Genomic DNA, 57,671 nt, shown 5'->3' with positions numbered 1-57,671 from the left:
TAGCTGGCCTCTGTCCATGCGCTGGCCGCTGGCCATCTGGCGCTCCATGTTTGCCCCCACACCCAAGGACTTTACGCCTGCTCCGGGCACGGATGCAGACATCGCCCGTGGTGAATACCTGGTAACGGGTGCCGGGCATTGCGGCATGTGCCATACGCCGCGTGGCTTTGCCATGCAGGAAAAGGCTCTGGATGCCTCTGGTGGTCCGGACTTCCTTGGCGGTGGCGCTCCGATCGACAACTGGATTGCGCCCACACTGCGCAACGACCCGGTTGTGGGTCTGGGTCGCTGGTCTGAAGAGGACATCTTCCAGTTCCTCAAATCCGGCCGTACCGACCACTCCGCAGTCTTCGGCGGCATGGCCGACGTGGTTGGCTGGAGCACCCAGTACTTCACGGACTCCGACCTGCACGCCATTGCAAAATACCTGAAGGCCCTGCCTCCGGTTCCGCCGTCACGGGGGGATTACACGTACGATCCGTCCACGGCTCAGGCTCTGGATTCTGGCAACACGGCCAACAACCCGGGTGCACGGGTTTATGTTGAGCAGTGCGCAGCCTGCCATCGTAACGATGGTGGTGGTGTAGCCCGGATGTTCCCGCCGCTGGCTGGCAACCCGGTTGTTGTTGGGGATGACCCGACCTCCATTGCCCATATTGTTATGGCTGGTGGTGTTCTGCCGCCCACCAACTGGGCACCTTCCGCCGTTGCCATGCCGGACTACAAGAGCGTTCTGTCCGACCAGCAGATGGCTGATGTGGTCAACTTTGTCCGCTCCGCCTGGGGCAACAAGGCTCCGGCTAATGTGACGGCTGCTGATGTTCAGAAACTCCGTCTGGACCACGCTCCGATCCCGACCACCGGCTGGGCTGACCCTACGTCCGCTACGGCAACCTGGGGCCTGTTCATGCCGCAGCCCTACGGCGCTGGCTGGACCTTTGCTCCGCAGACCCATAACGGGGTGGACGCAGAACAGTAAGGTCTAACCAACCTTACCTCTGCCCCTCACCAGATGGGCTGGATTACAAAAAACACCGCAGTGGCAACGCTGCGGTGTTTTTTTATGGCGTGAAGCCAACATTACCAAACTACCCGTAAGCCACCTGCCACAACATACGGCAGAACGGCTTGGCTCTTTCTCCTATGCCCTTGCAGGTCTGCCGTCAGATGTAAGGAGTAAAGCACCAAGCAGGGTTGCTACAGCCACACTGGCACTGGCACTGGCACTGGCACTGGCACTGGCACTGGCACTGGCACTGGCACTGGCACTGGCACTGGCACTGGCACTGGCACTGGCACTGGCACTGTTCAGACCTATCTCGTGGTTCTGTCCAGCATTTACACAAACAACCATGATGGAACAGGCTGCCGTTCTACCCTTTACGGCATCGCCTATATCCCGCAGGACTACACACACCCCTGTTTGCCAGACATCGAAACGGGCGGGTTAAAGCCAGCACAAACACGCTGGAGCAAAGGGGAAGAGAATGGGAGAAGGAGGTCCAAGACCATCCTGCGTCAGATATATGCTGCACTGTACTGCATGTATCTAGATAAGGTAGCGCGTCACCCACCATGCATGGGGCGCGGCAATACCATAAAGATTTAAAATATAAAAATTGCAGACATGATCATCTTATATGAGGATTATCCCCCTACACGAAGGATCCAGATCTCTTCCTTCGTACGATTATTTTTATGGCTTCCCCACATCAGGAAGGCCATAGACACTCCACTCATTGAGTGAATGAAAAATTATTTCTAAAAACCATTATTTTATCAAAGGATTTTTCCATCCACTCTAGGAGTGTCACACACCTAGAGTGGACCAGAAAAAACTCCAATTATTCTTTTAACCAGCTTTATCCTGCTTGAAATGCGGCGGGAAAACCAGAGGGTCCTGATGCAGGACATGCTTGCCAATTACGCGACGGGCCAATACTTCCGGGTCATGGGAAGACAAGGTTCTGACATCCCGCCAGTACTGGTCAAAATCTGCTTCCCGTGCGGTTGCACGCCCCCCCAGCAACTCAAAAACACGCGGTGTAATATGCAAAGCCGTGCGTGCGGCAAAAGTACGGAGCGAGAGCGTTTCCAGCGCAATAGCGCCATAATCTTCTTCCGTCAGGGTGGAGCGCCTGTCCCATTGTTCCTGCACAAAAGCAATGGTTCTCTCAAAATACGCCTGAGCCGCCTGAACCTGCACCCAGTATTCAGCAAATTCAGCCTGAATGAACGGGTCATCCGCCGAAATACTGACACCCCCAAAGCTGCCCTGCCTGCGCCCTTGCAGCACCCACTTGCGCGCATGCTCCAAAGCCCCCAGCGTGCGACCAATGAACACAGCCGTATAAAAAATGGCGCCAAAGCTGGCCCACAAGGGCAAGGGGCCGGTCTGGGCCGGGCTGTGGCCCCAATGCAGGACGTCTTCTGGCAAAATCCGCACATTATGGAAGGTAATGGTGCCTGAATCCGTGCCGCGCAAACCAATGGGGTCCCAGTCATTATGGAACTCCAGCCCTTCACGCGCAGTAGGAATTACAGCGTAAATGTAGTGATCTCGGTCGGGGTGAATGGCCAGCACTGTTGTAATTTCTGCCAGTGGCGCGCCCGTGTTCCACTTTTTGGTCCCGGTAATTGTAAATCCGCCATCCGGGTGGTGTTCGGCCACAAACTCCTTGTTCACATACTGTGTGACATTGCCCCAGAAAAACCGGTTATTCGCGGCATGGCGCACAACATCATCATTCGCACCGGTGTAGTCCGTTAGCAGCGGCACAAGGGAGTTATAGTAATTAAACCCAAGCAGTGCTGCGGTGGAACCATCCACCTTGGCAATTTCCAGCACACTTTGTGCCGCATCGCGGAGCGAACCTCCACCGCCCCCAAGACTTTTGGGGTATAGCAGGCTGACAAGCCCGCTTTCGCGCAGGCGGCGGATCTGCTCAACGGGCCTTGCGCCATCCAGATCACGCTGAACAGCACCTTCGGCAAATTCATGCGCAAGTTTTTGCGCAGCATCTACCCAGTCCTGTGGGTAAGGTGCCACTGCCTGCGGGCGCGTAGCATGCACAAGATCATTACGAGGAGCAGGAAAGCTTGTGTTTTTTTTGATGAAAGTCATGAGATCAGTCTTTCTTTGAGTCGTTTTTGGCGTAAACTGCCAGCCAGATCCAGAAGATGGATGATACTGCATAAAAAGCCGGTCCAATAAGAATGGCCTGTGCCAGACCCGCATGATCGGAAATCAGGCCCAGAAGCCACGGGGCAAAAAGCCCTGATGCTCCACCGGCAACCATCGCACCAAACGAACCGGAAATAGTGCGCAAAGCCGGAGGCACGGTTTCAACCAGCAGCGTGGTCAGGCTCCCTGCCGTGGCACCAAAGGATGCAATGGCCAGCAGGGAAAAAACCTCGCAAACACGTAGGGAAGATGCCGTAAAACCAATGGTGAACAAAACCGAAGCCAAGAGCGCGCTGACAGCAAGAGATGCGGCAATGGCCCCCGTGCGCCCGGCCAGATAACGCCCCGTCAACCACCCACCCACTGGCCCCGCCGGAAGGGTGAGCATAAGGGCTGAGAACGCAAAGCCCGTGGCATGCAGGTTATCCAGACCATGCACCCGGTGCAAAAACGCGGGAAGCCACATCTGCGCGGTAATTGTGCCGGAAAAAAACAGGCTTAGAGCGATCAGATGTGTGGTGTAGGGAACAATACGAAAAACAGAAAACTGTTGTTTCCAGCTAACCTTGTTCTCCACCGCGGGTACATGACCATCAGACTGGCCCGGAACCGGCTCAGGCACAAACAGTAACAGAAAACCCAGAACAAGACCCGGCAGACCGGTGAGAAAAAATGCCTGATGCCAGTTGGAGTGGGCTGCAATCCATCCCCCAACACCAAAAGCCAGCGCAGACCCGAGCTTGTTACGCAACATGAAAAGAGAAAAAACGAAGTTCCGCTCTTTCCTGTTATAAAGGTCGGCCAGCCAGCCCGGCACAATGCCCTGATAGGCAGCCATGCCAAAACTGGTAAGTGTGCGCCACAAAACCAGTGTTGCCAGACCAGTAGAAAGCGCACTACCCGCCGATGCCAGACTCCACAGCACAATAGACCCGACCAGCACGGAACGGCGACTAAACCGTGCTGCCAGCACCGCAAAAAGTGGTGCGCCCAGAATACCCGCCAGTGTGGAGGCGGAGGATACACTCCCAAAAGCAGCATCCGAAAGATGGAGATCCGCCTTGATTGGTGTTAGCAATCCGGAAAGAACCATATTATCCATGGCGCAAACCGTACCCGTTGCCAGCAGCAGCACCAGCGCTGGATGGCGTGACAATGCCGTGCCGGTCACAGCGGGCTGATTTGTCACGTGCGGGGTAACTGACGAGAGTGTGGTTGCAGTGGAAGACATGGCTGTATCCTCATACCGGTTGAGGGTGCGTCTGTTCGAAAACCGCAGAATTTTGGGGGGCTCGCTGCGCAAGGGCCGTGGCATCTGCCAGAATTGAGCGGTCAATCCAGCTTTCCAGATCAAAGTCTTTTTTGATCAGCCCCTGGCGCAGCAAAAAGGTTTTTTGTGCATCCAGCGTCGCGACATAATCATCATTCAGGTCCAGCCGGATACCCTGTGCGATGTTCTCATACACTGCGGCAAGGTTTTCTGGTGCCTGCCCCAGATCGGTTGCCAGAGCCCGCAGGGCATCCAGCGGCTGGGTTGCCGCTCGCTCTGCCGTGCGCACGAGCGTTGCCACAATGCGTACCAGCAGGTCTCGCTGCTCTTCAATCAACGCCGTGCTGACCACCAGACCACGCAGCACGGAAGGATGCACGCGTGAGATAAGGTCCGGGGCAAGCCGGGTGTCGTACACCACATTCAGGCGTGGGTAGAGGCCACCATCGGGGGGGATGGATGCGGCCACCGCATCCACAATACCCTCCTCCAATGCGGCCAAAGCTGACTGAAAACCCGCGAGCAGAAAACTCTGCCGCTCCCCGCGTGGTGGAAAAGTGCGTGGAATACGCACCAGTTCCACATCATCAAGACCCAGCCCGACAGTGGCCAGAGTGGTCTGATAAATCTTGAGCTGTTGTGCAATCATCAGGTCAAACGGGCTATCGGGGTTGTAAAACACCGCAAGCCGCTTGCCTTTAAGGGCCGCAGGCTGCGCAAGCCCGGAAGAATGGAGGCTCAACACCGGGTAGCGACCATCCAGAAAAGCAAGACCCACAACCTTGCAGTCCACGCCATGGCTTTTTTTCCATATGGCTGGTGCATGCCCGGCATTGCGAAGCCAGAACCGATCTTTGTGATCGTATTCCGTTTTGGGTGAAAACCCTACGGACTGAAAAACAATGTCAACATCGTGCTCTTCTGCAAATTCAGCCCGCAGCGTGCCCCAAGCTTCTGCCAGTGCGCTAATGGTCGGCACAGACGGGCAACGGGTATAATGAACAACCGGACGGGTCATGGCTTTTTACTCCTGTGGGGCAACCTGCACGCCATGGCGTGCCAAAAGCTGCTGTGCATTCCAAAAAAGAACTGATTTCTGTCCGTCGGGGTCGGTTGCCGTTGCCGCGCGCACACGCTCAAGCGTAGGCCCAATATCGGGCACCGGAGCATAGTCCGAGCCAAAAACAACGCGCTCAGACCCCAGAACCCGCACGGCTGCGGCAACAGCAGCCGTTCCACTGCCAGCTGCCCCCGTGTCCAGCCATATCTGCTTAAAGTGCTCACGCAGCGGGCCAGCCTGCACGCGGGGGGAGACTACGGCCTGTTCGGCCGCCAGCGCCCCCAGTGCCGTACCACCGAGCATGGCTATCTGGATTGTCACATCGGGGAATGGGGCCAGAAAATCCGTAAACGCCAGCGTTGCAACGGCAGATGCAAAGCAGAACCCGTTGTCTATGACCCAGCGCAGGGCTTCGTTGTCATCATGTAGAATATCGGGGGGCTGGCCATGAACCTTGGGACTGGCAAACCCCGTATGCAGGTAAATATGGCTGCGATGCGCTTGAGCCACTTCGAATATCCCCCGAAAGGCCTCTGCCGAGCGACGGGAGAAAAACCCGTTAACAGGCAACACACCCCCGATCAGGCCCAGTTGTTCATGCCCGCGTTCCAGCTCTTTGGCAGACCAGGCTAGATTATCCGTGCTGAGTGCCGCCACAGCGCTAAAGCGGTCCGGGTGCTGGGCCACAAGAGCGGCGGTATCGTTATTCCACTGCGTCCACAGGTCCTGCGTATCCGCAAAGGGGAGTGCGGCATCTACCCCCAGTGTTGTTGGCCAGGATAAAAGCTGGTGCGCAATCCCTACATGATCCAGATGAGTCAGTCGGGTTTGCAAATCGTACCATTGCGCACCAAGGGGGAATGCTCCCCCCTTGCCTGCCCCCGCCCCCGTGCGCCAGATGGCAAGTTCATCTCCCTGGCGACCAATACGCGGTGCCTCCGCACGGCGCCCAAGAATATCCAGTGTGGAAGGTGCAAACCAGTGGGAGTGCAGGTCGATTACAGTCTTATGGGTTGTCATGACGCGCTCTCCTCAGAAAAAGTCCACACGGGCCGAAAGCAGGAACATGCGGGGGTTGCTGTACTGGTAAGTAAATGTCTGGCTTGTTGCGGAATACGGCAGCACCTGCACCAGATAACGGTTACCGGTAATATTGTTGACGATCCCGCTGATTTCCCACCGGCTGTTCCCCGGACGGAAGGAGGCATGAACATCCCCCAGCCAGACAGATGATTGCTGAAGGGCAGATGCTTTTTCGTTGGAAACGAGGTAGTAATAATGCCCGGTATAGTTCCAGTGCGTGCCAACGCTGCCGTTGCCAATACCGGTACGGAAGTTCCAGTCCACCGAAATATTGGCTGTCTGGTGTGGCGCACGGGCGAACTCGTTACCCTTCAGGCTGGTTGCACCGGTGGGGGCGGTAAAGTCCGTAAACTTTGTTCTGAGAACACCCACATTCCCAGATATTGTCAGGTCATCAATCGGGCGGGCCTGAAAGGAGAACTCACCCCCCAAAGTGCGCCCGGATGCGGCATTGGTAAGCGAAATAATGGTTGATTTTGTTGCGGCATCCGTTGCGGTCCAGGAGGTCTGGATATTGTCGTATTTTGAGTAAAAACCATCAGCACTCAGGGTCAGGCGGTGGTTAAACCAGCTTCCTTTGTAACCGGCTTCGTAGGATGTCAGGGTTTCAGGGTTAACCGGCCGTGCTGTCTGCAACGGCGTGCCCCCCCTGTTAACCGGGTTGGGAGTAATCTGGGTATTGAAAACACCTGAACGATAACCATCGGCAATACGCACGTAGAGCATCTGATTTTTTCCAATCAGGAACTGTGGCTCCACATCAAAGCTGACATTCGACCAGCTTTTGCCTCCATGGTAACTATCAATCCCCGTTATGGGTGAAAGAACGTTCTGGGCATTCCACCAGTTTGTCGCATTCCCCGCGAACGAAACCGGAGACCTTGCCTGAACACTGTCCAGATCAAGGCGCAGGTGGTCGTGCGTCCACCTTACCCCACCAGCAACCTGAAACCACGGCACAACATGGATGGTTGTATTACCAAAAATAGCAAAACTATCTGTGGTTTGCCGGTATTGTGTAGATGTAAAGGCTGGTTGGCCAATAATGGCGGGCGTTGTAGGCGCACCGGGGGGGAGCGTTGCGGTCGCGTAGTGGTCGTTCAGGGTTTCATGAAAATAATAAGCGCCTGCAATCCATGCGATCCGCTGGTGTGGGTCTGATGCAAGACGAAACTCCTGACTGACCTGCACAGGGTGCAGTTTGTCATAAGACCTGCTGTATTCAAGGGGTGTGTAATCTCCATCCCCAGTCTGGCGGCGCTGTGCGTTTTCAAACGCGGTAATGGAGGTAAAGGTCAGCCCATGCCCCGGATGCCACGTTGTGTGCAGGGATACCCCCTCCGACACAAGGGCCTGACGCCCGTTGACGTTGGAATTGGTCCAGTCCCTGCTTGATGTTTTAAGCGGTGAATATACTGACGTGCCCGAAGCGCTATAGTAAGGCACGTTGGAACTCTGCATGTCACGCACATGCGTATTCAGCAGAAACTCCAGATCATCCGATGGCCGCCAGAGCGTTTGAAAGCGGGCGGCAAAGTCACCAAAATTACCGACATCCTTGCCTGTGCTGGCATTTTTTGCCCAGCCATCCGAATTTTCCTGCCGAACAGACAGGCGGGTGGTCAACGTATTGGCGGTAATGGGGGTGTTGATAACAAACTCACCCCGCTTTTGACCATAATCGCCAAAATCGACCTGTGCGTGACCCTCTTTTTTAAATTCGGGACGGCGGGAGGTAAACTGTATGGCCCCTGCCGTTGCATTCTTGCCCCACAAGGTGCCCTGCGGACCGTTAAGAATGGCAACCTGCGCCTGATCAAACAGCGGGAAGCCCTGAAAGCTCAGGCTGTTCAGATACACATCATCTGCATAAACCGCCACGGCACCAATGGCGTTATTGGCCACATTCCCGTTGCCAACACCACGGATGTAATACCGGGGGCGCAAGCGACCATCAAAATTATACCCCAGCACGTTAGGGGCAAAAGCGGCCACATCGGCTGCACTATCCAGATGCTGCCGGGCGATGGTGGTTGCACTGATTGCCGTAACGGTGGCCGCAACCTTTTGAATATCCTGCGTGCGCCGGTTAGCTGTGACCATAACGGTCTCCAGCCCGCCTGATGCAGCAGGAGAAGCCACCTTGCCCACTTTGCTGGCCTTGCCGCCCTTGGCAGGAGCAGGGGCGGTTTTGGCACCTGAAGGTTTGCCCTGTGTTTCGGCTTTGGCGGAAGATGTGGCGGACGCCACAAGACCCGATGCAAGGATCAGGGATGGCAAAGCGGCGCAAGCAAGCCGGTTCCGCCTGGACAGGCAGGCCATAGCCCGCCCCGAAAGGGAGAGGAAGGACCGGGGAGCCGAGAGTGAGGAAGGGTAAATCATGTTCCACGCCGCGTTGTTTTTAACCATTTACTATTTTGATTAGTATTAATTCGTTGCATTTTACGACAGTGACGGCTTTTATAATTTTTATGGGTACGGTTTAAACGATATTAAATAGTGCAATATGTGCATGAAAGTAGGCCCGCATGTTTGTGCCCCAGCTTGACCGCAATGCCCGCGAAGGGCTGCAAAAACAGATTATGCGGCAGATTATTGCCGCTATTGCCTCTGGCATGCTGCGCCCCAACACCCCTCTGCCGGGCATAAGGGAGGCATCCGTACGCTGGGGCGTATCGCGCAATACGGTCGTGCTTGTTTTTGAACATCTGGAAACGGAAGGGTATTTGCAGACGCGCCCTTCACGCGGGACATTCATCCACCCCACACCACCATGCAGCACCAGCTCCGTTGCGCAGCTGGGGAACGAACGCGGTGCCGCGGCCGCATCCCTTGGGGAGCCATCATGGCCCGGTCAGGCTTTTATTGGAGACCCGGCACAGGAACGCCAAACACCCGATGGAGTCTTTAACCTCGGTTTTGGCAGCAACATGCCGCTTTATCGTTTTCCCGCATGGCAAAAAACCATCGAGCGCCTGCTGCTGCGCGATAACTGGAAACGGGGGGGCGAGTTCCAGCCCAATGCCGGGCTCCCCTTCCTGCGTTCAACACTGGCCCGGTGGCTGCATTTACGCCACGGAGTCACCATTGACCCGCAGCAGATCATTATTGTTACGGGGCTACAGCAAGCGCATTCCATTATCGCATATGCCCTGCTTAAAACCGGCGACCATGTGATTCTTGAAGACCCATGCTACCCGGGAAAACGCCAGTTATACGAAAAACTGGGCATGCACGTGATTAGCGGCGCAATTGACCGCAAGGGGATCAAGCTGGCTGATCTGGCCCCCGAGCAGGCACGCCTTTTATGCGTTAATCCGGGGTGCCACATCCCGACCAATGTCACGCTTTCTCTGCCGCGTCGCAAACATATTGCAGCACTGGCCATGCAGGACCGCTGCCTTGTGTTTGAAGAAGCGATGTATGACCTGCTCTCGTTTGAAAAAAAACCGATCCCCTCCCTTCTCTCCCTTACAGGGGGGCGCAATCTGCTCCACGCGGGCCTGTTTGCTCCCTGCCTTGGTGGCGGGCTGATGCTTGGGTATCTGGTCGTCCCCTGGTCCTTCCTGCCAGCCGTGCTGGAAGCCAAGCTGCTTACGGGGAACGGCCTGCCCTGGCTGGAGCAGGAAGCTCTGGCCCGCATGCTGGACTCGGGCGAGCTGGACAATGCCCTGCGCCGTACACGGGTGGTTATGATGCGCCGCAGAGAGGTTTTTATGGCCGCATTGGAACGGTTTTTTGGCCGTATGGAATTCTGCGGCACAGAGCATGCCCCCCGCCTGAGCTGGTTCCTGCCCGCTGGGTTCGGCAAGGTGCAGCCTTTCCTGACCGAGGCGGAAAAAGCAGGAATCCGCTTCCCCGGTAATTATGCCGCGGCCAGCAGCCGCTCCCACCCGGGCCTGCCAGACCTGCCTAACCTTGTGTCCCATGGTTATGGAGAAATATCGGAAGAAGACATTCCAGCCCTTTTTTCCAGACTTTCCAACCACACATAAAAAGCACCCACCCATTCCGGGACAAAGGGATACCCCACCCCGGAACCAGCAGGAGCCCAGATTCTGGCGCACACAGAAACGGACCACCAGTTACACGCCCTGCTCCAGCAGGTCCGCGCCTGCTCGGCCTGTGCCCATGCCCTGCCACTTGGGCCACGCCCGGTGCTCCATATCTCCCCCCGCGCACGGTTGCTGATTGCGGGGCAGGCTCCCGGCACCAAGGTCCATGAAACGGGAATCCCCTTTAACGATGCCTCGGGCGATCGCCTGCGGGCGTGGCTGGGCATGGACCGCAGCCTTTTTTACGATACGGAAAAAGTCGCCATTGTACCCATGGGGCTATGCTACCCCGGCGTGCTGCCAAAAGGGGGAGACCGCCCCCCAAGGCCGGAATGTGCGCCTTTATGGCGCAAACGCATTCTGGAACATCTGCCCAATATCCGGCTTACCCTGCTGGTAGGCTCCTATGCGCAGAATTATGTGCTGGGCAAAGGCGGGGTGTTTGACCGGGTTATGCGGTTTGAAGAGTTTTTGCCTACCTACTTCCCCCTCCCCCATCCATCATGGCGCACAGGGGCGTGGGAGCGGCGCACACCCGCATTCGGGGCAACCGTTCTTCCCGCCCTGCGCCGCGAGGTCGCCCGCGCATTGCAGGACTAAGCCCGGATTTTTCAGGTAATCAGGAGCAGGCGGATGTCATTGACATTGGTCAGCGTTGGCCCGGTCATGAGCAGATCATCCACCGCCTTGAAAAAACTGTAACTGTCATGGTTCCGCAGGAATGGCTCAGGCACACAGCCTGCCTGCGCTGCACGGGCCAGTGTATCGGGGGCAAAAATGGCACCGGCGGCATCTTCCGTGCCGTCTATGCCATCACTATCGCCTGCCAGCCCCCAGATACCACTCTCACCACCCAGAAAATGCGCGCAGGAGAGCAGGAACTCCGTATTCCGCCCGCCTTTACCAGCCCCTTCCCCCGCACGGATGGTCACGGTTGTTTCCCCCCCGCTTAACAACACCGCAGGCGAGGGAACGGGCAGACCATGCGCATGCACGGAACGTGCCATGCCACCCAGCAGAATACCGGCAACCTGACTTTCCCCCTCCAGTGCATCACCCAGCATAAGCGGGGTCACGCCCTGCTGCCGCGCAACATCTGCTGCGGCCATAAGCGCCATAAGCGGGGTGGCAATCAGCACCACACGGTTGCGCGGGTCCGCTACGGGTTTATGGTCCTGCTGGTTTGCCACAGCCTGCTCCAGCACCCCCCGCACAGTGGGGGAAAGGTCCAGCCCATACCGTTCCACAATCCGCAGCGCATCCGCCGCCGTGCCTGATGGCGGCACGGTTGGCCCGCTGGCAATCACCGATGGATCATCCCCCGGCACGTCACTGATCACCAGTGTCAGCACCTGTGCAGGGCTGGCAGCCTGTGCCAGCCGCCCCCCTTTGATGGCGGACAGGTAGCGCCGCACGGTGTTCATTTCCGTAATGGTCGCGCCAGAATGCAGCAGTTGCCGCCCGACAAGACGCTTATCTTCCAGCGTCAGCCCAGGCGCGGGCAACGCCAGAAGGGACGACCCCCCGCCCGATACAAGAGCAATCACCAGATCATCCGGCCCAAGCCCCGTTACGGCATGCATAATGGCGCGGGCGGCTGCCTCGCTCCGGGCATCGGGGACAGGGTGGGAGGCTTCCAGAATACGCACATGCCGGGTCGGGGCGGCATGCCCGTCACGCGTGACCACCACACCCTCAAGCGGCACATCGGGCCAGGCGGCTTCCAGGGCTGCGGCCATTGCCGCCGAGGCCTTGCCAGCCCCCACCACAATACAGCGCCCTTTGGGTTTGGGGGGCAGGTGTTTGGCCAGCACCACAAACGGGTCTGCGCTGGCTACGGCGGCATCAAACATGGAGCGCAGCAGGGTTCTGGCCCGCGCGTTATCCCATGCAACTCCTGCATCTGGCATGATGTTTCTCCCTTATGACCGGCTCCGCCGTAACTGGCCTACCTTGCGTTCAGGTAAACGCCTTGTCCAGATAAGGGGAGGATGCGTCAAAGAACGCCTGATTTTCTTTAAGTTCCGTTGCAATCACATGCAGGCTGGCCAGCACACGCAGCATTTCCTCGCGCACGGACAGGTTGGTTTCGGCCTGCTCCATGCGCGAGAGGTATTCCACCGCCAGAGCCGCTGCCCGTGCTGTGCGGCCATACTGCCCACCATACCGGCCAGAAAACTGCTGCATGCGGTTCATCATGGCCTGTGTGGCATGCCGGGCATCAGCTGGCAGAATATTGCGCCCCAGAATAACGCGCAGGCGCAAAAGGTTAAGCTCTATGGTCATGCCCGAGAGCACACCGCTTACATACCGGTCACGCACGTAGGTGTTGCCATCATCTGTTGTCATGGATGCCAGCCGGACAAAGCCATCCACCCCGCGGCCGATCACTTCGGTCATGGGGGGGGCGGCACGGTGCTGGGCCAGCCTGCGCAGGCGGCGCAGAATACTCACGCGCAGGTCCCACCGCAGGCCATCCGGGTCAAACGGCAGGAAGAGCCGGTACATCCACATGGAAAAAACCATGGCCAGAAACAGCGGCAGCGCGGTGTTGAAAAACAGGATTTCGTCCATCCGGCCCTGATTCATCGGGCCGATAAGAATGGGCAGGAACAGGTTATACGCAACTGCCGCCAGTATGAGCGGGGGCCACGCAAAGGCCAGCCCCCCCACCAGCATGGGCACGGCCAGACACAGGGCCAGTGTTTCGTATATTGTTGGCTGGGCGATGACCCACAGATCAAGCAGCCCGCTCATGCCCACAACAAAAATCGTGCCGTGCAAAAACGCCTGCGTGGCTAGTGCAGGCTGCTCCAGCGTGGAGAACAGGGCACAGACAATGGAGACAAACATCATGAATGTCAGCCCGTCGGTCCAGCCCGTTGTAATCCAGATCAGCCCCGAAGCAAAAATGGTGACTGATGCCCGCAGGCTGTTGGTAAAGGCCATGCGCCAGTCCCGGTAACTGCGCATGGGGTACCTGAAGTGGTCATGCGGCGTCGGGTTGCGGCTCATCTCGAACTGTTCAATGGCCTGTTGCAACTCATCCAGAATGGCACCCAGCTTGTGGAGCAGCTGCCCCTCACGCGAGAGGCTACTCTCCTGTGCCACATCAATAGGCGGGTTGGTGGCCGCTATCATCTCCTGCTCAAGGCAGGTCGCCGCAAGCTGGGTGCAGGTGGCGCGCAGGGCGGTCAGGTCCCGCAGGACCGGGGCCACGGGCGACTCATCCGTCAGGCGCTGGGGAATGGTCTTTAAAAACCCGGCCACCTGCTGTGCAACCTGCAAATACTCCTTACCCTGACTTTCGGGCATGGAGAGCAGGGCACCAAGGTCCAGCCCACGGGACATAAGCACGGCTATGGCGGCAAGGGCGGCACGGGCATGGTCGCCCTCGTGCTGGTGTTCGCCCATTTCCACTTCCGCAAACTCGACCTGATCACTCAGGCCAACAATGGTGGTGAACACGTCGGGGGAATTGGCAACCGCGCGGCGGTCCCCCCCAAGCAGGCGCACAAGTGCTGGCACGGCACCATCAAGTGCCTGCACAAAATTGGTGGCAAGCCTGTTTCTGGCCCGCAGGCCAAGCCGGTACTGGAACAGGGAGGATATGGTGGTTTCCACCACAATACCCAGCGTAATATACGTGGCGCGCGCCATGGCGATATGGAAAATCTGGTCCGGGGCAGCTGCCCCATCAAGCGCGATAATGGCGTAGGTAAAACCCGAGGCCCGCATGCCATGAATACGGTAATTGGTCATGCTGGCAGGGCCGGGCAGCAGGGTGCCCACAAAGCAGAACCCGCCAATACCCACCGCAAGCCAGAAAATATAGAGCAGCGGGGACTGCGGCATGCTCCCGACAAGGATAAGCGCACACAATGTGCCCACCACCATGCCAAACATATGCCACCGCGCTTTGGCAATGGACTTGCCGCGCGTGCCCTGTGCCACCATCCACACGGTCAGGGCGGCCCATTGCGGGCTCCCCAACTCCCACCACAGGGCAATGCCAAGGGCTATAAGGGACGATATGGTGGTCCGGAGTGCATACCCGAAAGACAGCAGGTTAGGGGCAAACAGCCAGCGCAGCCTGCTCAGGTCACGCGGGGGGCCTCCCCCCTCGAGCGCCTGCCGGACAATGGTTTTGAAGGCCTGACAGAACTGGCCAAATGAAAACGCCGCAGCCTTCATGCCGCGTTCTGCCGGTCAGGACTGATCAGAGAGACTGCCATCTGCTTCTTCTTACCCCAAAGAAGCCCAAAAGCGTATTCACACCTCGTATGCCCTGTCCTGCACCCAGCGTTACGCACAGGACATGGCATACAAAAAAACGTCGTCCGCTTTTAGTCTTCGTAGGACAGCAGGCTTGTTACAGTCGTGTCCAGCTTGTCGCGGCCGCCAAGGCCTGTCAGTTCAACCAGCACGGATGCGCCAACAACCTCGGCCCCGGCTTTACGCAGCAGGTCGATGGAGGCAGCGAGCGTGCCACCGGTTGCCAGCAGGTCATCCATGACCACAACGCGCTGACCGGGCTTGACGGCATCAGCCTGAATTTCAAGCGTGTCGGAGCCATATTCCAGCTCATAGGTGTGCGAGATTGTCTTGCCCGGCAGTTTGCCGCTTTTACGCAGCATGAGCATGCCGCAGCCCATGCGGTCTGCAATCGGGGCGGCGGTCAGGAACCCGCGGGATTCCACTGCGGCCAGCAGGTCGGGCTGCAAGGGAGCAATCTGGCGCGTCAGGCGGCCCATGGCAATCTGCCATGCGTCGGGGTTCCGCATCAGGGTTGAAATATCGTAGAACAAAATACCCGGCTTGGGAAAATCGGGAATGTGACGGATGTAATCCTTAAGGTCGATATCCTGACGTCCCGTCATGGTATTTGACAATCCTTCATCCATGCGCCCAGCGTTGTGGAAGCGCGTTTTCCATCCTGCCTTATTCCCATAGGTCAAGCACCGCCGGCGAACAGTTCTGAGGCAACCGGCCCCGCTCTATCCCGCACGGGAGCGTTCCGCAAGGAAATATCCGGCTGGTCAGACCCCCGCGCGCGCACCCAGTGCCGCGGTTACGGCTTCCATCAGCCCATCGCGGCGGAAAGGTTTGGCCAGCAGGCGCACATTGGGCACGCTCCCCTCCGGCGGGGGGGAATCGGCTGTCAGGTCGCCCGACATATACACCACGGCCAGAGCAGGGTAGCGCTCCACCAGCACGCGCGAGAGGGTAACCCCGTCAAGCGGGCCGGGGAGCTGAATATCGGTCACCAGCAGGTCAAGCGTACCTTCCACCCCGGCGGCTGTATCAAACGCCTGTTCGCCGTCCCCCGCCTCCAGCACCTTGTGGCCTGCCATGCTCAGAATGGTCACGACAATATCGCGTATGGCGGCATCATCCTCCACCACAAGCACCTGCAGGCTGCGTGCCTGCGCCTGCGGGGCCGGGCTGGTGGGTCTGGCCAAAGCGGGCACGGCCTCGACTGCCGTGGCCTCCGCCCCGGCGCTGGCCGTTATGGCGCGTGGCAGCCACAACGAAACCTCGGTCCCGCTGCCACGCCCCGTTGCCACCACAACCCGGCCATTCACCTGCTGGGAAAAAGCCAGAACCATGGCCATGCCAAGGCCGGTACCCGCTCCCTCGCGCTTGGTGGTAAAGAACGGTTCGAACAGGCGGTCCATGACCTCCCGCGTCATGCCAAAACCGCTATCCACCACATCCAGCCGGACCCAGTCCCCTGCAGGCAGGGGGGAGGCATCAGAAACAACACGGATACTGCGCCCTTCCTCCACCGGCAGGCCCATCAGGTCAGCATTGACCGAGAACGTGACATTCCGCGCCGTAATGCGCAGCCGCCCGCCAGAAGGCATGGCATCCCGCGCATTGATGGCCAGATTAAGCACGGCACTTTCCAGCTGCGCGGGGTCTGCGCGGACAGGCCACACATCGGCCACAACACCGCACTCCACCACAATGCGCGGGCCGATGACACGCCCAAGCAACCCACCCAGAAAGGAGAACAGGTCCGATAGCCGCAACGAATCCGGCGCCCCACGCTGCCTGCGCATGAAGGAGAGGAGCTGCCCGGTCAGCGCTTCGGAACGATGCCCGGCATGTGTGGCCGCGGACAGGTATTCCTGCCGCTGCTCCACCTGATCCGGCTGATCATATTCCGCCGCGAGTTCCAGATTACCCAGAATAACCGTGAGCAGGTTTTTAAAGTCGTGGGCAATGCCTGCGGTCAACTGGCCAAGGGCACGCAGCTTCTGTGCCTCGCCCAGAGCGCGCTCACTGCGCAGGCGCATGGTAATATCTGCCGCAGTCAGCACAAACCCGCGCCGTTCGGCTGCACCATCGGGGGCAAAGAACAGCGTGCGGCACAGTTCTAGATCCGCGCCATTGCCGCCCTTGCACTCCACCACAACCGGCGGTGCCAGCTCCCCTTTGGACAGGCTGCTCTCAATATGTTCAAACGGTTCCAGCAGGGGCACGCCATCCACGACCAGCATGCCGCTCAGGGCATTGTAGGACAGGCCCGTGCGCAAAAAATCCTTGCCCAGACCAAGCACCGTGGCCAGTTGCTCGTTCCAGTGCCATAGCCGCCCATCCGCACCAAACACCGCAACGCCAAGGCTCAGACTGTCCAACGTGGCGCGCAGCCGCAACGCCAGATCACGCGAAGATGCCTCGGCCCGTGCTGCTGCAAGGGAGGAGCGGTCCAGCACCCAGCCTGCCGAGATCATGCTCAGCACACCAGTCAGAATACCCAGAACAGCCAGCCTGCGCTGCCAGCTTGTATTGCGCAGCATATTGGCAACCCGGTCCGCCTGATCAAGCGTACTGGCGCGGCTGAGCACAGACAGGTTCTGGTCCAGTGTGGCCAGCAGGGCAGCCCCGCCCTGCGGCATGGCCTCGGCCGATCGGGGCCATGCGCTAATGGTCTGGAGCTGTTTTTCCACCACCCCCAGCACTTCCTTGCGCCCGCTCCCTTCACGTAGCTGCACGGAGCGGAAGCCGTCAAACCCTGCGCGGGCATCGGAAAGCTGGGTAATGGCCTGTAGGTAACATTCGCCATCAGCCGGGTTATGTTCTGCCTCAAAGGCATAATGGCAGATACGGGCATTGCTGGTGGCGTGGTGCACGCCGCGCAAATAACTACCTGCGGCCGTGCTCTGGCGGTCCAGGTTGCCATGGCGGGCCATGTCGTTCCCGAGTTCTATGCCAATGCCACCAAAGGTCACAATCAGCACACCAGCCCCGATAAGAGCCAGAATATGAGCCCGTCTTGCTGGATGCCGTAGCATGTCAGGCATGCCCCCCATTATTTGTGTCCTGCCATCCCTGTGGGCATGACAGCTTGATCTTAACCGGGCAAGGCATGGCTGCCCATGCAGGATCAGGCAACATCATGCAAAGCGGGGCGGAATGTATGCATACACAGCATCATAAGCGCACCAAAGCCCATACAGCCAGCCATTGGTAACGAAGATGTGGCGGCAAACTGACCCACCAGCACCCCGGCCAGTGCGCCAAGCACGTACTGCAACGTGCCTGCAAGGGCGGATGCCGCCCCCGCCTGAGCCGGATGGTCGGCCAGAGCCATCATCATCGCATTGGGGAAAATAATACCCGTTGGTGCAAGGGCTATGACCATGGTCCCAATAACCAGCCACACCTCATACGGCCTGTACGCCACAGGCGCGTACCAACAACCCCACACGCTAACGCCCACCATCAGCACCGTGCCCAGAACCGACAGGGCCACAGCACCATGCAAAAGACGGGCCGGGTCCACCCGCCCGACCAGCAGGCCATTCACCTGTGATGCTCCGATCATGAACACGGACATGACCCCGAACAGCATGGAAAAATGCAATGGCGAAAAGTGGAAAAGCTGCACAAAAACAAACGGTGCTGCGGTCAGGTAACTGAAGGTCATAAATGTCGAAAACGCCGTGATCAGGGCGTAAATGCTGTAGCCCCTATCCCCCAGCAGGCCCACGTAGCGGGTCAGCAGGGTCATGGGGGAAAGGCTCTGGCGCTTCTGGTAAGGCAGTGTTTCAGGCAGGACCCACAGCACAAGCCCCACACAGACCAGCCCGTACACCGCCGAAGCCCAGAAAATAATCCGCCACGACACAAACTCCACCACCAGACCACCCAGCATGGGCGCCAGAATAGGCACCACCCCCATGACCATGATCAGGCGGGACATCATGCGTGCCCCCGCTGCCCGGTCGGACACCACATCACGCACACATGCTGTGGGCACAACCAGACTGGCCGATGCGCCAATAGACGCCACAAACCGGGCAGCGGAAAACAGCGTAATATCCGGTGCAAATGCACAAACGGCAGACGCCACCGCATACAGCACGTTCCCCACCAGCAGGGGCATGCGCCGGCCATACCGGTCTGCCAGCGGCCCTACGCTCAACTGCCCTATGGCAAGCCCCACAAACCAGATGGCCAGCGTAAACTGCACATTGCCCGCACTGGTATGAAAACTCTGCTCCATGGCCGGGAAGGCGGGCAGATAAATATCGGTAGAAATAGGCCCAACAGCAGTCAGGAACCCAAGCAGAAGGGACAGCCAGCCCGGCACACCCTGTGCAAAAGCCGGCCCCGGCGTACCCTGCGCCGTAGGGGATGAGGAAGAAGACGTCATACCCGGCCCTCCGGGTGTGCCGAATGAGATAAGTGCCGCAAAAAATTCATCCCATAATGGAAAAACTATTGAGGAACAGGGCCGTATTCATAACAGGCAGATACTGGTGGCCTGCCTGCACACAACGCTCCGGGCCTAGCCCTGCGTACTGGCCCGGGCAATACGGGCGTGCCGCCACAGCCACCAGCCCAGCACGGCAGAAAAGGCAAACAGACCGGCCCCCGCGCCATACTGCCAAGCCGCCCCCACCTGCACACCAGCCCCAAGCAGCACCGCAACGGCGTTCTGGGGCAGCGCACCCAGCAGGGTTGCCGCAAAGAATGGCCATACAGCCATACCGGACACACCTCCGAGCAGGTTGAGCAGCAGGGCCGACCCAACAGGCAGCAGGCGCAATGTCAGAATACTCAGGAAGGGCTTATGGGTTAAAAACGCGTCCAGCTTTTCAAACCGTGGTCCAAGGCGAGCCTGCGCCCATGAACGACCACCCCAGCGGGCCCACAAAAAACCGGCCACACACCCTAATGTAGAAGCTATGGTGATCATGGCAAGCCCTTCGGCCACACCATAGGCCAGCCCTGCGGCAAAGCCGGCAACCTGCCGGGGCAGCCCAAAAGCACACCAGACCGTTGCCCCTGCCACAAACACCAGCCGGCCGCCCACGCCCGCGCGCAGCATATCCGTACTGCCCAGCACCTGCTCCAGGGCAGGCACATGCCGCAACCCGATTGCCCCCACCACCAGAATAAGCAGCATTAGCAAAGGTTTGAACACGACCCTGGCGGGCTGCTCCGGTGCAGGAGTGGCTGGTTCCATCCCTTGGGCGCTAGCATCTTCTTGCCGCGGCCCGCAAGCTGGCTGTAAACCCTAGCCATAAAGTTTAACCCAAGCGCAAAAGAGTGCCATGCCCACCACGCCCCAGCGCCAGCAAGACATGACGCCTGCCCACCGCCGCCTGATTTCGGGCTGGCTGTTCCTTCTGTGTTTCATGTTGCTGGGCATGATCGCCATTGGCGGCGTGACCCGCCTGACCGGCTCTGGCCTGTCCATTATGGACTGGCAGCCCGTGAGCGGCATGATCCCGCCCCTGTCCCACGCAGAGTGGGAGCGCCTGTTTGCGCTGTATCAGACCATTCCCCAGTACCACCTCCAGCATGAAGGGTTCGGGCTGGAAGGATTCCAGAAAATATTCTGGGCCGAATGGATCCACCGCTTCTGGGGCCGCCTTATGGGGCTGGTGCTGCTGGCACCACTGGTCTGGTTTGTTATCCGGGGCATGATCACCCGCCGCCTTGCCGTGCGCCTGTTCGTGTTTTTCATTCTCGGAGCGCTTCAGGGCGCCATTGGCTGGTTTATGGTGGCCTCGGGCTTCCGGGCCAACAGCACGGCGGTTGAGCCGGTACGACTCGTGCTGCATCTGAGTGCCGCTCTACTGCTGTATGGGGCCATTCTGTGGACTGCGTTTTCCATCCGCTGGCCCCAGCCTGAACCCACGCCCTTTACGCCCGGTGTCAAACTCACCCGGCGTCTGGCGTGCCTGAGCATCGGGTTGCTGTGCATCACCATTATTGCGGGCGGCTTTACGGCGGGCACTCATGCGGGCTTTTTGTTCAACACCTTCCCGCTCATGGACGGGCACCTTGTTCCGGCTGACTACGCCCAGCTTTCCCCCCTGTGGATGAACTGGATCGTCAACAAGGCCGCCATCCAGTTTGACCACCGCCTGCTGGCCACCCTGACCGCGCTGAGCATTGGCGCGGTGCTGCTGGCCGGGCTGCGGCGGGGTGCGGGGCTTGGCCCACAGGCGCAGAACGGCATTATTCTGCTCGGCTGGGCCGTGCTGGTGCAGTATGCGCTGGGGGTTACCACCCTGCTGCTGGTTGTGCCGGTATGGGCCGGGGCCGTACACCAGACCTTTGCCGCCGTGCTGCTGGGGGTCATGCTGTATGTGCTGCACACCCTGCGCCGTGGCAGGCCGCAGGGCTGAAGCAGAGCCCAATGATTTCCCACGCCGGTCATTTTCCTGTTGCGCTGACAAAACAGGACGGTATTCTACCGGGCATGATCTCCGACCGGTTCATGTCCGATTCCCTCAAGACCCGCGTAACAGCGGCTCAGGGCGGCGTGGCTTTTCGTCTGGACCTTCTCCTTCGACTTATCAGCCCCTGAGCGATCCGGGTGGCCATGTGCTGCCGCGCCCAGGGGATTTTGCAAGTGAGAGCGCCTGTGTGCGGCACAGGCAAACATAAGGCGTGACAAGCCTTTGGCAGCGCCAGACCAAAGTCAATTCAGGAACATTTTTCATGTCTGCTGATCAGTCCAGCTTCAATCACCCATCCTTTGGCCGCATGACGGCTGAGCGTGTCATTATTTTTGACACCACCTTGCGTGACGGCGAACAGTCCCCCGGTTTTTCCATGAACCTGGCCGAAAAGCTGCGCATGGCCGAAGCTCTGGCAACATTGGGTGTGGATGTGATTGAGGCGGGTTTTCCCGTTGCCTCCAAGGGTGACTTTGAATCCGTGAACGAAATTGCCCGCCACACCAAGGGGGCCGTTATCTGCGCGCTCGCACGCAGTGGGGGAGCAAAGGATATTGCTGCGGCAGGCGAGGCACTGGCACCGGCAGAGCGCAAGCGTATCCACAACTTTATTTCCACCTCCCCGCTGCACATGAAGTACAAGCTGCGCATGGAGCCGGAAACCGTTCTGGACCTGATTACCACCGGCAACACCGCCGCACGTAACCTGACAGATGACGTGGAATGGTCCGCCGAGGATGGCTCCCGCACCGACCCGGATTTTCTGTGCCGCTGCGTGGAAGCCGCGATCAAGGCCGGGGCCACCACCATCAACGTGCCCGATACGGTCGGATACGCGACCCCCGAAGACATGGAAAAAATCTTTTCCATGCTGCGCGAACGTGTGCCGGGTGCGGATCAGGTCATTTTTTCTGCCCATAACCATAACGACCTGGGCTTGGGCGTTGCCAATACGCTGGCCTCCCTGCGCGGTGGCGCACGGCAGGTGGAATGCACCATTAACGGCATTGGGGAACGCGCAGGGAACGCCGCACTGGAAGAAATTGTGATGGCGCTGCGCACACGCCACGACCAGTACCCCTACACCACCAACATCCAGACCACCGACCTGCTCAAGGTCTCCCGCATGCTGGCCACCATTACCAGCTTTGACGTGCAGCCCAACAAGGCCATTGTGGGCCGCAACGCCTTTGCACATGAAAGTGGCATTCATCAGGACGGGGTGCTGAAAAACGCCGCAACCTATGAAATCATGACCCCCGAAAGCGTGGGCTGGAGCCGCTCTTCTCTGGTTATGGGCAAGCATTCGGGCCGTGCCGCCTTCCGCGACAAGCTCAAGGCGCTGGGCTATGCGGACATGGATGACACCCGCCTGAACGAAGCGTTCTCCCGCTTCAAGGATCTGGCTGACCGCAAGAAGGTCGTTTACGACGATGACATTGTCGCACTGGTTGATGATGAAGCCCGTGACCACGACCATATCCGCTTTGCAGCCCTGAGCCTGACATCCACCTCGGGCAAACCTTCCGAAGTGGACCTGACCATTCAGGTCGATGGCAAGGACGTGCAGACCAATGCCAGCGGCAACGGGCCGGTGGACGCCGCCTTTAACGCGCTGCGTCTGGCGTTCCCGCATGAGGCCCGTCTGGCGCTGTTCAGCGTTGGTGCGGTAACGGAAGGTACGGATGCACAGGCCCGCACCACAGTCCGGCTGGAAGAAGATGGCAAGCTGGTTGATGGCCAGGGCGCGGATGCAGATACCGTTGTGTCCGCCGTGCGCGCTTACGTGCATGCCCTGAACAAGCTGTTGGTCAAACGTGCGCGCACCGCGCCCGAAGCCCTGACCGCCTGAGCCGCGCCCATTGGGGGCCTGCGCCCCCATATAACGAGGCAGATACCCCGCCGCATAAGAAAATTATGCGGAAGTTTATGAACTGAGGGCTTGTCTGCCTCGCTATGCCCCGTTAATCCGTGCAAATATATTGACCAAAGCGACCGTTGGGGTCCCTTTTGTTTGCCTGCCCCTTCCGCACAGTCGCGTAGTGCCGCCTCAACCAGGAGTCCTGGATGTTCTCTCGTCTGCTCGGTCTTATGTCTGCGGACATGGCCATTGATCTCGGTACTGCCAATACCCTTGTGTATGTCAAAGGGCGTGGCATTGTACTGAACGAACCCTCGGTCGTGGCGATTGCAGACATACGTGGCAAAAAGCAGCTTCTGGCTGTGGGGGAAGAAGCCAAGCAGATGGTCGGGCGCACACCGGGCAACATTGCCGCCATCCGCCCCATGCGCGATGGGGTGATTGCCGACTTTGATGTTGCGGAAGAAATGATCAAACATTTCATTCGCAAGGTGCATAACCGCCGGGCCTTTGCCAGCCCGCAGATTATTGTATGCGTGCCCTCCGGCTCCACAGCCGTTGAGCGCCGCGCCATTCAGGAAAGTGCCGAGAGCGCCGGTGCACGCCGGGTCTTCCTGATTGAGGAACCCATGGCCGCCGCCATTGGTGCGGGCCTGCCCGTAACCGAGCCTTCTGGCAGCATGATTGTGGATATTGGCGGTGGCACTACGGAAGTGGCCGTTATATCCCTTGGCGGCATTGTCTATGCCCGCTCGGTCCGCGTTGGCGGGGATAAAATGGATGAAGCCATTATCTCCTACATCCGCCGGGCCTATAACCTGCTGATCGGTGAAAGCTCGGCAGAGCGGATTAAAATCAACCTTGGTGCGGCCCTCCCCCCGGATGACCCGGAAGACAGCGGCCCCTGGCTGGACGTAAAGGGCCGGGACCTGATCAACGGTGTCCCGCGCGAGGTTCAGGTCTCTCAGGCCCAGATTGCCGAAAGCCTGATGGAGCCGATCAGCCAGATTGTGGATGCGGTCAAGACCGCGCTGGAAAACACCCCGCCCGAACTGGCGGCAGATATTGTGGACAAGGGCATTGTCCTGACCGGTGGCGGCGCATTGCTGTACCGCATGGCCGATGTGCTGCGTCTGGCAACCGGGCTGCCGGTCACCGTGGCAGAAGACGCCCTTTCCTGCGTGGCGCTGGGTACGGGCCGTGCACTGGAAGAAATGAAGCGTCTGCGCAATGTGCTGACCACCATGTACTAACGTCCCGGTTCAGCCACCCCGGCCACTTTGCGGTGCGTGGCTGAATCTGGTTCTTTATGCCGTCAGATATAAGGGCATCCGGTTTTCCATGGTCCCGGTTTCCATTCAGGTAAGGCAGGCATTGAGCAAACTGGTTCTGCCAGTTCTGCTGCTCATGTCTGTCGGGATCATTATTGCCGGGCAGGCCGACCGCCCTTTGGCAGACAAGGCACGCATGCGTGTGGCCGACGTGCTGGCCCCCCTGTGGAGCCTGCTCTCACGCACCCAGACCGACAGCGAACGCTTTGTGCACGGGATACAGGAAGCCCGTAATCTGGCGGAAGAAAACCACCGCCTGAGTGCTGAAAACGCCAACCTGCGGCGCTGGTACGAAGTTGCCGTCTCCCTCGCACGGGAGAATGATACCCTCAAAACCGAACTGCACTGGGTGCCCGAACCCACACCCGCATTTGTAACCGGCCGGGTAGTGGCCGACAGCGGGGGGATTTACGCCCGCGCCGTACTGCTGGTAGCAGGAACAACCAGTGGCGTACAGGTTGGCAACATAGCACTGGCCTCCAGCGGGCTGGCCGGGCGGGTTACGGAAGTTGGCGCGCATGCCGCACGCATCCTGCTGATTACCGACATTGCCAGCCGCCTGCCGGTGGAGCTGGAATCCAGCCATGCCGCGGCCATTATGGTGGGGGACAACTCCCCCCTGCCCCGCCTGCTCTATTATTCGCAGGATACCCGCCCCATAGAGGGTGAGCGGGTTGTGACCTCCGATCAGGCTGGGGCTTTTCCCTCTGGCATTCCCATTGGCAGCGTGCATTACCTACACCCCGGCCAGCCCGTGGTGCAGCCTTTTGCCAGGCTGGACAGGCTGACCATGCTGCGCGTGTTTGACTTTGGGCAATCCGAGATAGAACCGCCCGAAGCCCCCGGCCATGTGCCGCTAACCCGCCCGCACCGTGCCCTTACGCTGCCATTTAAAACCCTGCTTGGTCCGGGGCAGGAGGGATAACGGCATGTCTGACCCCCACCAGCCCCGCTGGGAACATGATACCGAAACCCAGCTGACATCCCGCCAGCGACTCGACCGTACGGCGCGGCATCTTCTGCCGTCCGTTTTTACGGCGCTGGTCATTATTTTTTTCTCGGCCCCCCTGACTGTTCCCGGAGCGGCGGAGTTGCTCCCGGCCATTGTTATCAACACGATTTTTTTCTGGTCCGTGTGGCGGCCCTCCGGCATGCCCTCGCTGGCCGTGTTCCTGCTTGGGCTTTTTATGGACCTTGTGGGGTTTACACCGCTGGGGGTGAGCGCCTTTATTCTATTACTGGTGCATGGCATTGGCAGTTATGCCCGTTTTGGTCTCATGCGGATGAATTTTTTAGTGGTGTGGTGCCTGTTTGGACTGGTAGGAGCGGCTGCAGCGGCATTGCAGTGGGCGCTGGCCTGCCTGTTCCGGCTCCATCTGCTTGATCCCGCACCCGCCTTTTTTGAAGCCTTGCTCTGCATAGGGGTCTATCCGTTGCTTTCCGCCACTTTCTCGTGGTTCCTGCATATTCTGGACGAGAAGGACACGCCATGACCGCATGGGAGGTGCTCCCATGTGGCTAAAGCGGCGTAAACGCGAGAACCGCCGCTTGATGCCGATCCGGGATCAGAAGGACCCGGCACGCGGCGTATTTACCCGCCGCGCCCTGCTGTGCATGGCGGTACAGGCCGGGGCCATGGGCGAGCTGGCGCGCCGCCTGTACCATATCCAGATCAATGATGGTGACCACTATGCCCGCATGGCGGCCAACAACCGCGTAAGCAAGCGCCTGCTGGCCCCACCGCGTGGGCGCATTGTGGACCGCTACGGCATTGCCCTTGCCAACAACAAGGAAAACTGGCGCGCACTCCTGATGCCGGAGGAAACAACCGACGTTGCCGGCACCATAGAGCGCTTTTCCACCCTGATCCCGCTTGATGAGCGTGACCGCAACCGCATTGCGCGCGAGATGCGCCACCAGCGCCGGTTTGTGCCTGTGATGCTGCGGGACTTCCTCTCCTGGGATGAAATGGCGCGGATCGAGCTCAACGCGCCCTCTCTGCCGGGTGTGCTGATAGATGTGGGCACACGCCGCGTGTACCCAGAAGGGGAACTGCTGGCCCATATTATCGGCTATGTTGCCCCCCCTAACGAGAACGACGTGGCACATTCCACCCTGCTGGCCCTACCGGGCATGCGGGTTGGCCGCGCGGGCATAGAACAGAATCAGGACGAGAAACTGCGCGGCACCGCAGGTTCGGTGGAAATGGAGGTCAACGCCGTTGGCCGCGTAATTTCCGAGCTGAACCGCGAAGAAGGCGTGCCGGGGGAAGAAATCTCCCTGACCATAGACCGCGGACTGCAACAAAGGGTGCTCAACCACATAGGGGACCAGACCGCCTCCGCCGTGGTGCTGGACTGCCATAATGGCGAGGTGCTGGCCATGGTCAGCACGCCCTCGTTCGATCCATCCCTGTTTGATAGCGGTGTCAGCCACGCGCAGTGGATTGAATGGACCAACAACCAGCACACCCCACTTATTAACAAGGCTGTGGCGGGTGTTTACCCACCGGGCTCCACCTTCAAACCCGCTGTAGCCATGGCCGCACTGGAGTCGGGGCTGATCTCCCCCACCGATCGGGTTTTCTGCCCCGGTCATCTGGATGTAGGGGGCACGCGCTTCCACTGCTGGTCACGCTGGGGGCATGGGTCGGTTGACCTGCATCTGGCGCTCAAATACTCCTGCGACGTCTATTTTTACGAAATTGCCCGCCGGATCGGCATGGACCGTATTGCCGAAACCGCACACCGCATGGGCCTTGGCGTACCGCTGGATATTGAACTCCCCCATACCCGCACGGGCCTCATCCCCACCCCCGCATGGCGTCAGGCCCACCACCACCACTGGAACGGGGGGGATACCATTGTCAGCGGGATCGGGCAGGGGTTCATACAGGTTACCCCCCTGCAACTGGCCACCTACACCGCCCGCATGGCCACCGGCCGGGCCGTGCAGCCCCACCTTATGCGCGCCATTAATGGCGAGATCAGCCCGATGGCCAGCCCCGAGCACTGGCCCAGCCTGAACATGCCCGAAAAATATCTGGAAGCCCTGCGGGCAGGCATGTTTGCCGTGGTGAACGAACCCCACGGCACGGCCCCCAAGGCCCAGCTTGACCTGCCGGGCATTACCATGGCGGGTAAAACGGGTTCGGCCCAGGTGCGCCACGTCTCCCGCGCATTGCGTGAGAGCGGGCATTTCAACTCCGCCAACCTGCCGTGGGAATACCGCCCCCACGCGCTGTTCATCTGCTTTGCCCCGTATGATGCACCCCGCTACGCCGTATCGGTCGTGATTGAGCACGGCAACGCAGGGGCAGACGCCGCCGCACCACTGGCGCGCAACATCATGCGCGACACACTCCTGCGCGACCCTTCCAACCACACCACACCCCCGCCAGAAAGCGTGGCCGCTGTGGATGACAGCTTTGAATAACCCAATCCGATTCCACAAGCGCCTGTTACGGGCCGAACCCAGCTTCCGCCTGATGGCCAAGCTGTGGCGGATAAGCTGGCTTTATGTTCTGCTGATCTGTGCACTAGCCGGTGTTGGCTACGTTACCCTCTACTCTGCCGCAGGCGGTGTGCCTTACCCATTTGCAGCCCCGCAGGCCGCACGTTTTGCCGTGGGCCTTGTGCTGATGGTGACCATTGCCATGCTGCCCCCCCGCCTGCTTATGCGGGCATCATGGGGAATGTATGCGCTCTCGCTCGTGCTGCTGGCGGCGGTCCTGCACATGGGCCATGTTGGCAAAGGGGCCGAACGCTGGCTCATGATCGGGGGGCTTCAGGTTCAGCCGTCCGAATTTGCCAAGATCGCCCTGGTGGCGGTGCTGGCCACATGGTTTTCGCGCATGGATTATGCCCGTATGGGCAACCCGCTCTGGCTTATTCCGCCTGCCTTTATGGTGCTGGTACCAGTTGGGCTGGTGCTCAAGGAACCCAATCTGGGCACGGCGGTCATTATCGGGGGTATTGGCGCATCCCTGTTTTTTACGGCAGGCATGCGGCTCTGGCAGATTATTCTGCTTGTTCTGCCACTGCCCTCCCTTGTGCAGTTTGCCTACGGGCACCTGCATGATTACCAGAAGGCACGCATTACCACCTTCCTCCACCCTGAAAATGACCCGCTTGGAGCAGGCTACAACATTATCCAGTCCAAGATTGCCCTTGGGTCCGGGGGCATGTGGGGGCAGGGTTACCTGCACGGCTCGCAGGGGCAGCTGAACTTTCTGCCCGAAAAGCAGACAGACTTCATTTTCACCATGATTGCCGAAGAATGGGGCTTTATCGGTGCGGCCACCGTCATTGCCCTGCTGGTGCTGCTGATTATGGGCGGCATGATCATGGCCATACGCTGCCGCAACCGTTTTGGCCGGCTGATTGCGCTTGGCATCAGCATGAACTTTTTCTTTTACTGTCTGGTCAACCTCTCCATGGTCATGGGGGCAATTCCGGTTGGGGGGGTGCCTCTGCCGCTGGTTTCCTACGGTGGATCGGCCATGCTGAATGTTATGCTGGGGTTTGGGCTTCTGCTTTCAACATGGGTCCATCGGGACACACGGCTGGACGAAAGCAACGGCCGCACAGCCTGACACCCGCAATAAAGCTTGTGTTTTTGGTTTGATCTGCTCTTGACTTGGTAGGGTTGCACTTTTAGCTTGCACGTTAAAGGTAACACTTAGTACTGTTTTTTCACCTTCATTTGTCCACTCTGTTTTCTCCACAAAGCGGCCTGCGGCTCAAGCTCCCATCAGGGCAGGAAATGGCTTATTTCCCGGCTCCTGCACTGCCTGACCAAGCCTGAAATGTGCGGAAAACCTTTCAACACACAGGGCCACACCAAAGTGACAACACACACTTTTTCTCTTCGTCCGGTCCTGCTCTGCACGGTTGCCCTGCTTGCGCTGGAAGGCTGTAAACGCCAGCAGAACGCACCGCAGGTGCCACCGCAGGCGGTGGGCGTTGTAACCATGCAACCCCAGCCCGTAAGTGTGCATACCAGCCTGCCCGGCCGTACAGATGCGTTTGAAATTGCTCAGGTCCGCCCTCAGGTCACAGGCGTTGTGCTCAAACGCCTGTTTATTGAAGGCTCGGACGTTGTCGCTGGCCAGCAGCTCTACCAGATTGACCCCGCCCGCTACAAAGCCGTGTACGACACCGCCCGTGGCCAACTGGCCCAGGCCATGGCGCTGGATGGCACAGCCAAGGCCAAGGTCCGCCGCTACAAGAAGCTGGTACGTGAGCACGCCGTAAGCCAGCAGGATTATGATGACGCCGTAGCCGCAGAAAAGCAGGCGCAGGGCCAGATACAGAGCGCTCAGGGGCAGGTGGAAAGTGCTCAGGTCAACCTTGGTTACACCAAGATGTATGCCCCGATCTCCGGGCGTATCGGCCGCACACTGATTACGGTGGGCGCGCTTGTTACCGCCGAGCAGACCTCCAACACAGCCATTATCACCCGGCTGGACCCCATTTATGTGGACGTTAACCTGCCCGCCATTACCCTTTTGCGCCTCAAGCGTGAACTGGCGGAAGGTCGTATCAAACGTCAGGCCAATGGCGAGGTCCCCGTGGTTCTGACACTCGAAGACGGCTCACCTTACGAGTTCAAGGGCCACATGGCGCTGGCCGAAGTGAACGTGGATACAACAACCTCCACCGTTATCGTGCGTGCGATCATGCCCAACCCGCAAAAACTGCTGCTGCCGGGCATGTATGTCCACGCCCAGCTTGACGAGGGGATTGACCCCAATGCCCTGCTGGTCCCCCAGGAAGCCGTCAGCCGCAACACCCACGGCGACCCACAGGTATGGATTGTGCAGCCCGACAACACCGTGGCCCTGCGCCAGATCCAGATCGGCATGGCCATAGGCACCAACTGGCTGGTGACAGACGGACTCAAGGCCGGTGAGCGCGTGGTGGTCAGCGGTACGCAAAAAATAACCCCCGGAGCCAAGGTCTCGGTGCAGGAAAGCAAGCCCAAGACCGACACCGCACCCGGTGCTGCGGCACAGCCTGCACAAAAAGGGCAGTAAATCCATGTCGCTTTCGCGGTTCTTTATCAACCGACCCATTTTTGCGTGGGTGATCAGCCTGATCATCATGCTGTTTGGCGGCCTGTCCATCCTGCGGCTGCCTGTTGCCCAGTACCCCAGCATTGCCCCGCCCCAGATCGCCATTACCGTAACCTACCCCGGCGCCTCCGCCGATACGGTGAACGATACGGTCGTGCGCCCCATCCTCCAGCAGATGTTCGGGCTGGATCATCTGGAATACATCTCTGCCCAGTCCTACGCTTCGGGGCAGATGGAAATTGACCTCACCTTTGAGCAGGGCACCAACCCCGACATTGCTCAGGTGCAGGTGCAGAACAAGCTCCAGCTTGCCCAGCCCAAACTGCCACAGGAAGTGACCGCCCAGGGGCTGAGCATTACCAAGGCCGTCAAGAACTTCATGCTGGTGCTGGCCTTTATTTCCACCAACAATTCCATGACCGGCTCGGACATTGCCGATTATGTGGCCTCCAACATTTCTGACCCGCTCAGCCGCGTAACCGGCGTTGGTGACCACACGCTCTTCGGGGCCGAATATGCCATGCGCATCTGGCTGGACCCCAACAAGCTGTTCAACTACGGCCTGACCGTGCGGGATGTTGAAACCGCTATCCAGACCCAGAACATTCAGGTTTCATCGGGTGAGCTCGGTGGCCTGCCTGCCCGCAAGGACATCCGTCTGGATGCCACGATCATTGGCCCGACCCGCCTGACATCGGCTGGCGAGTTTGAGAAAATCCTGCTCCGGGTCCAGCCCGATGGCTCGCAGGTCCGCATCAAGGATGTAGCGCGGGTGGAACTGGGTCCGCAGACCTACAACACATCCTCTTACTACAACAATCACCCGGCATCGGGCATGGCGCTCAAGCTCGCCCCCGGCGCCAACCAGATTTCGACCGAAGCGGCAGTCCGCGCCAAGATTGACGAACTGGAAAAGTTCTTCCCGCCGGGCCTGAAAACCGTTTACCCGCTGGATACGGAACCCTTCATCACCCTCTCCATTGAGGAAGTGATCATCACCCTGCTTGAAGCCATCGGACTGGTCTTTCTGGTCATGCTGGTGTTTTTGCAGAACTTCCGCGCAACGCTTATCCCCACCATTGCCGTGCCGGTTGTGCTGCTGGGCACTTTTGGCCTGCTCAACATCTTTGGTTTTTCCATCAACACGCTCACCATGCTGGCCATGGTGCTGGCCGTAGGCCTGCTGGTGGATGACGCCATTGTGGTGGTGGAAAACGTGGAACGCGTGATGTCGGAGAAGAAACTCTCCCCCATCGAAGCGGCCCGCGTTTCCATGGACGAAATTTCAGGCGCGCTGATCGGCATTGTGCTGGTGCTGACCGCCGTGTTCTTGCCCATGGCGGCCTTTTCCGGCTCGGTCGGGGTTATTTACCGGCAGTTCTCCATTACCATTGTCTCTGCCATGTGGTTGTCCGTGCTGGTGGCCATGGTGCTTACGCCCGCTTTGTGCGCCACCATGCTCAAACCCGGCACGCACGTTAAAACAACCGGCCCTGCCGGCTGGTTCAACCGCAACTTTGAGCGCCTGACCAATGGTTACCTCAAGGGGGTACGCAAGCTTATTTCCTCCACCGCGCTGTCCATTACCTGTTTCCTGCTGATCAGCGCGCTGGCGGGCTATCTGTTTACCCGCCTGCCCAGCGGCTTTTTGCCGGACGAGGATCAAGGGCTTATTTTCGGGCAGGTTACACTGCCCCCCAATACACCCATGGAGCAGACCACACAGCTCAACCGCGAGATTACGGATTATATTCTGAAGTCGGAGAGCGGACTTGTAGAATCCGTTTACGCCATCAGCGGGTTTAACTTTGCCGGGCAGGGCCAGAACTCGGGTGCATTCTTTATCCGCCTGACAGACTGGAAAAACCGCCCTCTTGCAAGCCAGACATCAGCCGCCATCGCAAAGCGGATCATGATGCATTACTGGTTTGACCCGCGCGCCCAGATCTTTGCCATCAACCCGCCTGCCGTGCTCGAACTGGGCAACGCCACAGGGTTTGACCTTGAACTGGAAGACCGTGGGCACCTTGGCCACCAAAAGCTGCTGGCAGCGCGTAACATGGTGCTCGGCCTTGCCAGCAAGGACCACCGCCTGCTTGCGGTGCGCCCCAACGGTATGGAAGACGCATCACAGTATCATCTGGACATTGACCGCGAAAAGGCCAACGCGCTGGGCATTACGATTGATGACATCAACACAACAATCGAAGGGGCGCTGGGGTCGATCTATGTTAACCAGTTCACCCGCAATGACCGCGTAAAACAGGTTTATATTCAAGGCGACATGGATTCTCGCATGCTGCCGCAGGACCTGAACAAATGGTACATCCGCACCAACACCAACACACTGGCCCCGCTGGATACCTTTATTCGCGGATACTGGCTGACCGGCCCGCAAAAGGTTGAGGATTACAACGGCTTTAACGCCTTTGAAATTCTGGGCCAGCCCGCAGCCGGTTACAGTTCGGGTGATTCCCTTGATGCTATCAAGGATATTCTGAAAAAACTGCCGGAAGGCATAGGCTACGAATGGACCGGCCTCTCGTTTGAGGAAATTTCCTCCGGCTCCTCCACCGGACCGCTCTATGCACTCGCCAGTCTGGTTATTCTTTTGTGCCTTGCCGCACTTTACGAAAGCTGGGCCATTCCGTTTGCGGTCATGCTGGTTATTCCTCTGGGTATTCTTGGCTCCATTGCCGCCACCTTGTGGCGGGACATGAACAACGACGTATATTTTCAGGTCGGGCTGCTGACCACCGTTGGGCTGGCTGTTAAAAACGCCATTCTTATTGTGGAGTTTGCCAAAGCAGCCTTTGAGCGTGGGGAATCTCTGGAGGACGCAGTTATTACCGCATCGCGCGAACGCCTGCGCCCCATTCTCATGACCTCCATCGCTTTTGTTGTGGGTGTGTTCCCACTTGCCCTTGCTGCCGGGGCTGGCTCCGCATCCCGCGAGGCCATTGGTACCGCAGTGGTTGGGGGCATGGCCACTGCAACACTTCTGGCCGTTTACTTTGTGCCGGTCTTTTTTGTTCTGGTGTTGCGTGTGTTTAAGGTCAAACGCATCAGCGAACGTAAACAGGCCACCACCCCCGTCCAGACCGCAACAGGGAACGAATAAGATATGGCTCCTCAGTCCTTTTTCCGTCGCTCCCTGCGGCTCCGTGCGGTTGTCATGGCCGTTGCAACAACACAGGCACTCTCCGCGTGTACCATGATCCCCAAATACACGCGGCCCACGCCTCCGCTGGCCACAACATGGCCAGACTATGCCCAGACCGGGGATAAGCTGTTACCCAAAGTGGCAGCCGATATTGGCTGGCGCGAGTTCTTTGTAGACCCGCGCCTGCAAGCCCTGATCACCATTGCCCTGCGTGAAAACCGGGACCTGCGCACATCTGCCTCCAATATCGCCACGGCACAGGGCGAATATGACGTGCAGCACGCGGGCCTGTTCCCCACCATTTCCGCCACGGGCGGGCCTATGTATCAGGCACCATCCGATGCGGCAGGGCTTAGCTTTGCACCAGGGCTGGATACCGACAAAACAGGCGGCGGCATGGCCCGCAACCCGTTCCGCTACTATTCCGGCGGGATTGGTTTTTCCTCCTACGAGATTGACCTGTTCGGGCGTATCCGCTCCCTGACCAAGGAAGCCGCCGAACGTGCCCTGTCCCAGCAGGAAAACATGCGCGGCATGGTTATCAGCGTCGTCTCGCAGGTGGCCATGGCCTATATTACATGGCTGGGCGACCGGGACACGCAAGCACTGGCGGCAAGCACGCTCGCCAGCCAGCAGAACAGCCTGAAGCTGACACAGGACAAATACGCCCACGGTGAAGAAAACCTGCTGACCGTGCGGCAGCTGGAAACACAGGTGCAGCAAAGTGCGACCCTGCTCACCGATGCCCGCCGCAAAGTGGAGCAGGACGAAAACCTGATAACCCTGCTGATTGGCGCGCCCATTCCGCAAAACCTGCCAGCCCCCCTGCCTTTGGGCAAACAGTCCATTCTGGCGGACCTGCCCGCTGGCCTGCCATCGGACCTGCTGACCCGCAGACCCGATATTACAGCGGCAGAACATGACCTTCTGGCCTCTCAGGCCAGTATTGGGGCAGCACGCGCCGCGTTCTTCCCCCGTCTGACGCTCACAGCAACGGATGGTGTTTCCAGCTTGCAGTTCCACAAGCTGTTTACGGCGGCGGCCACCACATGGGGTCTGAACCCCAGCCTCCAGATTCCCCTTTGGACATGGGGCATGAACAGCGGCAACCTCAAGGTAGCCAAGGCAACCCGTAACGGCAAAATTGCCGCTTACGAAAAAACGGTGCAAAGCGCATTCCGCGAAGTGGCCGATGCCCTTGCCGCCCGCAAAGCCTACCTGGACGAAAAAAAGCAGATGGATAGTCTGGTTTCGGCCTCGGGCGATGCCTACCGTCTGGCAAAACTGCGTTATGAAACCGGGACAGATTCCTACCTGACCACACTGGATTCACAGCGCTACTACCTACAGGCCCAACAGTCCCAGATTACGGTTGCTGTTGCAAAATACCAGAACCTTGTCACCATTTACCGCGCAATGGGCGGCGGCTGGCAGGCAACCTCCACTCCCCCCAGCACAGCACAACAACCTGCTGCGCAGTCTGGCACCCCAAAAGCAGGGTAAGCCAGACCACACCCGATCCAATAAAAAAGGCCGCTCAAGAGCGGCCTTTTTTACAAACTCTACCTTGCCCGCATTTAGTGCTTGGCAGGTGCCTGCCCCAGCCGGAGCACCCAGAGCTGGGCAATGTCATAGGCACCATTATCCCCGGCAACGCTCTTGAGGGTCTGTATGGCTTCAGCCTTGTTGCCTGCCTGCATCTGGGCAAGGCCAAGGTGCAAGCGGGCAATATTGGGGTCTGTTACCCCTTTGGTTATGGCCTGCTGCATCAGTGCCAACCCTTTGGCGGCCTGCCCGAACGTGACGTAATTATACCCCACATTCAGCAGTTCATTGCCCGATGTCTGGGCAAGGGCGGCTTTTTCATCCGCTTCGATGGATTCCTTTTTGGCAGCAACAGTTTTTTCCACCATTGCCTTCAGGCGTGCCTGCCGGGGCGCTTCCGCACCTTGGCCCAGAACACCCTGCTGGTATCCCTGATTCATCAGGTCCAGCGCAAGCTGGGGCATATGGCCCTGCATGGCAATTTCGGTCATTTCCATAAAATCACGGGGGGTGGAAATATCTCCTACCGCCAGACGAATACGGTACACATCCAGCTGCAGGGAAGCTGGGATTTTTGTATTCACGACCAGTTCGTGCAGCAGCAGCGCCCAGTATTCCTTTTTGGGGTAATAGGTTGCCAGCAGAACATAGGCGTGTGTCGCTGTCGTGGAATCCTTAAGCGCCGTGGCACTTGCCGCAAGCATCTGCAACTGCGATTCCACGGGCTTCTGCCCGGCCTTGACCGTTCTGGACACAATTGGCGTTAGAACACTAAGTGTATTGGCATAGTCTTTTTGCAGATAATAAGACTGTGCCAGCAATGTTTCCATTGCCGGGTTGGGCCCCGCTTCCTTGAGGTAACGCTGGATAGCCGCAGCAGCCCTGGGGTAATCCTTGGCGTTATACGCCATGCTCCCTTCGGACATCAGCATCTGGTTTTTCAGGTTACGCGGTGTACGGGGGGAGGCGATCAGTTTTTCATACGCGGCGGTTGCCTGAGCCACATTACCCGCCTGCGAAGCCACAGCAGCCCGCATCTGCGCAATAGTGTAGTCCTCATATGCGCTTTTACCCGCGACCGCATCTGCCTCGTTCACAGCATCCATGGCCTTGGCGTAGTTATGCGCAGCAAGAGCGCTCTGGGCCTGCTGCAATGCCACGCCAACGGGCTGGCTTAGTGTATCCGCCGCCTGCACGGCCGGAATGGCAAAAGAGACAACAGCCGCGGAACACAACAGGCTCCGCACAAAACGCATGGTCATGATCTTCTTCACTCCCTTACTGATCGACGAACTGTTCCTGCCCGACGATGCCCATCTGGGTGACCCCGAGCCTCTGGGCGTCGGCCATGACATGGACGACAGTCTTGTAATCAGCCAGCCGGTTGGGCTGGATATGGAACTCGGGCTTGGGCTGGGCGGAGGCAATCTCGCGCAGGTGGGCCTGCAGTTCGTCCTCGCTGTTAACCGGCTGCCCGTTCCAGGTAATCGTATTATCAAAATCCACCACAAGGGTCACAACCGGAACCTCCTCCGTCGAAGGCGGCGGGTTGCCCTGCGGCAGATCAATCGCAACAGATTGGGTCTGCAACGGGATGGTGATGATCAGCATGATCAGCAGAACCAGCATCACGTCAATCAATGGCGTGGTGTTGATGTCTACAATGCCTTCGTCTTCCGTTGTGCTATCCGACCCGACATTCATGCCCATGATCAGTTACTCTCTTCACTCCTGCCCCCACGCGTGCCGCGCGGGGGACGGGGGCCGCAGCCCGCCGTTGTCAGTTGGTCTTCGGCTTCTCGGTAATGAAGTCGATATGATAGATGCCAGCCTGCTGGCATGCCGCCACCATCCTGCCAACCGTCTCATACCGCGCCTTCATGTCCCCACGGATCTGGATCTGCGGCTGCGGTTTGACCACCGCCACCTTTTCCAGATGCTCCAGCAGGTCAGCCTGGTCCTTCAGCGGGGTTTCATCCCAGAAGGCCTTGCCATCCGCCGTAACCGCCAGCACCACGTTGCTCATCTTGGTCTGGGTGGGCTGGTTCATGTCGCGCGGCAGGTTGACCTTGACCGTATGGGTGGCCACCGGAATGGTGATCAGGAAGATGATCAGCAGAACCAGCATCACATCCACCAGAGGGGTCGTGTTGATGGCGGAGACGACTTCGTCGTCCCCTCCTCCGTTGCCAACCTGCATTCCCATGGTTCAGCCCACCCGGTTGGAGGTTGTGACCGTGGTCGGGGAGTTATCGGCGTTGACCCGCACGCTCTCCGCGGCTGCACCGTGGCGCACGCCACCGATCAGGATGGACTGCAGGTCATCGGCAAAGTCGCGCACCTGGTCCATGGCCCCCTTGTTGCGGCGCACCAGCAGGTTGTAACCCAGCACCGCAGGCACAGCCGTTGCCAGACCAATGGCGGTCATGATCAGGGATTCACCCACAGGACCGGCAACCTTGTCGATGGATGCCTGACCGGCAATGCCAATGGCGGTCAGCGCGTGGTAGATACCCCAGACCGTGCCGAACAGCCCGATGAACGGGGATGTGGACCCCACGGTGCCCAGGAAGGCCAGCCCCTTCTGCAGGCTGTTCTGGATGTTGTTGACCGCACGCTGGATGGACATGGAGGTCCAGCTATGCAGGTCAATGGCTTCCTGCATCGTGCCTTCATGGTGTTCGGCTGCCGTAATGCCGGTATCGGCAATATAGCGGAACGGGGAGGAGGTGGAGAGTGCGGAAGCCCCTTCCTGAATGCTGTGCTTGGTCCAGAAGTTTTTGGTGGCATCCTTGCCAGCAGCAAACAGACGCCCCTGTTCGATGAACTTGGTGATCATGATGAACCATGTGCCAAGCGACATGACGAGCATGATCAGCAGCACACCACGGGCGATAATATCACCGTTCGACCACAGGGCGGACAGGCCGTAGGGGTTGGCGTCATCCTTGGCGTCCGGCGCAGGAGCTTCTGCTGCGGCAGCGGCGGCCGGGGTCGGGGCTGTTGTGCCATCGGTGGGTGTGGGGGTTGTTGCGGCATCCGGGGCGGCGGGTGTAGCCGGGCCGGGGGCAGGAGCTGCAGCGCCATCTGCCGGAGCCGGAGCAGCCGGAGCCGCAGGAGCGGTAGCCGCCGGGGCTGCCGGTGCGGGGGCTGCGGCATCCTGCGCAAAGGCGGCAATGGGGGCTGCCGTGCTCATCAGCAGCGCAAGAGCCGGAGCGGCAAGACCTGACACAAAAGAACGGGGCAGTCTGCTCATTTTACTCAAGATCCTCATCCAAAGGCCCGGTCCTGTTCCCCTGCCGGAGCGGACCGGGCGGGTCCGTGTTGCTGTGTTATCCAGGGGTCCGGCACAAGGCCGAACCGTTAGTCTGTGTCAGTCATCCAGCCGGAAGCGGATGACATATGTCTTGTTCACTTCCCGCACGGGCACACCATTGCGGCTTGCGGGCCGGTAGCGGGCCTTGCTCACGTAATCCAGCGCGGACTGCGCAAATGCCTGACCGCCGGTTACGGACTGCACGCGGCAGTTGCTGGTCATGCCCGTGATTTCCACATCACACACAATGGTTACGCGGCCTTCAATGTTGTCTTCCTCCATTTCTGGCGGATAGACGGGGCGCACATTGTTCAGCGGCGATGTTCCGGCCGTTGTATCGGGCGAATCATTGGGCGGTGTATCCGCGGGCGGGGCCTTTGCGGTCTGGGTTGGCGGAGCCACAGGCTGCTTGGGCGGTGTGCGGGCCACGTGCCTCATAGGTGGCTTGGGGGGAGGCGGCACCTCGATCTTTGGCGGCGGAATGAACGGCGGCGGAGGCACCGTCATGACCGGCGGGGGTGGTGGAGGCGGCGGCGGAGGCGGCGGAGGGGGTGGCGGCGGCAGAACGCGCGTCTGAATGGGCGGTCTGGCCGGCGGGGGCGGGCTGTCACCATTCCCCATCCCGTAGATCAGTCCCCATATGCCCAGCACATGCATGATCAGCACAAGCAGGAACGCAATCACACCAACAGCAGCACTTGCCCGAAAGGCATACTTTGCCGAACCTGGCTGCTGCTCAGGGTTACTCATTCTGGCCCTCCCTCTTCAAGCCGCCAAACAAAACATCTCTGTTTCGCTTTCAGCCACGAAAAACACTCAGGAATTTTAATCTGGCCATATGGCTCAGAACCGGCACGCCTGCTGACATACCTTTATCCATTGGGTTGATTGGGCAATCTGGCACGGCAGATGTCAAGCAGGTTATATGAGAAAAGTTTGCATATGAACTTTATGAAGTTAAGTACTTTATAAACACGAAAAAAGGCGGGCCCCTGCAAGGAGCCCGCCTTTTTTACCATCCCGCGTAACGGACCGGACCAAACAGCCCCGGCCTACTGCGCGCTGGCACTTGCCTCCGAGCGGGTTGCCCCTACGCGCATGGCCAGTGCTGCCGCCATAAATGCGTCCAGCTCCCCATCCAGAACGGCATCGGGGTTGCCGGTTTCAACACTTGTGCGCAGGTCCTTGACCATCTGGTAAGGGGCCAGAACATACGACCGTATCTGGTGCCCCCAGCCAATATCGGTCTTGGCGGCTTCCGCTTCAGCCGCTGCCGCCTCACGCCGTTGCAGTTCGGCTTCGTACATCCGTGCGCGCAGCATCTGCATGGCCGTAGCGCGGTTCCTGTGTTGGGAGCGGTCTGTCTGGCACGCAACCACAATCCCAGTAGGAATATGGGTGATACGGATAGCGGAATCCGTCTTGTTCACGTGCTGACCACCCGCGCCGGAAGCACGGAAAGTGTCCACCTTCAGGTCCGCGTCATTGATTTCAATTTCAATTGAATCATCAATAACCGGGTAAACCCAGACCGATGCAAAGGACGTCTGGCGGCGGGCTGCTGCATCAAAAGGAGAAATACGCACAAGCCGGTGCACACCTGCTTCGGTCTTCAGCCAGCCATAGGCATTGGGGCCGGAAACCAGAATGGTTGCGGATTTAAGCCCGGCCTGTTCGCCCTCCGAGCTTTCAATCAGCGTGACCTTGTAATCATGCGCTTCTGCCCAGCGGGTGTACATGCGCAGCATCATTTCGGCCCAGTCCTGCGCCTCCGTACCACCGGCCCCTGCATTGACTTCCAGATAGCAGTCATTGCTATCCGCCTCGCCAGAAAGCAGGCTTTCAATCTCACGCCGTTTGGCTTCTTCCGCCAAGGCGCGCAGGCTGGCCAGCCCCTCGGCCACCAGATCGGCATCCCCTTCGGCTTCGGCCATTTCAATCAGTTCGGAGGTGTCGTTCACGTTGGTTTCCAACGCCTGCACACCCTCGATCTGGTTGGCCAGAAGCGTACGCTCGCGCATCATTTTCTGCGCGGCTTCGGGGTTATTCCACAGGTCGGGGTCTTCGGCCTGGTTGTTCAGTTCCGCAAGGCGGGCTTCAGCGACATCCCAGTTAAAGATGCCTCCTCAGCAGTGCGACCGACTGCTTGATCTGTTCGTTAAGGGCTTCTGTCTCGGCGGACATCGGGCCTGTTCTCCATCTGCTTTGGGGGAATTATCGTCCCATTCCGTTCTCTGTGGCCTTCAATAAAGGCCACCCATGCCAATGTCACCCCCAGAAGGTGCGGGAGGTGGTGCGCTGTTGCCTTCGGCCGGGCTGGCCGCAGCCGCACCAGACGGGCCGGAACCATTGACGCTGGCCGCCATATCGCTTTCCGAATCCGGCATGTTCTCGGCCCCTGTATCGGCGGCACTCAGCTCCTGAGCATCCACGTTGCTCAGCAGGTTGGCACTCACACCGGGGAGCTGACCGTCCTTGAACGCATCTATCGCAACACCACGGCCCGTATCGTAGCTGACCAGTGTCACGCCATCGGGGGCAGCAAAGTCGAGCTTGGGCTGGTCCTTGAGGGCCGTCTTCATCACCTTGTTCCACAACGGGCCGGCAATGGCGCCCCCCGTCTCGTTCCGTCCAAGGGACTGAGGTGTATCAAACCCGACCCACACGACTGTCACCAGTTCAGGCGTGTAACCTGCGAACCAGGCATCGTTAAAGTTCTGGCTGGTGCCGGTTTTGCCTGCGATGGGCGTATCTATGCCCTCACCCGCCCGCACACCCGTACCGCGCCGGATAACATCTTGCAGCATGGTCGTGATCTGGAACGCACTCTGCTCGGATGCCGCCACGGGCCTGTCATCACGCAAAGCGGGGAGGTCCTGCGGTGTAAGCACCACAACCGACGGCTGGGGGGAAGGCTGGCCAGAGCCCGCACCACCGGCATTCGCCTGCGGTGCATCCGGGTGTATGGCGTCCACCCCATTGGCTGCGCCAGCCCCCGCGGCAGGCAGGGAAGACGCCGCAACCAGAGACAACCCGCTGGCAGGCCGCCAGATGACATGCCCATCACGGTCCTGCACATCATCAATCAGGGTCGGAGTAATCCTGCGCCCTCCGGCGGCAAGGGCGGCGTAGGCTCCGGCCTCCTTGAGCACCGTGGTTTCCACAGCACCCAGCGCTGCAGGCAGCACATGGGGCATGCTATCCACCAGCCCGAGCTTGATGGCCGTATCCGCAACCGTGTTCATGCCCAGATGGGCGGCAAGGCGAATGGTCACAAGGTTGCGCGATTCACGCAGCGCGTCATGCAGGGACGTGGGGCCCCAGAAGTCTTTTTCGTAGTTATTGGGGTGCCATGTGCCGTAGGACACGGGGGAGTCATCAAACTCCTGAGAGGGCGATATACCCTGCTCCATGGCCTGTAGATAGACAAATGGCTTGAAGGAGGAGCCCGGCTGGCGCAGCGCCTGCGTGGCCCGGTCAAACTGCGAGGCCTGAAAAGACCACCCCCCCACTAGGGCAAGAACACGCCCCGTGCGGGCGTTCATGGTGACAATAGCGCCTTCCACAACCGGTATCTGCATCAGCGCAACACCGGACTGCCCGCTCTGGGGTTCGACCATCACAATGTCACCCGTGCGGAGGGGGCGGGCCCGGCGGACCCATGCCATATCCTTGGGCTGGATCTGCCCTGTATGGGGTTCACCCCCCTGCGCAACATTGCGGCGGACCACGCTGCCTTCCAGCCAGCCGACCTGCCCCTTGTTGCCATCCAGCACAATGGCCAGACGCCACTGGTCCAGCATGCCGGCCGGAGCACTGACCGTGCGCAGGGCGCGTACCCACTCGTCCTGCGTGAGCGGCACAGGGGTATTCAGGTGCGTAACAGGGCCGTGCCAGCCACGGTGCTGGCGGTCATACGCCATAAGCCCCTGCTGCAAAATGGTCTGGGCCGCACGCTGGAGGGGCAGGTCCAGACTGGTATGCACATCCAGCCCCCCCTGCATGGTGACATCCTGACCATATTTTTCCAGCAGTTCACGCCGGACTTCCTCGGCAAACCATTCGGAGCCGGGAGCGGGGCCGGGGCGGGAATAGCTGATGCTGACAAGCGGCTCTGCCTCGGCCATACGGGCCTCGGCCTGCGTAATGGCGCCAATATCGGCCATGCGCTCCAGCACCCAGTTGCGGCGGCCCCGCGCTGCATCGGGGAAGCGGGCAGGGTTGTAATTGGTGGGCGACTTGGGCAGCGCCGCCAGAAACGCGACCTCCGCGTTATCCAGCTGGTCCAGAGGTTTGTTAAAATACGTCTGGGCAGCAGCACCAATGCCATAGGCACCGTTACCCAGATAAATTTCGTTCAGGTAAATCTCGAGGATTTTTTCCTTGGGCAGAACCTGCTCGATGCGCATGGCCAGAAACGCTTCCTTGGCCTTGCGCTTGAACGAGACAGCATTGCTCCCCAGCAGCATGACGCGGGCAACCTGCTGCGTAATGGTGGACGCACCAATAGGCCTGCGCCCGCGTCCACGTGTCAGGTCGGTCAGGCCCGCGCGGATGATCGCGGCGGGGTCCACGCCCTTATGGGTCCAGAACTTCTGGTCTTCCGCCGCGATAAACGCACTTTTTACCCGGTCGGGAATGGCGTTGGAGGGCACAAACACCCGCCGCTCGTCCGCCAGTTCGGCGACAAGCTGGTCATCCGATGCGTACAGGCGGCTCATGACCGGCGGCTGATAGGAGCGCAGGCCATCCACTGTTGGCAGGTCAGCCACAATACTCTGGTATTGCGACCACACCACCACGGCCCCGCCAGCACTGCCCACCAGCAGCACGGCCGCAGCCGTGCCCAGCAGCATACGCCATTGGCGAAAGCGCGGCCTGCCTAACAAAAAGGACCGTGTTGTATCCCGGTCATGGGGGGGGGAAGAATCCGGATCACCAGAAGGTGGAGTGCGTGTCATACCGGTCCTTTATCATTCCCATATTCTGTCGTCTCCTCGCCATTGCCATTCTCTTTACAATCGTGGCGGAATTCCGACCTGTGCTCCAAACCCTGACAGGCCCGGCTTTTACGCCTGACCCAGCAGTTCGCCCAATATGCGCGCTGTATAGTCCACCACGGGCACAACACGCCCGTAATTTATGCGCGTCGGGCCAATAACGCCTATGGCCCCGACAATCCTGTTGGCCTCGTTTCTGGCCGGAGCCATGACAACGGACATGCCAGTGGTACCAAACAGGCCACTTTCCGCGCCAATAAAGATGCGCACCCCTTCCGAACTTTCAACCAGTTCCAGCAGACGCAGCATTGTCTCCTGCGCTTCCAGCCGGTCAAACAGGGTCTGGATGGCAACAAGACGCTCCTGCCCGTCCACATCAGCCAGCAGGCGGGACTGGCCACGCACGATCAGCGTGCCGCCACTTTCCCCCCGCTCGGTGTTCCAGATCGCCAGACCACTCTCCACCACCTCGGCGGTCAGGCTATTCAGCACCGTGCGGTTTTCGCTCATTTCCGCCCCTACGCGGTGGCGCAGGTCGGGCAGGGATGCCCCCATGGCGCGCGCGTTCAGGTAATTGGCAGCCTCCACCAGCGCAGAGGGAGGAGTCCCGGCCGGAATTTCGATCACCCGGTTTTCCACATGTCCATCCGCCCCCACCAGCACCACAAGGGCACGGTTACCACCCAGCGCCACGAACTCTATATGCTTGATCCCGCCCTCACCCTTGGGAGCCACCACCAGCCCTGCCGCATCGGACATACCTGCGAGCAGGGAGGATGCCTCGGTCAACGTATCCTGCAAGGAGCGTCCGCGCGCTTCCAGCGAATGACCGATGACCTTCTGCTCATCTTCGGAGAGCGCACCAAACTGGAGCAGCCCATCCACAAACAGGCGCAGCCCTTTTTCCGTTGGCAGGCGGCCTGCCGATGTATGCGGGGAAAACAGCAGGCCCGCCTCGGTCAGGGAGACCATGACATTGCGGATTGTCGCGGGGGAAAGCGGCTGCCCCAACCGGCGTGAAAGAGTGCGCGACCCCACGGGTTCGCCACTGGCCATGTATTCTTCCACAATCTCGCGCAGGATGTTGGCGGAGCGTCCATCCAGTTCGGGAGGTAGCATTGCTTGGGCGGGCAACAGGCCACGCTTCATGGCTCTCAGGCTCCTTTGGGCGGTCTGATAAGCGATTATAACGGCTTATTGCCGGTTTTACTCCTGCCAAAAGCATTTTATGTGCAGGCGCAACCCTTTGTTATTGTTTTGCAGGAGCAGCAGCATGCGTCCATCAGGCCGACAGGCCGGGCAGATGCGCCCGATTATTATAGAAACCGGCTTTTCCCGCCATGCGGAAGGCTCTGCCCTTATCCGCATTGGTGGCACAGAGGTCCTGTGCACCGCCAGTGTGGAAAACCGTGTTCCCCCCTTCCTGCGCGGCAAGGGCAGCGGGTGGGTTACGGCGGAATATGGTATGCTGCCCCGCGCCACCCATGCCCGCGGCAACCGTGAGGCCGCACGGGGCAAGCAGTCAGGCCGCACGCAGGAAATCCAGCGCCTGATCGGCCGCTCCCTGCGCGCGGTTACGGACCTTAAGGCCCTTGGCGAACTCTGCATTACACTGGATTGCGATGTACTGAACGCCGATGGCGGCACGCGCTGTGCCTCCATTACCGGCGCGTGGGTGGCCCTCCGTCTGGCCCTTGGCAAGCTGGTTGCCAACCGCGTGCTGCAACGCATGCCACTAACCGGGCAGGTCGCTGCCGTATCCTGCGGGCTGACCAGTGCCGGCGCCGTGCTGGACCTTGACTACACGGAAGACAGCGCCGCACTGGCCGACACCAACTTTGTGCTCAGCGCTGATAACCGTATTGTGGAAATTCAGGCCTCGGCCGAACATGCCCCCTTTAGCGAGGATGCCTTTAACTCCCTGTTCGCCCTTGCCCGCAAAGGTGCAGGCGAACTGTTTGAAGCCCAGTTGACTGCCGTCAACACAGCAGAGCAGCCCTGAACATGACCAACCCCACCCTTAAATCCGGCGACAGGCTGGTACTTGCCACGCATAACGCAGGCAAGCTGGCCGAATTTTCCGCCCTTATGGCGGAGTTTGGCATTACCGTACTCTCCGCCGGGGAATTGAACCTGCCCGAACCGGAGGAAACCGCCACAACCTTTGCCGGTAATGCCGCCATCAAGGCGCTGGCAGCCGCCCGGGCCGCCAACCTGCCAGCACTGGCCGATGATTCGGGCCTGTGCGTGAGTGCTCTGGGGGGTGCGCCGGGTATTTACTCCGCCCGCTGGGCTGGCCCGGACAAGGACTTTAACGCCGCCATGGCCCGGATTGAGGAAGGCATCGGGCAGGACGAACGCAATGCGTGGTTTATCTGCGTGCTCTGCCTTGCCTTCCCCGATGGGCGCACATTCAGCTTTGAAGGGCGGATTGACGGGCAGATTGTCTGGCCCCCACGTGGTGCCAACGGCCACGGATATGACCCGATTTTTGAACCCGAAAACCAGACCCGCAGCTTTGCGGAAATGACGGATGAGCAGAAAAACGCCATCAGTCACCGTGCCCGCGCATTTGCGGCCTTCCGCAAGGCCTGTCTGGACTAAGGCATAGCCCATAAAAAAATAGCGCCCTTGTGGGGCGCTATTTTTTTGCATGGCAAATGATTTTGCCAAACCGGGATGGCGCAAACCACCCCGGTTTTTTTATGCTCAGTCTTCGGTGTTACGGCGACGGATCGCTGCACCCAGAATATCACCGAGCGATGCACCGCTATCTGCGGAGCCGTATTCGTTGATAGCCTGCTTGTCTTCTTCCACTTCGCGGCCCTTGATGGTCAGGGCAACTTTGCGGGATGCACGGTCAACGGACACAACCTTGGCGTCCACACGTTCGCCAACGGCGAAGCGTTCGGGGCGCTGTTCGGCTTTGTCACGAGCCAGTTCCGCACGACGGATGAAGCCGCTCAGAACGTCGTCAACCTTCACTTCAATGCCGTTGGTCTGCACAGCGGTCACGATGCAGGTAACGATCGTGCCCTTCTGGATGCTGGCCAGCGCATCGGCTGCCGGATCTTCCTGAAGCTGCTTGATGCCCAGAGAGATACGTTCTTTTTCCACGTCCACGTCCAGAACCTTGGCTTTTACAACCTGGCCCTTTTCGTAGTTCTTCATGGCTTCTTCGCCAGCTTCGTCCCAGGACAGGTCGGACATGTGAACCATGCCGTCGATGTCTGCGGACAGGCCGATGAACAGGCCGAATTCCGTAATGTTGCGGATTTCGCCTTCCACGGTGGAGCCAACCTTGTGTTCTTCGGCGAACTGTTCCCAAGGATTGCGCTGAACCTGCTTCAGACCCAGAGAGATGCGGCGCTTGGAGCTGTCCACATCCAGAACCATCACGTCCACTTCCTGAGAGGTCGCAACGATTTTGCCGGGGTGGACGTTCTTTTTCGTCCAGGACATTTCGGAAACGTGCACCAGACCTTCAACACCGGGTTCCAGCTCAACGAATGCGCCGTAATCGGTAATGTTGGTCACGCGGCCCGTAAAGCGAGCGCCCGGCGGGTACTTAAGTGCCACATTTTCCCACGGATCAGCTTCAAGCTGCTTCATGCCAAGGGAGATGCGCTGCGTTTCGGGGTTGAAGCGGATCACCTGCACGCGTACCGGCTGGCCGATCTGCAGTGCTTCGGAGGGGTGGTTGATGCGCTTCCATGCGATGTCGGTCACATGCAGCAGGCCGTCAACGCCGCCCAGATCAACGAACGCACCGTAATCGGTGATGTTCTTGACCACGCCATCAAGGATCATGCCTTCGGTCAGGCCCTGGATCAGTTCGCTGCGCTGTTCAGCACGCGTTTCTTCCAGAACGGCACGACGGGAGACAACGATGTTGCCACGTGCACGGTCCATCTTCAGAATCTGGAACGGCTGGGGCACACCCATCAGCGGGCCGACGTCACGCACGGGGCGGATGTCCACCTGGCTGCCGGGAAGGAACGCCATGGCGCCGCCCAGATCAACCGTAAAGCCACCTTTAACGCGGCCATAGATGGTGCCGTTAACGCGCTGGTTGGCTTCGAAAGCTTTTTCTAGGCTGGTCCAGGCTTCTTCACGGCGTGCTTTTTCGCGGGAGAGAACGATGCTGCCGTCGCGGTCTTCGTAACGCTCGACGTACAGTTCGATCACATCGCCCGGCTGCACTTCAGGCTTGACGCCCGGAGGTGCGAATTCACGCAGGGAAACGCGGCCTTCGCTCTTCAGGCCGACGTCAACAATGGCGTAGTCGTCGGTCAGACGAACAACGCGACCGCGAACAACGGACCCGTCAAAGCCGGAATCGCGGCCAAGGGTCTCATCAAGAAGGGCGGCAAAATCTTCGCCACGGAAGTGATCCGTGGTCTGGGTGGTGGCTGAAGCCATGTGGTACCGTAAATCCTGAGCCCGCCAGCAACATGCGTGCAGGCTGTTCCTGCGCACCGCAAACTGCGGCACGACTTGCCCGACGGAACGGATGGGTAGCAATACCCCCCGTTTTTTGGGTCAGGCCAGACTGTTATCCAGAAAAACCCGCCATCGGGGCGGATTTCTGTTTGCACAGAGAACACCTGACCCCGGTTTGTCAACTTAAAGCGCCATTCATCACGCAAATGGGGGGCAAAAAATGCGTAACCATGGCTTGCGTCCCCTGTACGGGGGCCTGCACTCAGCCCCGTGCAGCCACGAGTCGTTCCCGCGTAAACCGCAAGGCTTCGGCCAGAACGGCCTGTGCATCCAGCGTGTCCGTCTCAATCACGTATGCGTCATCCGCAACCCGCATGGGTGCGGAATCCCGGCTTGCATCAGCTTCATCACGCGCGCGCAGGGCGTTTTCCATGGCCTGAAGCTGCGTTTGCGCATCGGGGGCGGCCGGGTCCCCTCCGCTTTGCAAAAAGCGCCTGAGCGTGCGGGTGGCGGGGGATGCGGTAATGAACAGTTTGACATCCGCATCGGGGAAAATGGCAGTGCCAATATCCCGCCCGTCCAGCACGGCCCCCTGCCGGGCGGCAAACCGGCGCTGGGTTTCCACCAGAGCGGCACGGACCGCAGGCTGGGCCGCCACCTTGCTGGCTGCCAGAGCGGCATCTGGCAGGCGCAGGTCCTTGCGCTGCATGTCCTCTGGCGTCAGGGCCTGGGCAAACCGTTCGGCGGGTTGTGCGGGGTCCTGCCCGGCATCAAGGGCCAGCCGCCCGACTGCACGGTAGAGCAACCCTGTATCCAGATACGGCAGGCCCAGTGCTTCGGCCAGTTTGCGGGCCAGAGTGCCCTTGCCAGCCGCCGCGGGACCATCCACGGCAATAACGGGTCCGCCGCGCGTCATAGTGCAAACCCCGCGCCAAGGCTGTTCATGAGCTGCAAATAGCCGGGGAAGCTGGTGTCTATGAACGCGGTATCATCTATTTCCACCGGGTTCTGGGCCACCAGCCCCAGCACGGACGCGCTCATGGCCAGCCGGTGGTCCATATGGGTCTGCACCACGCCACCGCCGGGAATGGCGTTGCTGGTGCCGTACACAACCAGATCATCCCCCTCCACTGCGGTTTTAACGCCATTGTTTTCCAGCAGCGCCACGGTTGCGGCCAGACGGTCGCTCTCCTTCACGCGCAGTTCTTCCACCCCGCAAAAGCGCGATACGCCAGAAGCATGCGCCGCCGCCACAGCCAGAATGGGGTATTCATCAATCATGGACGGAGCACGGTCGGCAGGTACGGTCACGCCTTTGAGGCTGGATGCACGCACATGCAAATCCCCCACCAGCTCGCCCCCTTCGGTGCGGATATTGGTGACCTCAAGCTGTGCGCCCATTTCCTGCAAGGTAATGAACAGGCCGGTGCGCAGGGGGTTCAGTCCCACGGTGGAAATTGTAATATCCGCCCCCGGCACCAGCAGCGCTGCAACAATAGGGAAGGCGGCGGAGGACGGGTCCCCCGGCACCACCACATCGCGCGCAACAAGGTCCGGGCGGCCCTGTAGCAGAATAACCCGACCACCCTGTGGGGTTTCCTCCACCTTAACGTGCGCGCCAAAGTGGCGGAGCATGTTTTCGGTATGGTCCCGGGTGGCTACGGGTTCTTCCACCCGTGTCTGCCCCTGTGCGTTCAGCCCGGCCAGCAGCACGGCGGATTTGACCTGCGCAGAGGCCACGGGCAGGCGGTAATCCAGCGGCTTGGGGTCTGCCAGACCATGAATGGCCATGGGCAGGCGTCCGCCCTCACGCGCCATAAAGGTGGCCCCCGTACCTGCCAGCGGGTCCATGACGCGCTTCATGGGCCTACGGCGCAGGCTGGCGTCCCCCGTCATGACCGACACCATGCCGTGGCTGGCCAGAATACCGGACAAAAGACGGGCCGCCGTACCGGAATTGCCCATATCCAGCACATCATCGGGCTCACGCAGCTTGCCAATGCCCAGACCACTCACGCGCCAGTCCCCCGGTGCGTGCTGCGCTACCTGTGCGCCCAACGCGCGCATGGCCGCCGCTGTGCGCAGAACGTCCTCCCCTTCCAAAAGCCCGGTAATATGAGTTTCCCCCCGTGCGAGGGAGGCAAACATAAGGGCACGGTGGCTGATGGATTTATCACCCGGCACACGGATGGAACCGGAAAGAGGGGCCTGCGCGCGCGTAACCCGCAGCGGACGGGCGGAGGGGGAGGATACGTGTGTCATGCTCTTTTCATTCCGGCGGGACGGCCTGCAAGTCAATCCGGGCAGGGGCAGAAAAAGAGGGGTGGGGATGCAGAAAATACCACCTTTTGCAAACTCCGGGTTTGACACGACCCGAAACACAGTGGCATTGGGCATCGCCTTAACAGTCTGGTTCGAGTCCTGTCCCAGCACTCCGGTGCTGTTCGGGGTTCGTTCGTGTTCCGGGGCGTTGGCCCCAATATCTGCTCAGGATTGACAGGTAGCAAGATGTCCCAGCCCGATCTCGGCACCAAACGCGTCTGCGTGTCCTGTGGTGCCCGTTTTTATGACCTGAACCGCGCACCCGCCATTTGCCCCAAATGCGGAACGGAACAGCCTGCTCTGGTGCCGCGCCTGCGCCGCAACTCTGACAGCCTGTCCCCCGTTCCAGCGAGTGCTGCCCCCATCAAGAAGGCCGATGAAGATATCGATATCGACACCGATGACGATACGGACGACGATGATGTGATGGAAGACACCGCTGATCTGGATGATGATGACGACGACATCAGCTCAGACATCGATGTCAACACGGATTCGGAAGACCACGAATCCTGATCCCTCAGGGGATTCTGAACATCTGTGTTTCAGACCAAAAAAAGCCCGCTGGCATACAGCGGGCTTTTTTTATGTCGCCAGCCCCGGCTGGCAGGCTAGGGCCAGAAATCAGCTTGCAGGGCGGCGCTCTATTTCCACGCCCACACCTTCTATTTCTGCAAACACATCCAGTTTTTCTATGCGCACACGCACAACACGCACGCGGTCATCGCTCAGCACGCCGGAGGCTATGCGTTCGGCCAGTGTTTCCACCAGCCGCACATGCCCTTCGCGCACAATACGGTGCACAAGCTGGACCACCCGCTCGTACGAGACCGTACGGCTCAGGTCATCCGGCCCGACCTCCAGGTCCGTGCGGTCATCCACCCCATAATGGACCGACACCCGAATACGCTGGGTTACACCCTGCTCATGCGGGAACACGCCAATATGGGCATCGAGCACCATGTTCTTCAAAAACAGGCAACGCAGCGGCGGCTGGTCGGCCCACGGAGCAAAAACGGCCATTCTTTTATTCTTCCACGGCATGTCCGGCCAACAGGGCCGGGGACCATTGCAGGTGTTGCCCACTGTTCAGGGTCAGCATCTGCCCGGTCACAAAGGGCTCGGCCAAAAGGGCAAGGGTTGCCCGCGCAGCCTGATCAGGCAAAGCATTCTGGGCGGGGGGCACAGACGCGCATTGCCGTGCAGGCTGTTCCTGCATCGGCCCGGAGCCGGGCAGGGCAGGACCGGGAGCAGAACCCAAGGCGTTAACCCTGATCCCTTTGGGAGCAAGGGCCTGCGCCATGGTCTGTGTGAGTGTCCACAGCGCAGTTTTGGACACGGTATGGCTGACAAAGTGCGGCGATAGCGGCCACACATGCTCATCCAGCATATTCAGCACCATGCCCTGTGCCCCTTGGGGCAACCCCTTGGCAAAAGCCTGAATCAGCACAAAAGGCGCACGCAGGTTGGGCTTCATGTGCAGCATCCAGCTTTCCAGCGAGGCACTGTCCCATTCATCCTGCTCACAGGTGGAGGTATTGTTGACCAGCACCCCCAAAGGGCCGCCAAGAGCCTGCGCGGCCTGCCCATACAGGGCCTGTACCTGCTCCTCCCGCATGAAATCGGCCTGTAGCACACAGCCGGTGCGGCCTAACGCGCGCACGGCATGCAATATGCCCTCCGCCCCGGCCCTGTTGGTGCGGTCATGGATGGCCACATCAAACCCAGCCTGCGCAAGACCAAGCACAATGGCCTGACCAAACCGCTCGCTACCCCCGGTTACCAGAGCGCGGCGTGGTATGGCCGGGCTGATCGGCTGCATGTCCACGGGTATGATTCTTCCCTTAATGGTTGGCGCCACTCTGTCAGGCAGGGCGACGAGCACCCAGAGCGGCGGCCAGAGTGCCATCGTCCAGCACATCCAGAGCGCCCCCCATGGGCACGCCCTGCGCCACACGGCTGATGGTCAGCCCCTCATATGCTTCCAGCTGGTCCATCAGCCAGTGCATGGTGGTGGCTCCTTCCACCGTGGCGCCCAGAGCCAGAATCACCTCGCGCACGGTGCCTTCATGCAGGCGGGTCATAAGGGCGGATACGTTGAGGTCTTCCGGCCCAACCCCAGCCAGAGGGGACAGAGTACCCCCCAGAACCTGATAAACACCCCTATGGACCCCCGCACGTTCAAGCGCCCACAGGTCCCCCACCGTTTCCACCACACACACCAGCCCCCTGTCACGCAGCGGGTCGGTGCAGATGTGGCACGGGTCCGATGTATCCAGATTCCCGCAGGAAGAGCAGGTGCGAATGGCCTCCCCCGCCCGTTCCATGGCGCGGGCCAGCGGGGCCAGCCGTGTATGGGGCTCGCGGAGCAGGTACAGCGCCACACGCCGGGCCGAGCGCGGGCCAAAACCCGGCAGGCGCCCCAGCAGGCGAATAAGCTGCTCTATTTCCTGACCACCCATGCCCGCCTGCTTTCCCCCGCGCTCAAGGTCGGTTGTATCTGCGGTTTAGAACGGCAGTTTCATGCCTGCGGGCAGGTTAAGCCCACCGGTGACCTTCTGCATTTCCTCGGCTGCTTTTTCGTCCAGCTTCTTGCGGGCATCCGCACAGGCCGCAACAATCAGGTCCTGCAACATTTCCATTTCGGTCGGGTCTGCCAGCTTGGGGTCGATTTTAATGGAGCGCATGTCCCCCTTGCCGCTCAGCACAACGCTGACCATGCCTGCACCGGCCGAACCATCAATGTTCATGGCTTCCAGTGTGCTCTGCATGGCTTCCATCTTGGACTGCATCTGCGTAGCCTGCTTCATCAGTGAGGCAAGGTTCTTCATGGTCATCCCCTTAGCTTGTCTGTCTGCCGCGTGGTGCGGCTATGGCGCACCCCTGCGGCGCATCACCTGTTCCCTATCTGGCCCAGAACGTGCTATTTTGCCAGCCCGGCCCGCTCACTTCAGTCCTGCGAGGCACCGGGGTCGTATGGTCGGTCGTCTTCATCCAGCGGCTGCGCGTCCAGAGGAGCAAACAGCAGTTCGGGCGGTTCCTCCGGAGGGAGGCCGTAATCATCCAGCCCGTGGTCATTCACCTCACCCAGTTGCGCATCGGGAAAAGCGTTCAGAATAGCCCGGACCAGCGGGTGCGCCTCTGCCTCGCGCCGGCGGAACTGGATAACCTCCGCGCCCTGCGCGTCCAGCGTGGGCTCACCATCCTCCTGCCCGGCTTCAATCTGCCAGCTTATGCCCGTTGCGCGGTCCAGCACGCGGCGGAGCTGCGGCACAATATCGCTCGGCACCCCGCGCTCAAACCGCAGGACAATACGTCCGGGGGCAAAAGAAATCAGATGCGCGGCATGCCGTAACTGCCCGTGCAGAATTGCCTCGCGCTGCTCCCTGACCAACGCCACGGCCTCCCGCCATGTCCGCGGGACCGGCGGAGGGGCCGGCTCAACCGGGGCCACGGGCTGCACAACAGGGGCTGCTGCCTGTACGGGCGCGGCCACGGCCATACCGCCGGAGCTGACCATACGCAGGCGCGGCGGCTCATGCCCACCTGCTGCATCACCCTGTGGAGCCACAAAAGCGCCGGTCCCGTTCGGGCCAGCACTCCCCACAGGTGCACCAGCCAGCCCGGACGGGCCACTGGCCTGTGGCGCGGAAGGGGGGGCAGATGATCCGCCACGCCCGGTATCGTCCTGCGTAGCGCTCAGGCGTTTGACCAGATCCTCGGGCGAGGGCAGATCGGCCACGTAACACAGGCGGATCAGCACCATATCTGCTGCAGCGCGGCGGTCTGGTGCACTCTCCACCTCCCGCACACCTTTGACCAGCATCTGCCATGCCCGCATGAGCACGGGCACGGTAAAGGCGCTGGCCATATGTGTGCCCCGCACCCGCTCGGCCTCTGGCATATCTGCCGAGTCCCCCAGACCGGGCACAGCCCGCAGGCGGGAAACAATATGCACAAGCTCCAGCATATCCCCCAGCACAAGGCCGGGGTCAGCCCCACGGGCATAGGCTGCATCCAGCAGGGCAAGGGCTTTGTCGGGCTTGCCGGTCAGCACCGCATCGAGCAGGTCAAACACTACCTCGCGGTCCGCCAGCCCCAGCATGTCGCTCACAATGCCTGCGCCAATAACCCCGCCTTCATCCGTCACACCACTGCCCTGGGCAATGGCCTGATCCAGCAGGGAGAGACCATCCCGCACCGAGCCGTCTGCCGCGCGGGCGATCAGGGCCAGTGCATCATCGGAGAGCGCAACGTGTTCCTTTTGTGCAATCCGGGCGAACAGGCCGGCCAGTTCGGCCTGTGGCACCCGCCGCAGGTCAAACCGCTGGCAGCGCGACAGAACCGTGACCGGCACCTTGCGCAGTTCGGTCGTGGCAAAAATGAACGTCACCTGCGCAGGCGGCTCTTCCAGCGTTTTGAGCAGGGCGTTAAAGGCATTGCGCGAGAGCATATGCACTTCGTCGATGATAAAGACCTTCATACGCCCCTGCATGGGGCGGAAGCGCGTGGCCTCTATGATCTCGCGCACATCATCCACCCCTGTGCGGGAGGCGGCGTCCATTTCCAGCACGTCGGGGTGGCGGTCAGCCAGAATGGCCACGCAGTTGGGGCATACACCACACGGGTCAGCCGTGGGGCCGCCGTTGCCATCCGGCCCGGTGCAGTTAAGGGCACGGGCAATAATGCGTGCGGTCGTGGTTTTGCCCACTCCGCGCACCCCGGTCAGCATAAAGGCATGGGCCACCCGCCCCAGCGCAAACGCATTGCGCAGGGTGCGGACCATGGCCTCCTGGCCAATCAGGTCATCAAATGTTGTGGGGCGGTATTTGCGGGCAAGCACCCTGTAGGGAGGGGCTGCGGCATCGGGCACTGGCGGGGGAGGCGCGGAGGGGGCGGGAGCCGGATCGGCATCACCAAACAGGCCGGGGCCTTCCGGTTCCGGACTGGGAAGCCCCTCATCGTGAGGGAACTGCTCGTCAGTCGTATCACTCATGCCATGCCCGCAGACTGTGTAAGGTCACGCCCTGCATGCGCGGTTTGACCGGCGCAGAATGGTCTGATCCACAAGGGCGGAAAATTAGGGTGGAAAGCCGAACAATGACCCGGACGAAACTCACCATGGCTGCTTCCTTCCGGACCTGACCGGTTTAGCAAGGTGTCCGTCCACCGCCGACTTTCCGAGGTCACACCTAGCACCAAATCCAAGTCCATGCCAAGCCTGCTGGCAGCTTTTCCGGGTTGTTTCTTTACCTATCCGACACAGACAGGCTAGAAAACAGGGTAATTGGTGCGCAGTGTCGCAGACTCAGGAGAATTGTGCTCGTGTCCGGTTTTCGTTTGTATCATGCCGCTATGGCATCCGTTCTTCTGGTCGGTGGCCTGAGCGCAGGCTCCCTTGCCATGGCCGATGATGAGACAGCCCCGCGCAACAACGTCAACAACGTCCAGTTGCAAAAGGAACTTGCGGTTCTGCACCTCAAGCCCGACGCGGCGGGGCCTGCCTGTATTGAATCGCTCAAGGAACTGCACAAAACGCAGGATCTTTTGCAAAAGGATGAAGAAAACACCCGCAACCAGGACCTGACGGTTGCCGAGGACGTGCTTGAATCCGACTTTGAAAATTCGATCGAGGCCTGCGCCGCCGATGTGGAAAAACTGTGCGAGACGCATAACCCCTCCACCGAGCTGCGTCAGGCCTGCGAAAAAATAGACAGCCTGCCGTCCAAGGATGCACAGGCAGCCGACTAGGCCCCAAACCCTGAAAACCCTACAGCGGGCCATAGCCGGACATGCCACAGCCGCCCACCCAGCCCACAGCCGCCGCACGCATACCCTGCCCGGCTGGGCCTTATGGGTGGCGGCCACTGGTGCTTAGCGCGGCTCTGTTTTTCATCATCGGGTTTGTCACATGGCTGAATGGCCCGCTGATCTCTTTTGTGCGGGTCGCCTTTACCCTGAATGATCTGGCGGCATTTATGGTGCCGCTTGTTTTTTACTTTTCCTATTTTGTCTTTTCCATCCCCGCGAGCCTGAGTGTCACACGCACCGGCTTTAAAAACGGGCTGGTTTATGCCCTGCTGGTCATGGCGGGCGGCATGGGGCTGACTGGCCAGTGCCTGCATGCGCGCTCCTACCCCGGTGCGCTGGGGGGCTTTTTGGTACTGGGCATGGGGCTGGCCCTGCTGCAGGTGGCCATTAACCCATATGTCAGCTTTCTCGGCCCTGAAAACCGCAGTGCACAGCGCATTGCCATTATGGGTATCTGCAACAAACTGGGGGGTATTGTGGCCCCCGTTGCGCTGGCCACACTGGCCATGCGTCACATGGCCGACATATCCGCAACCCTACCCGCCCTGACCGACCCGGTTCAACGCCTGTCTGTACAACAGGATTTTCTGAACAGTGTTTACTGGCCTTATATGGGCATGGCGTTTTTTCTGGCCCTGACAGCCCTGTGGGTTTTGCGGTCCTCCCTACCGGAAATCCGTACAGATATTTGCAAAAATAGGTCTTCAAAAACAAGTTTTATAAAAATACTTCTCTCTTCCCTCAATACCCGAACCCTGCTGGGTGCCGGGGCGATGTTTTTTTATGTAGGAGTAGAAGTACTTTCCGGTGATGCTGTGGGAACCTATGCACAGGGTTTTGGCATATCCCTTGATCAAACAAAGTTTTTTACATCCCTTACTCTTTTTTTCATGCTCTGCGGGTATGTGGCGGGGCTTGTCCTGTCCCCCCGCCTGATCACACAGGAACGCTATCTTCCCCTCTCCTGCCTGTGTGGGGGGCTGCTCAGCGTGGGAGCTTGGGTTACGCACGGCTACATATCCGTTGCCTGCGTTACCCTGCTGGGTTTTGCAAACTCCATGATATTTCCATCCCTGTTTCCATTGGCCCTTAAAGGTTCCGGTCAACATACGGCGCAGGTTTCGGCTTTTCTGGTCATGGCATATTGCGGGGGTGGGGTTGTGCCCCAGCTTTTTGTTCATTTAAAACCTGTCATGGGTTTTCAGGCAGCATTCACATGCCTTGCCCTTTTATCCTACGCTCTCATCACCCTGTACGCGCTCCACTTCATGAACAGGGATTTGCGCAAAACCCCGCCTATGGTGAAGGAAATCTGAAGCATGACCGAACTCAGAGGGCATCTTGTTCTGCCCGAACGCATTGTTCCAGGCCATGTAACCTTTGCGGAGCAGATACAGGCCGTAACGCCAGATAACGCCGCCATTCCCGACCGTTATATTTTACCC

The 57,671-nt window shown here is 59.7% G+C and carries 48 protein-coding genes and 1 other RNA gene (2 of these 49 only partly in view); 20 read left to right on the top strand and 29 right to left on the bottom strand.

Translation table 11 applies throughout. From position 1 onward, the window contains the following. Window positions 1-979, top strand: the 3' portion of a protein-coding gene (locus LKE65_RS04160; protein WP_095350261.1) for a c-type cytochrome. It extends 440 nt beyond the left edge of the window; the window shows 979 of its 1,419 coding nt (coding positions 441-1,419); the start codon falls outside the window, past its left edge; its stop codon occupies window positions 977-979. A 162-nt stretch (window positions 980-1,141) separates the two neighbouring features. Here the strand turns inward: LKE65_RS04160 and LKE65_RS04155 are convergent, their stop codons facing one another. The 6 genes from LKE65_RS04155 to LKE65_RS04130 form a co-directional block, all read right to left on the bottom strand. Then, window positions 1,142-1,354, bottom strand: a complete 213-nt coding sequence (locus tag LKE65_RS04155) for a hypothetical protein (protein ID WP_278740549.1) — start codon at window positions 1,352-1,354, stop codon at window positions 1,142-1,144. Window positions 1,355-1,852: 498 nt separating this feature from the next. After that, window positions 1,853-3,124 carry an acyl-CoA dehydrogenase family protein gene (locus tag LKE65_RS04150; RefSeq protein WP_278740547.1) on the bottom strand — a complete coding sequence of 424 codons (1,272 nt, stop codon included), beginning with the start codon at window positions 3,122-3,124 and terminating at the stop codon, window positions 1,853-1,855. A 4-nt stretch (window positions 3,125-3,128) separates the two neighbouring features. Beyond that, a complete protein-coding gene (locus tag LKE65_RS04145; protein WP_278740546.1) occupies window positions 3,129-4,415 on the bottom strand; it encodes an MFS transporter in 1,287 nt (428 codons plus the stop codon). Window positions 4,416-4,425: 10 nt separating this feature from the next. After that, complete coding sequence (locus LKE65_RS04140) at window positions 4,426-5,472, bottom strand: hypothetical protein (protein ID WP_278740545.1); 1,047 nt, start codon at window positions 5,470-5,472, stop codon at window positions 4,426-4,428. 6 nt (window positions 5,473-5,478) lie between these two features. Next, window positions 5,479-6,534, bottom strand: coding sequence for an amidohydrolase family protein (locus LKE65_RS04135; protein WP_278740543.1), 1,056 nt, complete (start codon window positions 6,532-6,534; stop codon window positions 5,479-5,481). A 12-nt stretch (window positions 6,535-6,546) separates the two neighbouring features. Further along, window positions 6,547-8,979: a TonB-dependent receptor gene (locus tag LKE65_RS04130; protein ID WP_158093056.1), complete on the bottom strand. Its 2,433-nt coding sequence runs from the start codon at window positions 8,977-8,979 to the stop codon at window positions 6,547-6,549. Window positions 8,980-9,125: 146 nt separating this feature from the next. Between LKE65_RS04130 and LKE65_RS04125 the strand changes: the two genes are divergently transcribed. Both LKE65_RS04125 and LKE65_RS04120 read left to right on the top strand, forming a co-directional pair. Then, window positions 9,126-10,592, top strand: a complete 1,467-nt coding sequence (locus tag LKE65_RS04125) for an aminotransferase-like domain-containing protein (protein WP_278740542.1) — start codon at window positions 9,126-9,128, stop codon at window positions 10,590-10,592. A 63-nt stretch (window positions 10,593-10,655) separates the two neighbouring features. Then, window positions 10,656-11,252, top strand: a complete 597-nt coding sequence (locus LKE65_RS04120) for a uracil-DNA glycosylase family protein (protein ID WP_278741757.1) — start codon at window positions 10,656-10,658, stop codon at window positions 11,250-11,252. A gap of 11 nt (window positions 11,253-11,263) precedes the next feature. On the opposite strand, the gene LKE65_RS04115 is transcribed toward LKE65_RS04120, so the two are convergent. The 6 genes from LKE65_RS04115 to LKE65_RS04090 all read right to left on the bottom strand — a co-directional run bounded on the left by LKE65_RS04115 (window position 11,264) and on the right by LKE65_RS04090 (window position 20,073). Then, on the bottom strand, window positions 11,264-12,562 hold the full coding sequence (locus LKE65_RS04115) for a glycerate kinase type-2 family protein (RefSeq protein WP_278740541.1): 1,299 nt from the start codon (window positions 12,560-12,562) through the stop codon (window positions 11,264-11,266). A gap of 49 nt (window positions 12,563-12,611) precedes the next feature. Continuing rightward, a complete protein-coding gene (locus LKE65_RS04110) occupies window positions 12,612-14,846 on the bottom strand; it encodes an FUSC family protein (protein ID WP_086646964.1) in 2,235 nt (744 codons plus the stop codon). A 152-nt stretch (window positions 14,847-14,998) separates the two neighbouring features. Continuing rightward, complete coding sequence (locus tag LKE65_RS04105; RefSeq protein ID WP_086646965.1) at window positions 14,999-15,532, bottom strand: adenine phosphoribosyltransferase; 534 nt, start codon at window positions 15,530-15,532, stop codon at window positions 14,999-15,001. 159 nt (window positions 15,533-15,691) lie between these two features. After that, window positions 15,692-17,953: an ATP-binding protein gene (locus LKE65_RS04100; protein WP_341461204.1), complete on the bottom strand. Its 2,262-nt coding sequence runs from the start codon at window positions 17,951-17,953 to the stop codon at window positions 15,692-15,694. A gap of 92 nt (window positions 17,954-18,045) precedes the next feature. Beyond that, window positions 18,046-19,317: a multidrug effflux MFS transporter gene (locus LKE65_RS04095; protein WP_086646966.1), complete on the bottom strand. Its 1,272-nt coding sequence runs from the start codon at window positions 19,315-19,317 to the stop codon at window positions 18,046-18,048. Between the two features lie 135 nt (window positions 19,318-19,452). Next, window positions 19,453-20,073, bottom strand: a complete 621-nt coding sequence (locus tag LKE65_RS04090; RefSeq protein WP_278740539.1) for a TVP38/TMEM64 family protein — start codon at window positions 20,071-20,073, stop codon at window positions 19,453-19,455. 178 nt (window positions 20,074-20,251) lie between these two features. Between LKE65_RS04090 and LKE65_RS04085 the strand changes: the two genes are divergently transcribed. The 11 genes from LKE65_RS04085 (at window position 20,252) to LKE65_RS04035 (ending at window position 35,292) form a co-directional block, all read left to right on the top strand. Continuing rightward, window positions 20,252-21,304, top strand: coding sequence for a COX15/CtaA family protein (locus tag LKE65_RS04085; RefSeq protein WP_194301368.1), 1,053 nt, complete (start codon window positions 20,252-20,254; stop codon window positions 21,302-21,304). Between the two features lie 11 nt (window positions 21,305-21,315). Further along, window positions 21,316-21,486, top strand: coding sequence for a hypothetical protein (locus LKE65_RS04080; RefSeq protein ID WP_158093057.1), 171 nt, complete (start codon window positions 21,316-21,318; stop codon window positions 21,484-21,486). Between the two features lie 134 nt (window positions 21,487-21,620). Continuing rightward, entirely contained in the window at window positions 21,621-23,210 is a 1,590-nt protein-coding gene (locus LKE65_RS04075) for a 2-isopropylmalate synthase (RefSeq protein ID WP_165925880.1), read from the top strand. 215 nt (window positions 23,211-23,425) lie between these two features. After that, window positions 23,426-24,472 (top strand): rod shape-determining protein, encoded by a 1,047-nt coding sequence (locus LKE65_RS04070; RefSeq protein WP_095350065.1) that lies wholly within the window; start codon window positions 23,426-23,428, stop codon window positions 24,470-24,472. An 88-nt stretch (window positions 24,473-24,560) separates the two neighbouring features. Next, entirely contained in the window at window positions 24,561-25,475 is a 915-nt protein-coding gene (gene mreC / locus LKE65_RS04065) for a rod shape-determining protein MreC (protein WP_086646970.1), read from the top strand. A gap of 4 nt (window positions 25,476-25,479) precedes the next feature. Further along, the gene (locus LKE65_RS04060; RefSeq protein WP_086646971.1) at window positions 25,480-26,043 is read left to right on the top strand and encodes a rod shape-determining protein MreD; all 564 of its coding nucleotides are present in this window, start codon (window positions 25,480-25,482) and stop codon (window positions 26,041-26,043) included. A 19-nt stretch (window positions 26,044-26,062) separates the two neighbouring features. Further along, window positions 26,063-27,985, top strand: a complete 1,923-nt coding sequence (gene mrdA, locus LKE65_RS04055) for a penicillin-binding protein 2 (protein ID WP_086646977.1) — start codon at window positions 26,063-26,065, stop codon at window positions 27,983-27,985. A gap of 4 nt (window positions 27,986-27,989) precedes the next feature. After that, entirely contained in the window at window positions 27,990-29,144 is a 1,155-nt protein-coding gene (gene rodA, locus LKE65_RS04050; RefSeq protein WP_086646976.1) for a rod shape-determining protein RodA, read from the top strand. 252 nt (window positions 29,145-29,396) lie between these two features. Beyond that, entirely contained in the window at window positions 29,397-30,587 is a 1,191-nt protein-coding gene (locus LKE65_RS04045) for an efflux RND transporter periplasmic adaptor subunit (RefSeq protein WP_278740535.1), read from the top strand. Between the two features lie 4 nt (window positions 30,588-30,591). After that, window positions 30,592-33,747 carry an efflux RND transporter permease subunit gene (locus LKE65_RS04040; protein WP_278740533.1) on the top strand — a complete coding sequence of 1,052 codons (3,156 nt, stop codon included), beginning with the start codon at window positions 30,592-30,594 and terminating at the stop codon, window positions 33,745-33,747. A 54-nt stretch (window positions 33,748-33,801) separates the two neighbouring features. After that, window positions 33,802-35,292 carry an efflux transporter outer membrane subunit gene (locus LKE65_RS04035; RefSeq protein ID WP_244896458.1) on the top strand — a complete coding sequence of 497 codons (1,491 nt, stop codon included), beginning with the start codon at window positions 33,802-33,804 and terminating at the stop codon, window positions 35,290-35,292. A 74-nt stretch (window positions 35,293-35,366) separates the two neighbouring features. On the opposite strand, the gene LKE65_RS04030 is transcribed toward LKE65_RS04035, so the two are convergent. The 8 genes from LKE65_RS04030 to hrcA all read right to left on the bottom strand — a co-directional run bounded on the left by LKE65_RS04030 (window position 35,367) and on the right by hrcA (window position 44,799). Further along, on the bottom strand, window positions 35,367-36,596 hold the full coding sequence (locus LKE65_RS04030) for a tetratricopeptide repeat protein (protein ID WP_278740532.1): 1,230 nt from the start codon (window positions 36,594-36,596) through the stop codon (window positions 35,367-35,369). Window positions 36,597-36,612: 16 nt separating this feature from the next. After that, window positions 36,613-37,044 (bottom strand): ExbD/TolR family protein, encoded by a 432-nt coding sequence (locus LKE65_RS04025; RefSeq protein WP_086646979.1) that lies wholly within the window; start codon window positions 37,042-37,044, stop codon window positions 36,613-36,615. 70 nt (window positions 37,045-37,114) lie between these two features. Further along, window positions 37,115-37,540 carry an ExbD/TolR family protein gene (locus tag LKE65_RS04020; RefSeq protein ID WP_086646980.1) on the bottom strand — a complete coding sequence of 142 codons (426 nt, stop codon included), beginning with the start codon at window positions 37,538-37,540 and terminating at the stop codon, window positions 37,115-37,117. Window positions 37,541-37,543: 3 nt separating this feature from the next. Continuing rightward, on the bottom strand, window positions 37,544-38,590 hold the full coding sequence (locus LKE65_RS04015) for a MotA/TolQ/ExbB proton channel family protein (RefSeq protein ID WP_253531547.1): 1,047 nt from the start codon (window positions 38,588-38,590) through the stop codon (window positions 37,544-37,546). Between the two features lie 117 nt (window positions 38,591-38,707). Then, entirely contained in the window at window positions 38,708-39,400 is a 693-nt protein-coding gene (locus tag LKE65_RS04010) for an energy transducer TonB (RefSeq protein ID WP_098123135.1), read from the bottom strand. 302 nt (window positions 39,401-39,702) lie between these two features. Beyond that, window positions 39,703-40,834, bottom strand: a protein-coding gene (prfB, locus tag LKE65_RS04005; RefSeq protein WP_098123136.1) for a peptide chain release factor 2 whose coding sequence is annotated in 2 segments (ribosomal slippage) — window positions 39,703-40,764 and window positions 40,766-40,834 — 1,131 coding nt in all. Because the reading frame shifts where the segments join, the coding sequence is not laid out codon by codon here. A gap of 59 nt (window positions 40,835-40,893) precedes the next feature. Further along, window positions 40,894-43,611: a penicillin-binding protein 1A gene (locus LKE65_RS04000; protein WP_278740528.1), complete on the bottom strand. Its 2,718-nt coding sequence runs from the start codon at window positions 43,609-43,611 to the stop codon at window positions 40,894-40,896. A gap of 108 nt (window positions 43,612-43,719) precedes the next feature. Further along, window positions 43,720-44,799, bottom strand: coding sequence for a heat-inducible transcriptional repressor HrcA (gene hrcA, locus LKE65_RS03995; RefSeq protein ID WP_086646884.1), 1,080 nt, complete (start codon window positions 44,797-44,799; stop codon window positions 43,720-43,722). Window positions 44,800-44,923: 124 nt separating this feature from the next. Here hrcA and rph point away from each other — a divergent pair, with 124 nt between their 5' ends. Both rph and rdgB read left to right on the top strand, forming a co-directional pair. Next, window positions 44,924-45,652 (top strand): ribonuclease PH, encoded by a 729-nt coding sequence (rph, locus tag LKE65_RS03990; RefSeq protein WP_086646885.1) that lies wholly within the window; start codon window positions 44,924-44,926, stop codon window positions 45,650-45,652. 2 nt (window positions 45,653-45,654) lie between these two features. Then, the gene (gene rdgB / locus LKE65_RS03985) at window positions 45,655-46,254 is read left to right on the top strand and encodes an RdgB/HAM1 family non-canonical purine NTP pyrophosphatase (protein ID WP_086646886.1); all 600 of its coding nucleotides are present in this window, start codon (window positions 45,655-45,657) and stop codon (window positions 46,252-46,254) included. Between the two features lie 105 nt (window positions 46,255-46,359). Here rdgB and rpsA read toward each other — a convergent pair whose 3' ends face one another. The 3 genes from rpsA to aroA form a co-directional block, all read right to left on the bottom strand. After that, window positions 46,360-48,072: a 30S ribosomal protein S1 gene (gene rpsA, locus LKE65_RS03980; protein ID WP_086646887.1), complete on the bottom strand. Its 1,713-nt coding sequence runs from the start codon at window positions 48,070-48,072 to the stop codon at window positions 46,360-46,362. A 283-nt stretch (window positions 48,073-48,355) separates the two neighbouring features. Continuing rightward, window positions 48,356-49,009, bottom strand: coding sequence for a (d)CMP kinase (gene cmk / locus LKE65_RS03975; RefSeq protein ID WP_278740525.1), 654 nt, complete (start codon window positions 49,007-49,009; stop codon window positions 48,356-48,358). After that, entirely contained in the window at window positions 49,006-50,355 is a 1,350-nt protein-coding gene (gene aroA / locus LKE65_RS03970) for a 3-phosphoshikimate 1-carboxyvinyltransferase (protein WP_408744025.1), read from the bottom strand. Before aroA ends, cmk begins: the two co-directional genes overlap by 4 nt. A 246-nt stretch (window positions 50,356-50,601) precedes the next feature. Between aroA and LKE65_RS03965 the strand changes: the two genes are divergently transcribed. After that, window positions 50,602-50,931 carry a TIGR02300 family protein gene (locus tag LKE65_RS03965; protein WP_086646889.1) on the top strand — a complete coding sequence of 110 codons (330 nt, stop codon included), beginning with the start codon at window positions 50,602-50,604 and terminating at the stop codon, window positions 50,929-50,931. Between the two features lie 108 nt (window positions 50,932-51,039). Here LKE65_RS03965 and folB read toward each other — a convergent pair whose 3' ends face one another. From folB to ffs, 6 genes are all read right to left on the bottom strand, one after another. After that, window positions 51,040-51,438 (bottom strand): dihydroneopterin aldolase, encoded by a 399-nt coding sequence (gene folB, locus LKE65_RS03960; RefSeq protein WP_086646890.1) that lies wholly within the window; start codon window positions 51,436-51,438, stop codon window positions 51,040-51,042. Window positions 51,439-51,442: 4 nt separating this feature from the next. After that, window positions 51,443-52,249, bottom strand: coding sequence for an SDR family oxidoreductase (locus tag LKE65_RS03955; RefSeq protein WP_278741751.1), 807 nt, complete (start codon window positions 52,247-52,249; stop codon window positions 51,443-51,445). 31 nt (window positions 52,250-52,280) lie between these two features. Next, window positions 52,281-52,877, bottom strand: coding sequence for a recombination mediator RecR (gene recR / locus LKE65_RS03950; RefSeq protein ID WP_086646891.1), 597 nt, complete (start codon window positions 52,875-52,877; stop codon window positions 52,281-52,283). Window positions 52,878-52,922: 45 nt separating this feature from the next. After that, a complete protein-coding gene (locus tag LKE65_RS03945; protein ID WP_086646945.1) occupies window positions 52,923-53,246 on the bottom strand; it encodes a YbaB/EbfC family nucleoid-associated protein in 324 nt (107 codons plus the stop codon). A 119-nt stretch (window positions 53,247-53,365) separates the two neighbouring features. Then, window positions 53,366-55,411, bottom strand: coding sequence for a DNA polymerase III subunit gamma/tau (locus tag LKE65_RS03940; protein WP_278740523.1), 2,046 nt, complete (start codon window positions 55,409-55,411; stop codon window positions 53,366-53,368). 88 nt (window positions 55,412-55,499) lie between these two features. Further along, an RNA gene (gene ffs / locus LKE65_RS03935) (signal recognition particle sRNA small type) lies at window positions 55,500-55,597 on the bottom strand. 143 nt (window positions 55,598-55,740) lie between these two features. Here ffs and LKE65_RS03930 point away from each other — a divergent pair. The 3 genes in view from LKE65_RS03930 to LKE65_RS03920 are tightly spaced (at most 41 nt apart) and all read left to right on the top strand, a layout consistent with a single transcriptional unit that may run on beyond the window. After that, a complete protein-coding gene (locus tag LKE65_RS03930; RefSeq protein ID WP_278740521.1) occupies window positions 55,741-56,166 on the top strand; it encodes a hypothetical protein in 426 nt (141 codons plus the stop codon). Window positions 56,167-56,207: 41 nt separating this feature from the next. After that, window positions 56,208-57,542 (top strand): glucose/galactose MFS transporter, encoded by a 1,335-nt coding sequence (gene gluP, locus LKE65_RS03925; RefSeq protein WP_278740519.1) that lies wholly within the window; start codon window positions 56,208-56,210, stop codon window positions 57,540-57,542. Between the two features lie 3 nt (window positions 57,543-57,545). Next, window positions 57,546-57,671, top strand: the start of a protein-coding gene (locus LKE65_RS03920; protein WP_278740517.1) for an N-acetylglucosamine-6-phosphate deacetylase. The gene runs 981 nt beyond the window's last position; only the first 126 of its 1,107 coding nucleotides appear in the window; it begins with the start codon at window positions 57,546-57,548; the stop codon falls past the right edge of the window.

This window comes from Acetobacter fabarum, assembly GCF_022483405.1.
Classification (GTDB): domain Bacteria; phylum Pseudomonadota; class Alphaproteobacteria; order Acetobacterales; family Acetobacteraceae; genus Acetobacter; species Acetobacter fabarum.
The sequence above is the reverse complement of the archived record's forward strand: the minus strand, read 5'-3'. Positions and strand labels throughout refer to the sequence as shown.

Bases quoted from the DNA above. Each gene is read 5' to 3' on its own strand.
- LKE65_RS04155 (WP_278740549.1), bottom strand. From the start codon at position 1,354: ATGGTTGTTTGTGTAAATGCTGGACAGAACCACGAGATAGGTCTGAAC.
- LKE65_RS04150 (WP_278740547.1), bottom strand. From the start codon at position 3,124: ATGACTTTCATCAAAAAAAACACAAGCTTTCCTGCTCCTCGTAATGAT.
- LKE65_RS04145 (WP_278740546.1), bottom strand. From the start codon at position 4,415: ATGTCTTCCACTGCAACCACACTCTCGTCAGTTACCCCGCACGTGACA.
- LKE65_RS04140 (WP_278740545.1), bottom strand. From the start codon at position 5,472: ATGACCCGTCCGGTTGTTCATTATACCCGTTGCCCGTCTGTGCCGACC.
- LKE65_RS04135 (WP_278740543.1), bottom strand. From the start codon at position 6,534: ATGACAACCCATAAGACTGTAATCGACCTGCACTCCCACTGGTTTGCA.
- LKE65_RS04130 (WP_158093056.1), bottom strand. From the start codon at position 8,979: ATGATTTACCCTTCCTCACTCTCGGCTCCCCGGTCCTTCCTCTCCCTT.
- LKE65_RS04125 (WP_278740542.1), top strand. From the start codon at position 9,126: ATGTTTGTGCCCCAGCTTGACCGCAATGCCCGCGAAGGGCTGCAAAAA.
- LKE65_RS04115 (WP_278740541.1), bottom strand. From the start codon at position 12,562: ATGCCAGATGCAGGAGTTGCATGGGATAACGCGCGGGCCAGAACCCTG.
- LKE65_RS04110 (WP_086646964.1), bottom strand. From the start codon at position 14,846: ATGAAGGCTGCGGCGTTTTCATTTGGCCAGTTCTGTCAGGCCTTCAAA.
- LKE65_RS04105 (WP_086646965.1), bottom strand. From the start codon at position 15,532: ATGACGGGACGTCAGGATATCGACCTTAAGGATTACATCCGTCACATT.
- LKE65_RS04100 (WP_341461204.1), bottom strand. From the start codon at position 17,953: ATGCTACGGCATCCAGCAAGACGGGCTCATATTCTGGCTCTTATCGGG.
- LKE65_RS04095 (WP_086646966.1), bottom strand. From the start codon at position 19,317: ATGACGTCTTCTTCCTCATCCCCTACGGCGCAGGGTACGCCGGGGCCG.
- LKE65_RS04090 (WP_278740539.1), bottom strand. From the start codon at position 20,073: ATGCTGCTTATTCTGGTGGTGGGGGCAATCGGGTTGCGGCATGTGCCT.
- LKE65_RS04085 (WP_194301368.1), top strand. From the start codon at position 20,252: ATGACGCCTGCCCACCGCCGCCTGATTTCGGGCTGGCTGTTCCTTCTG.
- LKE65_RS04080 (WP_158093057.1), top strand. From the start codon at position 21,316: ATGATTTCCCACGCCGGTCATTTTCCTGTTGCGCTGACAAAACAGGAC.
- LKE65_RS04075 (WP_165925880.1), top strand. From the start codon at position 21,621: ATGTCTGCTGATCAGTCCAGCTTCAATCACCCATCCTTTGGCCGCATG.
- LKE65_RS04070 (WP_095350065.1), top strand. From the start codon at position 23,426: ATGTTCTCTCGTCTGCTCGGTCTTATGTCTGCGGACATGGCCATTGAT.
- mreC (WP_086646970.1), top strand. From the start codon at position 24,561: ATGGTCCCGGTTTCCATTCAGGTAAGGCAGGCATTGAGCAAACTGGTT.
- LKE65_RS04060 (WP_086646971.1), top strand. From the start codon at position 25,480: ATGTCTGACCCCCACCAGCCCCGCTGGGAACATGATACCGAAACCCAG.
- mrdA (WP_086646977.1), top strand. From the start codon at position 26,063: ATGTGGCTAAAGCGGCGTAAACGCGAGAACCGCCGCTTGATGCCGATC.
- LKE65_RS04040 (WP_278740533.1), top strand. From the start codon at position 30,592: ATGTCGCTTTCGCGGTTCTTTATCAACCGACCCATTTTTGCGTGGGTG.
- LKE65_RS04035 (WP_244896458.1), top strand. From the start codon at position 33,802: ATGGCCGTTGCAACAACACAGGCACTCTCCGCGTGTACCATGATCCCC.
- LKE65_RS04030 (WP_278740532.1), bottom strand. From the start codon at position 36,596: ATGACCATGCGTTTTGTGCGGAGCCTGTTGTGTTCCGCGGCTGTTGTC.
- LKE65_RS04025 (WP_086646979.1), bottom strand. From the start codon at position 37,044: ATGGGCATGAATGTCGGGTCGGATAGCACAACGGAAGACGAAGGCATT.
- LKE65_RS04020 (WP_086646980.1), bottom strand. From the start codon at position 37,540: ATGGGAATGCAGGTTGGCAACGGAGGAGGGGACGACGAAGTCGTCTCC.
- LKE65_RS04015 (WP_253531547.1), bottom strand. From the start codon at position 38,590: ATGAGCAGACTGCCCCGTTCTTTTGTGTCAGGTCTTGCCGCTCCGGCT.
- LKE65_RS04010 (WP_098123135.1), bottom strand. From the start codon at position 39,400: ATGAGTAACCCTGAGCAGCAGCCAGGTTCGGCAAAGTATGCCTTTCGG.
- LKE65_RS04000 (WP_278740528.1), bottom strand. From the start codon at position 43,611: ATGACACGCACTCCACCTTCTGGTGATCCGGATTCTTCCCCCCCCCAT.
- hrcA (WP_086646884.1), bottom strand. From the start codon at position 44,799: ATGAAGCGTGGCCTGTTGCCCGCCCAAGCAATGCTACCTCCCGAACTG.
- rph (WP_086646885.1), top strand. From the start codon at position 44,924: ATGCGTCCATCAGGCCGACAGGCCGGGCAGATGCGCCCGATTATTATA.
- rdgB (WP_086646886.1), top strand. From the start codon at position 45,655: ATGACCAACCCCACCCTTAAATCCGGCGACAGGCTGGTACTTGCCACG.
- rpsA (WP_086646887.1), bottom strand. From the start codon at position 48,072: ATGGCTTCAGCCACCACCCAGACCACGGATCACTTCCGTGGCGAAGAT.
- cmk (WP_278740525.1), bottom strand. From the start codon at position 49,009: ATGACGCGCGGCGGACCCGTTATTGCCGTGGATGGTCCCGCGGCGGCT.
- aroA (WP_408744025.1), bottom strand. From the start codon at position 50,355: ATGACACACGTATCCTCCCCCTCCGCCCGTCCGCTGCGGGTTACGCGC.
- LKE65_RS03965 (WP_086646889.1), top strand. From the start codon at position 50,602: ATGTCCCAGCCCGATCTCGGCACCAAACGCGTCTGCGTGTCCTGTGGT.
- folB (WP_086646890.1), bottom strand. From the start codon at position 51,438: ATGGCCGTTTTTGCTCCGTGGGCCGACCAGCCGCCGCTGCGTTGCCTG.
- recR (WP_086646891.1), bottom strand. From the start codon at position 52,877: ATGGGTGGTCAGGAAATAGAGCAGCTTATTCGCCTGCTGGGGCGCCTG.
- LKE65_RS03945 (WP_086646945.1), bottom strand. From the start codon at position 53,246: ATGAAGAACCTTGCCTCACTGATGAAGCAGGCTACGCAGATGCAGTCC.
- LKE65_RS03940 (WP_278740523.1), bottom strand. From the start codon at position 55,411: ATGAGTGATACGACTGACGAGCAGTTCCCTCACGATGAGGGGCTTCCC.
- gluP (WP_278740519.1), top strand. From the start codon at position 56,208: ATGCCACAGCCGCCCACCCAGCCCACAGCCGCCGCACGCATACCCTGC.